Raw genomic sequence first — 40,934 nt, 5'->3', positions numbered from 1 at the left:
GACTGAAAATCCTCGTGTCGCTGGTTCGATTCCGGCTCTGGGCATTTTCTTTACTATAATAATTGTATATGGGCGTGTAGCTCAGGTGGTAGAGCACTTGACTTTTAATCAAGTTGTCCGGGGTTCGAATCCCCGCACGCTCATGGGAATGAGAGAGAAGCAGTGTCTTTTAATGGATGCTGCTTTTTTTGTTCAGCAAATTCTGGCAGATCCTATAAAAGTATTTATAAAAGTGACGAAATTTTTAAAAAAAAATAATTTTGTTGTCCTTTAATAGTAATATAATGTCTTTGAGTTACTTTTGTTAATGTGAAATCATACAAAAAAATGAAAATAACTTGAATATGATAAAACTGAGGCGGTTGTATTTTGTAAATATGTATGATACGTTATGACTAGATTAAATAATTGTATAATAATACATATTGGGAGGAAATTTAGATGAGGATTCGAAAGAGTACAAAGAAGGTAGTTGCTTTATTAAGTATGATACTTATTTTAATTTTTAATGTCATACCAGTTTTTGCTACTGATGAACAAGACGATAAAGGTAGAGATACACGTGTAGCGGTAACATCGCCAAAAGTTTATATGGAAAAAATAGTGGTGTATCCAACATATGTTAGTAACGATGGGTCAATAAGTGTTTATGATAAAGGTTATACATACTATAGGAGTGGAAATAACATACAAGGAGTTTTCTGTACAGTTACTCCTGAACAAGTGGAAAGCATGAAAGAAGCTATCCGCAATAAAGGATATGTGCAGAGCGGATATGAAATAAATGTATTTTATAAAATGACAGGAGATTTTAGACAAGGAATGGTGATTACAAGACAGCCAGCAAACGTGCCAAGAACGCCTGTTGGCCCTAATACTACATACTACACTACATTTTATACGGATATAGACAATCCTGTTTTAATCTGGGATGCGTATTTTGATTACTTGTATAATAACAAATGGGGTACTCAATTAATGCAAGCGTCTGTTTATTTTTAATATAGATAGTTATGTAAGAGATGGTATCAAAAACAGTAAAAACTAGATATAGGAGGAAGAAACTAATATGAGGACGATTCCATTGAGCTATTATCATTCATCGCAAAAAGTTAATAATAAGGGAACTGTTTATTAAAAACTGGATTTGATTCGAATGACTTAAAAACAGTAATGGAAGAGAGGCTGTCAGAAATTGAGAATCAGCCTTTAAAGATAACAGACGAACAGAAAAATTATCTAAAGGAGAAATATGATTTGGAGGAGATGACTTTTCCAATCAATTATACTTTATCATCAGTGACCCACAGTTTTATGACCGACTTGTTCGAGATGGGAATTATTACAGAGAGAGAGTTAAGAGATTATTCAGAGCCTGTACGCCCTATGAAAAAGCCGGCTAACTATAATTCACTTCCAGATGATATAAGGAAGAATTTAAAGTTTGTGGAAGATCCGCTTATTCCAGAAGATCAGATAGCGCAACCTGCTTCCTATATTTTAGGGAGCGATATTGCAGGTGAGAATATAAAAGATGCCTTTGAGATTTTGGCAGTCCAGCAAAAAAGGTATTCGGAGATTGCGTTGGGGGAGAACAGCAGGAATATGTACTTGAAAAATGCAAACATGTATAATAAATTGTTGGATATTTTGGATGAGATATATGGATAGAATTGTGTTCCTATGCATACCCCTGATATTAGAGAAGGAAATACCCCTGTAGAATTCATGCTTTTTCTAAGACTTGAACCACTACAGGGGTGTCTCTTTTGTTCGGACTTATTTATTTTAGGGCCCAAGGCCCCTTGTTCTGATTTTGTCAAGCGCTTTCTTTTCTAAGCTGTTTTCTGCTCCTTTTCCCCTCATATTTCTCAATCTCTTGATGAAGGAACCGGTCATATTAATTCATATTCCGTCCTATCGCATACAACATGTACTCATTATATACTTATTATGGCCTATTATGTTATTTTTTGTAGTTTGCAATTTTTAGCGAAACTTAAGATTATCTTTCAGAAATGGATAGATACTATATATATTTACTAATGATTCAAGCAAAAGTAGTCAGTCATTTAGAAGGGGGTATTTTATGATTAATATACAGAAAACTGCCATAATAGGGTGCGGATTTGTCGGTTCTACAATCGCGTATACATTATTACAGAGAGGGACGTTTTCAGAAATGGTGCTGATTGATGCAGATAAGAGAAAGTCCGAAGGAGAAGCTATGGATATAAGCCACGGCCTTCCCTTTGCCCATGCAATGGATATCTATGCCGGGGACTATGGAGATATCAAAGATGCGGCGCTTATTATCATCACTGCGGGCGCCAATCAGAAACCAGGAGAGACAAGGCTGGATCTTGTACAGAAAAACACAAAGATTATGCGTTCAATAATCCATGATATCAAGGCTGTCAAATGCGAGGGCATCCTCTTAGTCGTATCTAATCCTGTGGATATACTCACGTGTGTAGCATTAAAAGAATCTGGCTTTCCAAAAGAAAGGGTAATAGGGTCCGGAACGGTTCTTGATACTGCAAGGCTCAAATATCTGCTTGGCGAGCATCTTAAAGTTGACAGCAGAAGCGTACACGCGTTTATCATCGGTGAACACGGCGATAGCGAGCTTGCGGTCTGGAGTACGGCCAATATATCTGGCATTGACATAGAACACTTTAGTGAGCTGCGCGGATGCATATCGGAGGAACACGTATGGGAAGCCATATATCAGGATGTACGTGACAGTGCCTATGAGATTATAGAGAGAAAAGGAGCTACGTACTATGGCATAGGGATTGCTGTTGCCAGAATTGCCGAGTGCATCATCCGCGACAGCCATGCGGTTCTTCCGATATCTGTATTCCTGTCCGGGCAGTACGGCCTTCAGGAGCTGTGCCTCAGTATTCCGACAGTCGTAGGACAGAATGGGGCAGAACAGGTACTGGAGATAGAATTGGATGAAAAGGAGCGGCAGAAGCTGATAGAATCAGCAGAAGAAATCAGTAAAACACTCAGCCAGATAATGTAAAATATACGCAGATCTGTCTAAAAAGCAATCTTTACCTAAACTTAAGATTTTCTTTCGGAAATTGATAGATACTATATATATAATTACTATTAACCCGAATAAAAGTAATCAGTCATTAAGAAGGAGGTTTTATGATGTACGAGGATAAAAAGCCTGCAGTCAGCGTGGTTGTCCCTTGTTATAATGAGCAGGAAGTACTGCCTCTTTACGTAAAGGCCATGCAGGAAGTTATAAAGAAGATGGAGCCTGCTGCCGTGGAAATCATATTCGTGGATGATGGTTCTTCAGATGAGACGCTGAAGCTTCTAAAGGCATATCATGAGCAAAATAAAGATTATCGTTATCTATCCTTTTCCAGAAACTTTGGAAAAGAGTCTGCTCTCTATGCAGGACTTAAAGCCGCAGAGGGTGAGTATGTCGTTGTAATGGACGCAGATCTGCAAGATCCACCTGACTATATACCGGAAATGTTCGGCATATTACAGGAAGGCGAGTATGATTGTGTGGCTACAAGAAGAGGAGACCGGCAGGGGGAGGCCAGAATACGTTCATTCCTGTCAGCGTCTTTTTATAAATTTATTAATAAGCTCTCCGAAGTACAGATTGTGGAGGGCGCCAGAGATTTTCGTATGATGAATCGGAAGATGGCCGATGCCATACTCTCGCTGAGCGAATGCAATCGATTTTCTAAAGGCCTGTTCGGATGGGTCGGGTTCCAGACAAAATGGCTTGAGTACCACAATGTCGAGCGTGCGGCGGGGGATACGAAGTGGTCACTGTGGAAACTGTTCAAATACTCCATCGATGGAATCCTCGGCTTTTCGACAGTGCCTCTGTCAATGGCATCTTACGGGGGAATATTGTTCTGTGGGGCGGCGTTCTGCATGATTGTATTTCTCGTCGTCAAGAACCTGTTCTGGCATGACCCTGTTGCAGGCTGGCCGGCCATGATGTGTGTCATCTTCCTGATCGGAGGCATACAGCTGCTCTGCATTGGAATTTCAGGACAGTATCTTGCAAGAGCTTACACGGAGATTAAAAACAGGCCAATCTATTTATTGAGGGAATCAAGTGATGAAGAGGATGCAAAAACGGACAGCAAAAGCTGCAAAAAACAGGGAAGATATTTTATATCTCTCGATTCTTATAATCATACCGCTCATCCTGTATATCCTGAAGACAAGAAACGGATATCTGGCAGGCTCTGAGATAGACTGGCTCGGGCAGCATATCGCATTCCCGGACTATTTCCGTAAGCTGTTTTATAATACGGGCACTTTGTTTCCGCAGTTTGCGGCAGAGCTTGGCGGAGGACAGAACATCTATAACTTTGCATACTACGGGCTCTTCAATCCGGTATATCTGTTGTCTTACGCGCTGCCATTCGTAAAGATGGCCACATATATCCAGGCCGTAGCATTTCTGGAACACATAGCGGACGGGATACTGTGTTACTATTGGCTCGGCAGAGGCCATTTTAGAAGACGGGAAAGCTTTTATGCATCCGTTGTGCTCGTGCTGGCGGCCTCCATCACTTATCACTCAACGATGCAGCTTATGTTTATAAATTATATGCCGTTTCTCCTGCTGGCACTAATTGGCTATGACCGATATAGTGAGACCGGAAAATATGGCCTGTTAACGGTATCAGTATTATTTATGATACTGACAAGCTTTTATTTTGCAGTGGGAGGCCTGGCAGCCCTGTTTCTCTATGGAGTGTGTGAATACAGGCATGAAAAGGGCACATCCTTGTGGAGCATAATCAAGTGGTTATGGCAACGATATTATCCTGCGCTTCTTGGCTGCCTTCTCTCTTTGTTTTATCTCGTACCCGTATATTTTGCGATGTCGGCGGGGCGCAGCGGGCATAAAGGACAGTCCCTGAAAGAGCTGCTGCTCCCTGACATACGGCTTCATAAGCTCTTATACAGCGGTTATGGGATGGGACTTTCTGTCGCTGCACTCATCATATTATGTACGAGTATTTTTTATAAGAAATGCAGAGAGAAGTTTATGGCTGCCACATTGTTAGTCCTGTTTCTGTTTCCGTTATTTGACTGGCTTCTGAACGGAACGCTCTATCTGAGAGACAAAGCCTTTATACCGTTTCTGCCGCTTATGTGCTGGCTCGCCGCTTCGTTCCTTTACAGGATTGGCAGCCGCCTGCTCAAGATACGTGAAGCTGTGGGTGGATGTGTACTGGCCGGTGTACTGCTTATAGCCTCTCTGCTGACAAACAGTTATGCACAGCAGGAGAAGTATTTTATATATATTGATTTCGCAGTCTGTGCGGCAACAATTGCCATCAGCATGTTTTACTGGAAGAAGGCCGTATGCACAGGTATGCTTGCGGTGATGGCGCTGCTGTGCATGGGCCAGGTGACGTTGCTGAAAGAGGAACTGGTCACCAAGGCTGAGATGGACAGAATTGACAGCCCGGATATCGAGAAGGCAGTCAGGTCCGTGCAGGACGACATATTTTACCGCACTGAGACACGGGGCGGATACAGTGTGAACAAGGCGAACCAAAATAAGGTGTGGGTGTGTGGACAGAACCTGACCACCGTATATTCCTCTGTCAGCAATCCTTACTACAGCAATTTCCGAAGTGAAGTTCTGCATCTGAGCAAACCGAGCAGGAACAGCCTCATGGCAGATACAGTGGATAACCCGATTTTTCTGAAGATTATGGGAGTCCGGTATATTGTGGGCAGCCAGGCACCGGATGGTTACGAGAAGATAAAGCGGTTCGGGGATGCCAATATATATGAAGATACGGAAGTGGCACCTGCAGCATATGTGACGGATCAGACGATTTCGGAAGAGGATTTCTTGAACTTATCCTGGCCGGAAAGACAGCTTGCTCTGCTCAGTACGGCTGTAGCAGATACGAAAGAGAAACCGGAAAGTAAAAAAGAATGTGTTAAAAAGGCGGATGTACATATGAGTGCATCCAGAATCAAGGGGGATGCCTCATCCGGTATATTATCTGTCGATAATAATCTGGAAGAAGATGGCTATCTGTTTCTGGAATTTGAAGTGAAGAACAATAAGGTTTCCAAGGATGTGACGGTAACTGTAAACGGGGAGCAGAACAAGCTCAGTGCGAAAAACGCCTCGTATTATAATGCCAATACGACGTTCCACTATACCTCCCTTCTTTCTGCCGGGGAGAAAAAGATTCCTGTTGAGTTTGGCGAAGGCGATTATGAGATTGATAACATCCGTGCCTGGATAGGAACAGCGGACAGGGAGGGAACACGAAACCTTTACAGCAATCCGGCCGGACTGGCCGTTACAGGAAAAGGAAATGTGCTGGAAGGAACAGTGGATTCTGAAACAGGGGGATGGCTCATTACATCCATTCCCTATGACGAGAATTTCAGGCTGTATATCGATGGAAGGCGGGAGAAGATACAAAGAGTCAACAGTGCGTTTATCGGCGTGCCTCTCAAGGAAGGAAAACATGAGGTCCGGCTTATCTATCACTCCAAGGGCAGAGCGGCAGGAATAGCGGGAACGCTGGCGGCCCTTGGCATACTTGGAGCAGACCTGATAAGAAGGAAGAGGAGATTGCATGGTAAAATATAAAAGAATTACAGCTTATATGATATTTGGCATTCTAACTACATTTGTCAACGTGGCGGCGTATTATGTCTGTTATCAGATACTGAAAGTTCCGAATGTGTACAGTACGATAGCTGCGTGGTGTATAGCCGTCGTATTTGCATTTCTCACCAACAAGCCTTTTGTATTCGGAAGCAGGGACTGGAAAGGCATGACAGTTGCGGCGGAGGCAGCCAGGTTCTTTGGGTGCAGAGCGCTCACCGGCATACTGGAGGTTGCACTCATGTATCTGCTCGTGGATATTATGTCGCTACAGGGAACGGTCATGAAGATACTGACCAATATTATCGTCATCGCATTGAATTATATTGCGGGAAGATATTTTGTATTTGACAACTGACAATATACTACAAAAAATCCCTTCACCGGATGTTATATTATATCCGGTGAAGGGATTTTGGATTAACAGGAATAGCAGCAGTATTAGATTTTGGGGACTGGAGACTTATATTTTGAAGGCGTTGGAAGACGAAAGCTTTACACTTTTTTTGCAGCCGAAGGTCGATCTTCACACGGGTAGATTCTGCAAGAGCGGCAATGGAGACATTCCGTAAGAATGGATATAAGCCGGACCTGTTTGAACAGCTATATGAGCAGAATAACGGCAGGTTTGCTCTGCCCTGGCTAAAGGACGGCAGGACTTCGAGCGCCGAAGCCAGGAAGGAGAAAGACGGGGGACAGTGGCATGTACGAGGGGAAGAAACATGGAAAAAATCAATACAGAATCGGGAAGAATAGATAATAATGGCGATTCTTATTGACTTTTCCTCTTTTATTCTGTATATTATGAAATAATAAAAGGGAGTAACTTGCGCCGGCAGAAGCCCGCGTTTACGATGTCGTCAGTACGATGAGCAATCATCCGTATCGTAATGAAATGGTGAGACTTTTATTGCATATTTAATTATGCAATAGAGGTCTCTTTTTTATTTAGGTGGAAATACTAAAATAGAGAGTCTCATTGCAGGAAAGAGAGGAAAACATATGCTGACAAGTAAACAGGCAAAAATAAACCAGGAGAAATACGGCTATAATGAGCTGGCTGAGGGTAAGAAGAAGAGCACGGCAAGGATATTTCTGGAGCAGTTTGAAGATTTTCTCGTTATTATCCTCATAATAGCTGCTATAGTTTCTGGATTTTTAGGCGATGCGGAAAGTTCCGTTGTCATCTTCGTTGTCATAACAATCAATGCCATACTCGGCACAGTGCAGACGGTAAAGGCAGAACAGTCCCTGAAGAGCCTGAAACAGCTGTCTGCGCCGGAGGCGAAGGTTATAAGGGATGGGGTGATGATACAGATTCCGTCCAGAGAGGTCACAGTAGGAGACGAAGTAGTACTGGAAGCCGGGGACTGTGTTCCGGCGGACGGACGGCTTCTGGATGTAGCGAGCCTGAAGGCGGACGAAAGCGCCCTGACCGGAGAGAGCCTGTCTGTGGAAAAATCACTGGAAGAAGCACCTGCCGGGGCCGCGCTCGGCGACCAGACGAACCGGGTCTTTTCCGGTAGTTTTGTAACTTATGGGAGGGGTACCTTTGAAGTTACCGCAATCGGGATGGATACGGAAGTTGGCAAGATCGCAAGGCTTTTAAAGACAACTTCAGAAAAAAAGACGCCGCTCCAGATGAATCTGGATGATTTTGGAAAGAAGCTGTCAATCATCATCCTCGTTTTCTGCGGTATATTATTTGCAGTAAATGTGCTGCGGGGCGGGTCTGTGGCGGATGCGTTCCTGTTCGCGGTGGCACTTGCGGTGGCGGCAATCCCGGAGGCGCTTAGTTCCATCGTTACGATCGTGCTTTCATTCGGTACCCAGAAGATGGCAAAGGAGCATGCCATTATCCGCAAGCTCCAGGCAGTGGAAGGGCTTGGAAGCGTGTCTATCATATGCTCCGACAAGACAGGAACGCTGACACAAAATAAGATGACGGTGGAAGATTATTATGTGGACGGCAGACGGATACCGGCGGGGGATATCGACCTGTCTGTCTGTAACGAGGAGAAGCTGCTTATATTCAGCATGCTCTGCAATGATTCCGTGAACGCGGACGGACAGGAAATCGGCGACCCGACGGAGACCGCACTCATCAATGTCGGCAGCAGGCTCGGGGCTGACGCAGGTGAGATAAGGAAGAGGTTCCCACGTCAGTCGGAGATACCGTTCGACAGCGACCGGAAGCTGATGTCTACGCAGCACCGGATAGACGGTACAGAGCTCATCATCGTCAAAGGAGCAGTCGATGTACTGCTCGGACGTATGAGCGGCATAAGGACGGGGGAGACGGTAAGGGAGATTACGGAAGACGACAGGCTGGAGATCGAGAGGCAGAACATGGAGTTTTCGAGGGATGGTCTGCGGGTGCTGGCATTTGCATATAAGGAGATTGAAAGGGCACGTGACCTTACGCTGGAAGAGGAAGACGGCCTTGTCTTCCTCGGCCTCATATCGATGATGGATCCGCCGAGGGAGGAATCGAAGTCAGCCGTGTCGGAATGCAAAGCAGCAGGCATCAAGCCGATTATGATTACCGGAGACCACAAAGTTACGGCTGCCGCGATTGCGAGGAAGATTGGTATACTGAGGGACGATTCCGAGGCATGCGAAGGTGCAGTGATTGAAGACATGTCCGATAAAGAGCTCCAAGAGTTCGTGGAAAAAATCTCCGTGTATGCAAGGGTCTCCCCGGAACATAAGATAAGGATTGTCCGGGCGTGGCAGGAGAAGGGCAACATAGTCGCTATGACAGGAGACGGCGTGAATGACGCTCCTGCGCTCAAACAGGCGGATATCGGTGTAGCCATGGGTATTACCGGCTCGGAGGTGTCCAAGGACGCGGCGTCTATGGTGCTCACGGACGACAACTTTGCCACGATTATCAAGGCAGTGGAAAATGGAAGAAACATCTACCAGAATATCAAGAACTCGATACAGTTCCTCCTGTCAGGAAACTTCGGCGCCATACTGGCCGTGCTGTATGCTTCCGTGGCAGGATTACCGGTGCCCTTTGCCCCTGTACACCTATTGTTCATCAACCTGCTGACGGACAGTCTTCCGGCTATCGCGCTCGGCCTTGAGCCGCATACGAAGAACGTGATGCAGGAGAAGCCCCGCCCTATGGATGAGTCTATACTTACAAGGAAATATCTGCTCAGCATCGGAACAGAAGGCTTCTGTATCGGAATCATGACGATGGCTGCATTTTATATCGGTTATGCAAGCGGCGGGAGTGCACTGGCCAGTACGATGGCATTCGGAACCCTCTGCACGAGCAGGCTTGTACACGGTTTTAACTGCAAGTCCGCAAGGCCCGTATTGTTCACGGACAGGTTCTTCAATAATATATATCTCATAGGAGCGTTTGTCATCGGACTGCTGCTTATCACTGGTGTGCTCATGGTACCGGGACTGCACGGAATCTTTAAGGTTGTCACGCTGGATCTGGGACAGCTGCTGACCGTATATGGGCTGGCACTGCTGAACCTTCCTGTGATACAATGGATGAAAAAGATAAGGAGTTAAAATGGATTTTAGCAGAGAGAGTGTAAAAAAGATAAGAGGACTCATTATATTTACGGCTATCGTCGTGTTATGTCTCTGGGAATACAACAAAGTGTTCGATATTCTCGGATTCGTGTTCCACATCATGTTTCCGTTCATCCTCGGCGGAGCGATAGCATTTGTGCTGAATGTGCCGATGAACTTTGTGGAACGCCATCTGTTTGGAAGTGAAAAGGCACAGAAGAGCAAAGTGTGCGCCAAAGCCGCGCGGCCGGTCAGCATGCTCATAGTGCTCCTGCTTGTATTCAGCGTTATTGCCGTAGTAATGTTCATACTGATACCACAGCTTGGAAGGACCTTTGCGAATCTGGGCGACAGCATACAGGCATTTATCCCAAGGGTACAGACGTGGGCAAACGACCTGTTCCACAACAACAAGGAAGTGATGTCCTGGGTTAATAATCTGGAGTTCGACTGGAACAAGATTATGGATGCAGGCATCGACTTCTTCCGGAATGGCGCTGGGAGCGTCCTTGACTCGACCATAACGGCCGCCAAAAGTATCGTGAGCGGAATCACGACATTTTTCATCGCGTTTGTATTTGCCTGCTATGTGCTGCTGCAGAAGGAAAAGCTGAATATCCAGGCAAGGAAGGTACTGTTCGCGTTTGTGAGAAGAGGAAGGGCGGAGGCTGCGCTGGAAGTATTTTCGCTGACCTACAGCACCTTCTCCAGCTTCCTCACCGGCCAGTGCGTGGAAGCCATCATACTCGGAAGCATGTTCGTCGTATCTATGGGGCTGTTCCGGCTTCCATATGCGCTGCTGGTCGGCATCGTGATAGCCTTTACGGCGCTGATCCCTATCTTCGGCGCTTTCATCGGATGTGCGGTAGGCGCGTTCCTAATATTTATGGTGGATCCGGTCAAAGCCCTTATGTTCGTAGCTCTGTTTCTTGTGCTGCAGCAGATTGAAGGGAACCTCATCTATCCGCATGTGGTTGGAAATTCCGTCGGCCTGCCGTCCATATGGGTGCTGGCCGCGGTCAGCATAGGAGGAAGCCTGATGGGAATCGTAGGCATGCTCATATTCATTCCTATCGTGTCCGTCGTATATGCGCTTTTCCGTGAGATCGTGTATCTGAAGCTGAAGCAGAAGAAAGTGGACCCGGATTCCATAAAGTAGATAAAAAGGCACAGCCGATGCGGCTGTGCCTTTCGTAATACTATCTGTTATTTGATGACCTCTCGAATAATACGATGCCAGTTCTTGTAGGAAATCTTTTCGATCTCCTCGCTATGGAATCCGGCACGTTTCATTTCCTCAATGACGTTTGGAACTTTGGAGGCGTCCTCCAGACCGATTGTATAAGGGTTCTCCTGGCTGCTGAATGAGCTCAGCGTGTCTCCGCACAGAAATTCGGAGAAATCAAAACCGAAGCCGACGTGGTCTATTCCCATCAGTTCCACCATACGGACGAGATGTTTGACAAGATTCTCTACCGTCTGTTCTGATTCCACATCATGTACGAACTCGTTGAAGGAATTCAGGCCGACGATACCTCCTGTCTTTGCCAGTTCCTTTAACTGCTCATCGGTGAGATTCCGGCGCTGGTTACAAAGAGCCCGGCAGTTGGAATGTGTGGCTACGACAGGTCCTCCCGCCGCGTCAAGCAGATCCCAGAAGGAGGCATCGTTCAGATGCGATACATCCAGTATCATTCCAAGATCCTGGATCTTCTTTACTGCTCTCCGGCCTGTATCCGTCAGTCCTCGTTCAGGATTCCCCAGCGCTCCTGTTGCCAGCGGATTCTCTTCGTTCCATGTTAGGCCGGCGTGTCTGGCTCCGAACTGATAGAAATCATCAATCAGATCCAGGTCTTCACCGATACTTTTTAGTCCTTCCAGCCCGATGAAGGCATACATCCTGCCTTCATCCCGGGCTTTTATCATATCATCGTAAGAACGTGCCACTTTTAATATATCGGCACAGTCAGACTCCTCATGGGCAATTGCCTCCATCATCTGGCGTGTGCGTTTCAGTGGCTCCTTATCGAAAGGTGGATCATTCCAGATTACAAATATTCCGCCCTCAATCTGTCCTTCTTTAAGACGCTCATAGTGGTATTTGCGGAAAATATCAGATTCTCCGTCAAGATAATGGTGTGTCACGTCGGTCCAGATATCAGAATGTGCATCAAAATTCATATCTCTTAATCCCCTTTCCTTTCAGATGTGTGAGGCTTTATAAGCCGAGTATGCTGCCGACTACAAGGCCGAAGTATGTACCAAGGACATATCCCAATGTACCGATAAGTACAATCGGTCCAACGAGCTTCGTCCAGCCTTTGGACACGGCCATAGCGACGGCAGTCGTAGGTCCGCCGATGTTGGCGTTTGAAGCAAGTATGATATCCTCCAGGTTGAACTTCAGCAGCTTTCCTGCAACAAGGCTGAATATCATGTTAACTGCTACGACGATTGCAGCGAATACGAGCAGCAGCGGAGAGTTCCGGATGATAAGAGGTACAGATGCCGGAACACCGATTACGAAGAAGAACAGGTAGATCAGGAAGGTTCCAAGCTCCTGCGTACCTTTGATATTGCCGAAGAATCCCGGCGCGAACGTAGCGCAGAGCATGGCAATCGTCGTAATCCACAGATACATGTTGCCGAACAGCGTGTTCAGAATCTTCAGGAATGCGTTGGATGTTGGGATGACGCTTCCTAGTCCGGTTGCAATAATATTTGACAAGGCAACAATCACAAACGCGGTTGCGGCTGCGAGGGCGATATCTCTTAAGGAGATTTCTTTTCTTCCCCAGAATGCTGATGCGTTTGTCTCGTTTTCTTTCAAGTTGCTTCCTGCAGCTTCTACTTCATCCACATATGGATGTTTGAAGTTCTTGCGGAAGAAACCGATAGACGGCATGGCAATCAGCAGGAAGAAATATAATACCATCAGCAGATTGTCCGCTACCGTGGCGGCGGAAATCATCTCTCCTGATACGTCAAACGCCGCACCCAGTGCAGCGAAGTTCACCGTGCCGCCGATGTACGTTCCGGTAAAGACTCCGGCAAGCCCTGCCAGCTCCGGAATAAACTTGTTGAGTGCCGTATAGGCAAGCAGTGAACCGCATGCCGTACCTACGGAGCCAATCAGAAAGATAATCAGGATACGCCCGGAATCTTTACCTATCTTCCTCATATCGCACTGCAGCAGCAGCAGAGGGATGGAAAGCGGCACCACATACCCCCACACGATGTCCCATACAGGAGCGTTCATAGGAATGATACCAAAGTTAGATAAAACGATTGCAAAGATAAGAGCGATGATAGCTCCCGTCATTTTTGCCGCCCATTTATACCTCTGTTCCAGATAAATGGCAGCAGCGGCGCCTGTGGCACAGATAGCCCAGAGCACCCATGTGTTTTCCTCTCCTATAAGAGGATTGCTCAGATCGAAAATATGTCCCCACATACTCTCTTCCTCCTTTCATTTTTGCGCGTTTTCTGAAGAATTTCCGTCAATTGTTGTCAATTGAACTAAACTAAGTATATAGAATCTGTCTAAAAAAGTCAATAATTGTACAAAAAAGCAGAAAAAAATAAAAGACAAAACAGGAATTGTGAGAAACTTTTCACAAAAACAGGATGGTATGCGTCAGAAGAGCAATGAACTGTGCGTTCGTCGGCCTTACGTCGCAGTAACAGTTGGTCAGTTCCTGATATGTCCTCTTGGCATGTGAATGCCACAGTATGTCAATGGAATTACGGATTGCCCTTTCCACGGCGGAGGGGCTTGTGCTGTACGCGGCAGCGAGATAAGGGTACAGATTTTTGGTTATTCCTGACAGATAACTTGTATCATTGATGCAGAGTGACAAAGCGCTCCTCAGATATAGATATCCTTTCAGCTTGGGCGAAATCTCAAGCCGGTTCAGCAGAAGAGTCAGCCTGCGGTTAAGCTGGATATCTACCGGTGTAGAAGTATAAATATTGTTAGTCATGGCGTTTACCTCTCTTTTTTTGAACATTATGCTTAAAAAAATAATAACAATAAGTCTGATTATAGGAAATATGCTATAATAAATCAATATTGGCATGGGGGAGAAAGTTTCCAAAAATGGAAAGGTGGAGAAAATTGAAGAACGAAAGAATAAAATATATCATGCAACAAAGAGGGCTTACATTTGAAGACCTGGCATGGCTGAGCGGGGTACCTTATAGTACACTGACAAAGATTGGAAGCGGTGCGACGGAGAATCCCGGCTTTTCGGCCATGGAGAAGATAGCAAGGGTGCTGGACTGTTCCCTGGACGAGTTCACGGACAGGGAGCCTGATGTGCCGTATGACTTCTCCGATTATGTATATCGGTTTAAAAAGCTGCCGGATCCTATGAAGGAATATATAAAATATACGATAGACACGGAATATGACCAGATGATTCACAGCACTTCCCACGATAAAATTAAGATGAAATGCTTTGAGTTTACGAATATAGTTCAAGGGCTGGCGCAGTACGACAGCAGGATAGAGAGGGACATACTGGTAAGCGATAACGAGATAAGCCAGTATTGCACCTTCTGCGTATATCTGAGCACGCCGGTGCTCTCCCCGAAGTTTCCGGAAGGCAGCCTGCTCGGGTTCCGCTATGATGACGACTATGATCCGAAAAATGGAGAGATATGGATTATCATGCGGGGAGGCTATCTTTATATGGGGAGAGTATATAAGAGGCACGTTGATATCTATATCAAGGCGCTGAACGGCACGATCGATGACTGGCATATCAATTCCCACACGCAGTATAAGAGGATGGGCAGGCTGGTCGGCGTCCTGAGAGAAGGCAACGTGCATGTGGGTGCAGACGCCCGGTAAGGCAGAGCATGAAGAAGAGCCAGACTACGGCAGGCGGTCTGGCTCTTCTTCGTGTGCCTATCTTCAAGATGCAGATGTACCCCGTCCAGAACATATAATATCCCGGCCCCGCATAGGATGTAGAGATATTACATAAATGGAATGATTACATGCTGAATTATCTGTGGGCAGGAATGATACTTGTAGGCATCATATTTGCCGCCTGTACGGGAAGGATGCCGGACGTGACGAATGCAGCCATAGATTCGTCCAAGGAGGCGATTACGCTCTGCATCACAATGATGGGGGTCATGTCCTTCTGGGTAGGGCTTATGGAAATCGCGACTAAGGCAGGAATTATCAAAAGCGTATCGAAAAAGATGCGTCCCGTCATCCGATTTCTCTTTCCGAGGCTTCCGACTGACCATCCGGCCGCGGAGCACATTACGACCAATATGATAGCAAACATCCTGGGGCTTGGATGGGCGGCCACCCCTGCGGGATTGAAGGCTATGGATGGCCTGGCGGAGCTGGAACGCGAGCGGGGCAACCCGGAATACCAGGATAAGAAGAGGCTGCTTGGAGGCGTGCCGAAAGGCCGTACCGCAAGCAATGAGATGTGTACTTTCCTGATTATCAATATCTCGTCCTTACAGCTTATACCGGTCAATATCATCGCATACCGGAGCCAGTATGGAAGCGTGAACCCGGCTGCTATCGTAGGGGCTGCCATCGTGGCGACAAGCATAAGCACGCTGGCAGGAATCATCTATGCAAAGCTGATGGACAGAAAGTGAGTAGTCTATGACGATGACGGAATATATCAAACAGGTCAACGATGTTCTTCGTGACTTTATCTGGGGCCGGGGCATGCTCATTATCTTTCTTGCGGTCGGCCTTCTTTTTACGGTGCGCACCGGCTTTTTCCAATTCAGAAAGTGGCGCGTCTGGCTCGGCATGACACTCGGCCAGCTCTTTCGCAACAGGAAGGTAAGGCGTACGGATGACGAACAGTCCATGTCCCAGTTCCAGGCATTCTGTACGGCTCTGGCAGCCACGCTCGGAACAGGCAACATAACCGGGGTCGCCACAGCGCTCATCGCGGGCGGCCCCGGTGCTATATTCTGGATGTGGATATCTGCGGTAGTAGGAATGATGACCATGTATGCGGAAAATGTCCTTGGCATCCTCTACCGCTATAAGAACAGAAGCGGCAGATGGGTGGGCGGCGCTATGGTCTATATGGAGCGGGGACTCGGCTGCAAGTGGCTGGCCGTCCTGTTCGCCGTGTTCTGCATCCTTGCCTCGCTTGGCATGGGCAATATGACTCAGGCCAATGCGATGGCCGGAGGGCTGAAGGAAGCCTTCTATGTGCCCACCTTTGTTACCGGGCTGGCCGCCATGGTACTGGTAGGCATGGTATTATTCGGAGGCGTCCGCCGTATAGCGACAGTGACAGAGCGGCTCATACCGCTCATTTCTCTCTTCTATATCGCAGGGGGAATAATCGTGCTGGCGGCAAATGCTGCAGAGATACCAAAGGCGTTCCAGCTTATTTTTACAGAGGCTTTTAAAGTGCAGAGTGTCGGCGGAGGGGTACTCGGCTACGGGATGCGGCAGGCGATGAAGACGGGAATCTCCAGAGGGGTGTTTTCCAATGAAGCGGGGCTTGGCTCTTCTGTCATGGCCCATGCAGCTTCGGATATAGATTCTGCTCCGGTACAGGGAATGTGGGCAATCGTGGAGGTGTTCATCGATACGATCGTATTCTGTACGGTCACGGCGCTAGTCATCCTTACATCGGGAGTGTACGACCAGCAGGGCTTCCTTGCCAATATCGCGAGAGGGGCGGAGAATGTAGACGGCACGACGCTGTGCGGCAGAGCGTTTGCCACGGTCATACCGGGAGGCGACAAGTTTCTGGCGCTGTCCATGATATTCTTTGCCTTCGCTACGATTATAGGGTGGGCTTATTTTGGAGAACGGACATTTGCCTATCTGTTCGGGGAAAGATCTGCGATTGTGTATAAGCTCATATACATTGTAGTGCTGCTACCGGGATGCGTGATTGCCCCGGGACTTGTGTGGGAGATTGCGGATACGTTCAACGGATTCATGGCAGTGCCGAACCTGACCGCCCTTATACTGCTGAGCGGCCAGGTCGTCAGAGTGACGAAGGAATATATGAGGAATTAAGTCCTGGCGGCGATGTTCCCGATGATACGCCGCTGCCGGGATGTCCTTTCTTTTGTAAAGATATAGCCGATAAGTCCGCATATGGCAGCGGGAAGCACCCACTGGAAACCATATTCATATAGCGGAAGATTGGCGATATGGACGGGTACCGGAAGATATTCCGATATAGCTGACAAGGTGCTTATGACAATGGTTCCTGACGCGGCAGACCGGTAGACGGCCGTGTTTGGGAGCCATTTTTCCATCCATCCCATGAAGACCAGAAGAACCAGCACTGGATATAGAATATTCAGTATCGGGGAAGCCAGTGCCAGTATCCTGGTTATACCAAAATTAGAGATTACATAGCTGATACCTGCAAATCCTAAGACAAATGCACGGTAGCTCACTTTTCCTTTTGCCTGCCTTTCAAAGAAAGAAGCCGAGGAGGATAAGAGCCCGATAGCAGGTGTCAGGCAGGCGGCGCATACGAGTACGCCAAGCAGTACCATTCCGTTCTCGCCGAGCAGCGCCTTGACGATGGCGATAAGCAGAGCTACCCGGTCGATATCCGCAGGGAACTGCGCGCTTACCGTTGCTCCGAGATAGGCGAGGCCGCCGTACACTACAAAAAGGATAATCGTAGCGAGAAGGCCGGAAGCGGAGATGATCTTAAACTGCATTTTCGTATCTCTGTAGCCTTTCTGCTTTATGGTCAATAGTATAGAGGCAGAGAATATCATGGCCGCCATAACGTCCATCGTCTGGTAGCCTGCGTTGATTCCGTCGCGGACGGCCGAAGACGCTGCAGTCTGAAGCTCTACGGCCCCAAGCGGCGATACGATGCCTTTTACGATGAGAAATAAAAGGGCAGCGAGGATCAAAGGCGCGAAAACGGTTCCGATGATATCGATGACCTTGGACTGCTTCAGACAGAACAGTACCACAGCGAGGAAAAAGAGGAGGGAAAATACCTTTGTGTCTAACTCCGGAAAGAACGGAGCAATGGAAAATTCATACGCGGTAGCGGCAGTTCTCGGTATGGCAATCAAAGGCCCGAGGCATACCGCATTCAGTGATAATATTAATATAGAAGGGAGCGTTCCGAGCTTGTCTGTAATGCCCTCCGTCCCTTTGCCCGTTTTCGTCACGACAAGCAGTGCCAGCAGACTGAGCCCGATGTCCATGATGATGAAGCAGAGAAAGCTTAAGAACCAGCTTTTTCCGTTCAGCAGGCCAAGGTAAGGCGGAAATATCAGGTTCCCTGCCCCGAAGAACATGGCAAATATTGCAAATCCTATGATAAATATATTCTTTGTGTCTGTTTTATTCATTCTGCGCACCTTCTGGTTTTCCATTCTGTATTGACCTTATTCTATCGTTAAATAATAAACGAGACAAATCGGACAAAGTATCTTGACAGGAAACTTTTAATGTGTTTATCTATTTATGGTAAACTTAAATCATAAATCGCCCGGATATACATACTTGAATAATCTTTACGGGTATTTTTCATGAAAAAGGTGATTTATAGGAAACGGAGGCTTTATGGCTATTGATGAGAACGTGGGGAAAAACATCAAGAAGTACCGGCTTGCTTATAAACTGACGCTCCAAGAGCTGGCAAAGAAGATACATAAAAGTAAGTCAACCATGTCAAAGTATGAGAAGGGCCTTATATCTCTCGATGTAGCTACGCTGGAGGAGATTGCGGACGTATTCCAGATATCGCCGGCGTATCTGCTGGCGGTGCAGGATGAGGAGCTGCACAGCAGGCTGGAGCCAGGGGAATTTCTGGACAGGCAGTACATGTATTCGTATGACGGAAGAAGCAGGCGCATACTGAAAAGTGTTATGGAGAGATATCAGATTCCCGGCTCGGAACAGATAGGGATCCAGCTTTTCTATGATGTCCAGGATGAGGAAAGCTGCGGAAACTGCAAGACATTTTACACCGGCTACAGCCGAAGGTATGAATTTGTGGAAAATTATAACCTGCAGAACCAGAACAATCCTACGGAGCAGGCGTGGATATGCTGCATCAACAGCCTGAACCGTACAAGCAGGAGGACAGGCATGCTGACAGGCCTGTCATACAAAACGATGATGCCTGTAGCGATTAAGGTAATGCTGTCTTCGGCAATACTAAAGGAAGACGATGAACTGGTATCTTCCCTTCTGCTTACGAAGGAGGATATCAAGATATCCAGGAAATATAATTTATTTACGATTGACCAGTTTATGGAATGAGGAGGAACAGATTTGGATACGAAAAAGGAAAAGAAAAAGGTCTCGCTGACTGTCTGGATTCTTGCCGCACTTGTACTTGGAGTCATTGCAGGCCTGCTGCTGCAAAAGAACAGTGACATTGCGGAGACATATATAAAACCGCTGGGAACGATATTCTTAAATCTTGTGAAGATGGTGGTGGTGCCGGTCGTACTGTTTTCGATCATGCAGGGGGTGATATCGCTCCAGGACATCAGGAAAGTAGGCTCTATCGGGGGCAAGACGGTCCTGTTCTATATGTGCACGACAGCGTTTGCGGTGACGCTGGGACTTGTGATAGCCAATGTGCTCAGCGTCGGCAGTGGGTATAAGCTGTCGTCAGAATCGCTGGAAGCGTTCGAGGGTGTGACGGAGACGCCATCTTTCATAGACACGATTGTGAACATATTTCCATCCAACGCGATTCAGCCATTAGCGGAAGCTACCATGCTTCAGATTATCGTGATCGCCCTGTTCTTTGGATTTGGCATCATACTCGCGGGAGAGAAGGGCAGGATGGCAGGCGCAGTGGTGGAAAGCTTTTCTGAAGTCTGCATCAAAGTGATGGGTGTCATCATCAAATTGTCTCCTATCGGAGTGTTCGGCCTGATTACACCGGTCATAGCGACAAACGGCATGTCTATCCTTCTGCCGCTGATGAAACTGATAGGGGTCGTGTATCTCGTCTGTCTCGTGCATATGGTATGTGTCTATTCCAGCCTCGTCAGGGCGATGGCAAAGATGAACCCGCTTACTTTCTTCAAGGGCATGAGCGAGGCTATGATATTTGCATTTTCCAGTGCGAGCAGTGTGGGGACGCTGCCTTTTAATATGGAATGTACGCAGAAGCTCGGCGCCAGAAAAGAAGTCTCAAGCTTTGTGCTGCCGCTCGGTGCAACGATTAATATGGATGGAACTGCAATCTATCAGGGAGTAAGCGTTATTTTTATCGCACAGATATTTGGCATGAACCTTACCATCTCACAGCAGATTACGATTATACTGACCGCCACGCTGGCCTCTATCGGCACCGCGGGTGTCCCTGGTTCCGGCGTCATCATGCTTGCCATGGTTCTGCAGAGCGTGGGGCTTCCGCTGGAAGGGATTGCGCTTGTTGCCGGCGTGGACCGGATCCTTGATATGGCAAGAACGACGGTCAATATTACGGGGGATGCTGCGTGTACAATCTGTGTGGATGCCTCTGAGAAAAAGAGGGAGTTGAAAAAGGCCCGGAGCCTGGAGGCGGACGGATAGCAGATGGTAATGTGTGAGCATTGCATTTTCACCATGTTTCCATTATACTTTAAATGACATATGTAAAATACGAGGCAGCCTTACTTAGAGACTGTTGATTAGATAGTAGTGATAACCAGGAGGATATGATGGCAAACTGGGATTGGGAAAGATTTGGGGAAGATATCCGCAGGACGGTGCAGGACGCAGTGGATACGAGGAATTTTGACAAATTGAACCAGACAATCAATGATACGATATACCATGCGGTGGACGGCATTAATAAAGGGGTGCGCAGTGCGGGTGACGCGGTGGATAAAAGTATGCAGGACATGGCCCGTCAAAGCAGGCAGGCCCGGGACAGAAGGGCATACCGGAGCCGCCCTTACCCCGGGCAGTATCAGGGACGGAACGGGTATGGCTTCGACGCCGGCGGGAGGCAGATGCCTGTGCTGTACGCCAGGACAGGAAGCGCGAAAGCCGGCGGTGTTATCCTGGCTGCGGCGGGATATATGCTCGGCGGTATCCTTTTGATAGGTCTGCCTGTCTATATGATAAGAGAACTTGCAATCGGCAGCTTTGATGTTCTTTTCCAGATTTTGTTCGGGTCTGGTGTCATACTGCTCGGGGCCGGAGCGGTGCTGGCCGGAGCGGGCCATCACATCCTCGGTAAAGTAAAGCGCTTCAACGCCTACATAAAAGGGATGGAAGGCAGAGAATACGGGGATATCAAGACGCTGGCAGAACGTGTGAAGAAACCGCCCAAGTTCGTAGTGAAGGACCTGGAAAAGATGATTGAGAAAGGGTGGTTCAGACAAGGGCACCTCGACCGGCAGCGGACGTGCCTTATGGTGACGCACCATGCATATCAGCAATACGAAGAGCTCATGGAACATACGGAGGCGCAGAAACGGCAGGAGCAGGAGAGAAAAGCGCAGCAGGAAGAGACGGCGGAGAACATGGATCCGCAGATCAGGGAGATTATCCGTACGGGTGATGAATATATAGAGAAGATCCACGAATGCAATGACGCCATTCCGGGCGTAGAGATATCGGCAAAGATATCCCGCATGGAGACACTTGTCGACCGAATCTTTGACCGTGTGGAACAGAATCCCGGCTGTGTGCCGGAGATACGCAGGCTTATGGAATACTATCTGCCGACTACGGTAAAGCTTCTGGAGGCATATGAGGAGCTGGACGCGCAGCCGGTACAGGGCGAGAATATACTGTCTTCCAAACAGGAGATTGAAAAGACGCTTGACACGCTGAACGCTGCGTTTGAAAAACTGCTGGACAGCCTGTTCCAGGATACGGCGTGGGATGTGTCGTCTGACATATCTGTACTGAAGACGATGCTGGCCCAGGAGGGCCTTACCAAAGACGACTTTTAAGCGAGAGAATATATGGGACCGGCATGACCGGGCGGAGGATATCATTATGGAGAAAGAATTAGAACAGTTCCAGACGACACCAACTTTGACATTGGATCCATTCCAGGAAGAACGGCGGACAGCTCCCCCCGCCATGCAGGAGGAGACTCGGGTGTTTGATGAAAGCATCCTGACGGACGAAGAGAAGAAAGCAGTGGATGCATTTGCGGATCAGATTGATCTGACCAATTCTTCCGTGATTCTTCAATACGGCGTGGGTACGCAGAAAAAGATGGCAGATTTCTCGGAAAATGCACTGGAAAATGTGAAAACAAAGGACCTGGGTGAAGTAGGGGAGCTGCTCTCGGGTGTGGTGAAGGAACTGAAAAGCTTCGATGAGGAAGAGGATAAGGGATTCTTTGGCAATATATTCAAGAAGACTTCCAATAAGATAACGGCGATGAAGGCGAAGTATGCCAAGGCAGAGGACAATGTGAACCAGATATGCAAGGTGCTGGAAAATCATCAGGTGCAGCTCTTAAAGGATGTTGCCATCCTTGATAAGATGTATGATGTGAACCTTACGTACTTTAAAGAACTTTCCATGTATATTCTGGCAGGGAAGAAGAAGCTGCGGGAAATGCGGGAAAGCAGGCTTCCCGAACTGATGGAGAAGGCTCAAAGGAGCGGACTTCCGGAGGACGCCCAGGCAGCAAAGGATCTGGACTCTATGTGCAACCGGTTCGAGAAGAAGATTCATGATCTGGAGCTGACGAGGACGATTTCTATCCAGACGGCGCCGCAGATACGTCTCGTACAGAGTAATGACACGCTGATGGTGGAGAAGATTCAGTCCACTATCGTGAATACGGTTCCGCTCTGGAAGAGCCAGATGGTGCTCGCCCTCGGTGTGGAGCATTCTGCACAGGCGGCAGCGGCACAGCGGGAAGTGACGGATATGACGAACGAATTGTTAAGAAAGAATGCCCAGAAGCTTAAGATGGCTACGGTGGAGACGGCGAAGGAATCAGAACGCGGCATCGTGGATATGGAGACGCTTAAGCTGACGAACGAATCGCTTATCTCTACGCTCGATGAAGTGATGCACATTCAGCAGACCGGCAGGCAGAAGCGCCGGGAGGCGGAGCAGGAGATGATGCGTCTGGAGAGTGAGCTGAAGGCGAAGCTCCTGCAGATGGGGTAATTGAAGACGGCACAATAATGTTAAGAAGGCAGGCTCACGTGTGGAGCCTGCCTTCTGATGTACTCTGATAAATATGTCGGAATGTACCAAGTGCCGGGGCGTGTCCGGTGCTGCAAGGGAAGCCTGGCTGGTAACGGCATTCAGCTTATTCTGGACGCCTGCGAAGGGCAGGCCAGATGGTCAGCATCATGGTAGTAAAGCAGGCAGTCCCTCCGATGAAGTTGGACACCGGTTCAGCCAGAAATACGCCTTCTGTACCCAAGCCGCATATGGAAGGCAGCCATAATGTCAATGGAATGACGATGACGACTTTACGGAACAGGGAGAAGAATACCGCCTGTCTGGATTTGCCGAGGGCCACGAATACCGATTGCCCCGCAAACTGAAGCGCCATCATGAAAATGCCGAAGAAATAGATACGCATTGCGGGTACCCCTTTCTGAATCAATTCAGATTCGCTGCTGAACAGGTGGAGGAAGAAGTTCGGGAAAAAGAAAATCATGGCCCATGCAGCGGTGGAGAACAAGATAGCCCATATTGTGGAAAAACGGATAGCCGAACGGACACGGTCATATTTTTCCGCACCGTAATTAAAGCTCATAACCGGCTGGGCGCCGCTTGTCAGGCCATTGACCGGCATAGTGACGATTTCCCGTACAGAGTTAATCACCGTCATGATGCCGACATAGAGGTCGCCGCCATAGCGCTGTAAGGTTGCGTTGCACATAATCTGCACGGAGCCATTCGTGACAGCCATCACAAAGCCTGACAGCCCGAGTCCTGTGATTTCTTTTGCAAGTGCTTTTTCTGGCCGCATGTATTTTCCCGCTATACGGAGTAACGCTTTCTTTCCGGTGAGAAAACGAAAGACCCAGACGGCGGAGACGAATTGAGAGAGGACAGTAGCCGATGCCGCACCTTTGACTCCCATATGGAAGACGAAGATGAAAATTGGATCAAGGATCAGATTTAACACTGCCCCAATTGAAACAGTCAGCATACCGGTGACGCCGAACCCCTGTGCGTTGATAAAATTGTTCATCCCAAGGCTTGTCATCACGAACAGCGTGCCGCACAGGTAGAGTGTCAGGTAGGCGTCCGCGTAGGGGAAGGTGACATCGCTGGCTCCGAAAAGATAAAGGAGCGGCCGTTTGAATAAGTAGCAGAGGGCGGCGAGAAGTATACCGGAGATGATAAGCATGGAGAACGAGTTGGCCATAATCTTCCTGGCACGTTCGGTGTCTCCTCGTCCGCGCGCCATAGAGAACAGCGGAGCGCCTCCCATGCCGAACAGATTGGCGAATGCGGTAATAATCGTAATGACAGGGAGCGTAAGCCCGATACCGGTGAGCGCCTGTGTTGAGGTGTGCGGGATATGCCCGATATATATCCGGTCTACTACATTGTATAATACATTTATGAGCTGAGCCAGAGTCATGGGGACAGCGAGCCGCATAATATTCCCCGCCACGCTGCCCTGCCCGAAATCATTTCTGCTGTCCATATTACCACCGTCCTGTTGCAAATCTTTCTTTGCATATAAGTATATTCTTTTTTTATTTGCCTTTCAATGGAGTAAATTAACCATAAAGCCGCGCAGTATGGCATATATTGATAATAAGCATCTGTTGTAAGGAAATGGTTTATGCGGTTATTTATGTATCTATCAGACTTCATCGTGCCGCTCGTAATCTTTGGCATCGTGAGCTATGGGGTGCTGATGAAAGTAAATGTCTATGATACGTTTGTAAAGGGGGCGAAGAGCGGTTTCTTTACCGTCATCAAGATCATGCCGACGCTGATCGGCCTCATGGTGGCAGTGGGAATACTGCGGGCGTCGGGCTTTCTCGGATTCATGTCCGGGATTATAGGCAAGGCCACCGAATACATAGGATTTCCCGGAGAGCTTGTGCCGCTCACCGTAGTCAAGATGTTCTCATCCTCCGCGGCCACGGGGCTGCTGCTGGATGCATTCAAAGAATACGGGACAGATTCCTATATCGGCCTGATAGCTTCCATCAGCATGTCATGCACAGAGACGATATTCTACACGATGAGCGTCTACTTTATGACTGCCAAGGTGACAAAGACCAGATATACACTGTCAGGCGCCATGTTCGCCACCTTTGCCGGCCTCATAGCCAGCGTGGTACTGGCGGGGATGATGGGATAGGGAAAAACGAAATGGGGACGGAGGTTTTTTAAAAAACCTCCGTCCCCATTTCGTTTTTCCCTGTCCCCAATTTAATTTATGGTGTCCCCATGTAATAAAAAGCCGCCGCAGTTATTTTGCGGCGGCCTTACTCTGGCCCGGTACTTTTGCAGAATGATTTGGGGATATATTACTGGAAGATGTATGTACGGAGTATGTCGAAAGAGGCCGGGCCAGTGGTAAGCACTTTCTTGTGGAAATTTTCCTGGGTGAAGGCATCCCCCCATTTGTCGATGGCATCTTTTTTCAGTTCCATAAATTCCACATAACCGATGTAGTACTTCAGGTAGTTTGCGGGATCCGATATAATCAGGTCATATATGCTTTCTATCGTATTGGCATCTTCGATACCGTACTGCCGGAAGAAGGATACCGTATCCATCAGCTTCCAGCCATCGTAGTGGATGCCCATGTCGGCCAAAGCGTAAAGTCCTAATATTACGGAAGTATTACGTTGCAGCAGGGCGGCCTGCTCTTTGGGTATCGGTGCATAATAATAGCTTAGCATCTCGGTATAAGTGGCCCAGCCTTCCGTGTAGCCCCCGAAGTTCAGCAGATTGCGTATCGGATCTGGTTTCAGGCTCTGGAAGTATACGGTCTGGTAGAGGTGGCCCGGGTATCCTTCATGCGCGAGCGTGGTGAACAGCGACAGGTCATCCGGCATATGCCCCTGGTTGATGTAGATGACATTGTCCGTAGTGCTGTCAATGGCCGGAACCATGAAGAAAGCGGGGCTTAGATACTCTTCCATGGACTTCTGTACATATTTGATCTCAGTAGAGACGTCAGGCGGTTCAGGGAAACTCCCTTTCAGCTTGGATTTCAGGTTTGACAGGATGGAGACAGGATCTGTATCTGAAAGCGCCGGCGCCGCATTAGAAAATGTCTCTTTTGATGAAGATGTGAGTATCTGCTGCATAGCGGTGAGGTCTTCCAATATCTGTGCCTGAGTGAGTTCCTTCAGTTCGTTTACCGAACGGCTTGAACCGGTTTCCCGTTTTACGACCAGCTCATAGTAATCACGGCCGTCCGGAAGGTAGCACAGGCCGTTGTCGTTTTTGCCAGTTGTACGCAGTGCCTGCAAGGCTTCGGCCAGTTTTTTATAAGAAGGGAAAATGTAGTTTTTTACATTTTCGTTGTTTTGTTTTACATAATCGTCATATTCTGTCTTGTCGAGCTTCATGGCATCCAGCCGCTCGGTGAAGGAAGAGTAAAGATAGTTGTCGTTTCCCATACTGATAAATGCATTGCATTCATCTATGATGTCATCCGCGGAATAAGATGCCATGAACAGCCCCTTGTCAGATTTGGCCTGCTCAAAGGCTATGATAGATTCAAAATATTCTGGCAGCTTTGTCATAAGGGTCAGATATGTATCTATATCATCTGTATTTTTAAATTGATATTCGGAAAGAAGTACAGGGAGCTGTGCCTGCGTACCCGTCAGCGGGGCCAGAGGCTCATCGTACAATGCATACCCGGCCTCATCAAGGGAAATACTGAGATAATCATCCAGCACGTCGTAGGTCAGTTTGTTTTTATCTGAAAGCTGTGCACGGTTATGAGCGTGGAGCGATGCCAGGGCATTTTCCGCAGAGGCACTGATGGAAGCTACGTCAGTAGTGCAGCTTCCAAAGGAGACGGGGGCCTCTTTAATTCCGTAATCGACTGGATTTTCTAAGGTATAGTGGAGAGAAATCGTGTTGGAGGAAACTTCCTGGCAGAACAAGCTGTTCGTGTAAGCTTCAAATTTTGCGTCTGCACTGCCGCTGCCTCTGGAACAGGACGCCACGGCGACAAGCACGAAGAGGAGCGTGACGGTCAGGAAAAGCGATATTTTTTTACGCATGGGGGCTCCTTGGATGTTTTACCTATAAATATGCAGAAATGGACCATCGTATGAATGTTCTGCACCTTCCACGGCTTGACAATTGATTTTTCGTATGTTACGATTTTTACCATATTAATGAAGAGTTGAAATAAAATAAATGTTTATATGTTTAAACGCAATGACGAAGAGAGTACGTTTTTTGACATTATACAGAGAAGTCCTGAACCTTGACAGCATGTGGATGGAAATGCGCAGCTGCGGGAGATGCTGAGAGGGATGAATGAAGACTGACGGAAGATGGCTTCTGAGTGGTGTACCGAACAGGGAGCATATGGAGGCGGAAGGCGCCTGCAGGTGTTTCGTGCAAGGCTGCAATGGGTCCGCCCTTTACTGCGGGAGAGTGCCGTGAGGCACTTGCTGAGGTCTCTGCCGTGAGGCAGCGATAAATAGAAGTGGTAACACGGGTGAACTCGTCTTCTCTGATTTTAGAATTAGGGAAGACTTTTTTTATTTCAACGGCAGGAGGACAAGAGATGGAAAAACAAAAGTATTATATTACGACAGCCATTGCCTATACATCAGGAAAGCCCCATATAGGGAATACGTATGAAATCGTGCTGGCCGATGCGATAGCCAGATATAAGAGAAGCCAGGGATATGATGTGTTCTTCCAGACCGGTACGGATGAGCATGGCCAGAAGATAGAGCTTAAAGCAGAAGAAGCCGGCGTTACGCCGAAAGAGTTTGTGGACGGCGTTGCGGCAGAGATCAGGGGCATCTGGGATCTGATGAATACTTCATATGACAAATTCATCCGTACGACCGACGAGTATCATGAGAAGCAGGTACAGAAGATATTTAAAAAGCTGTACGACCAGGGAGACATATATAAGGGGCATTATGAGGGGATGTACTGCACGCCGTGCGAATCCTTTTTTACAGAATCACAGCTTGTGGACGGAAAATGCCCTGACTGCGGACGAGAGGTGCAGCCGGCAAAAGAAGAGGCTTATTTCTTCAAGATGAGCAAGTATGCAGACCGTCTGATCGAGCATATCAATACACATCCTGAGTTCATACAGCCGGTTTCCCGCAAAAATGAGATGATGAACAATTTCCTGCTGCCGGGGCTTCAGGACCTGTGTGTTTCAAGGACCTCATTCAAATGGGGAATTCCGGTGGATTTTGATTCGGACCATGTAGTGTACGTATGGCTGGACGCACTGACAAACTATATAACCGGAATCGGCTATGACTGCGAGGGCGGAAATACGGAACAGTTCAAAAGAGACTGGCCGGCGGACCTGCACCTCATAGGCAAGGACATTATCCGCTTCCATACCATATACTGGCCGATTTTCCTTATGGCGCTGGATCTGCCCCTGCCAAAACAGATATTCGGACACCCATGGCTGCTGCAGGGTGATGGCAAGATGAGCAAGTCAAAAGGGAATGTGCTGTATGCAGATGAACTGGTAGATTTCTTTGGCGTAGACGCGGTGCGCTATTTTGTTCTGCACGAGATGCCGTTTGAAAACGATGGGGTCATCTCATGGGAACTGATGGTAGAGCGCATGAATTCTGACCTTGCCAATACGCTGGGCAATCTGGTGAACCGTACCATATCTATGACAAACAAGTACTTCGGGGGCGCGGTAACGGACAAAGGTGCGGCAGAGGAAGTGGATTTGAACTTGAAGGCAGTCGCGGAAGCTACGCCGAAGGCGGTAGAGGCCAAGATGGAGGAACTGCGGGTTGCGGATGCAATCACTGAGATATTTAACCTGTTCAAACGTTGCAATAAGTATATAGATGAGACGATGCCGTGGGCACTTGCAAAGGATGAAGGGAAAAAGGACCGGCTTGAGACTGTACTCTACAATCTGCTGGAGAGCATCAAGGCCGGCGCGGTATTGCTGGAGCCTTTCATGCCCGAGACATCTGCGAAGATACTCAGCCAGCTCGGTGACGGTAAAGTGACAGAGAAGCCGGAGATACTCTTTGCAAGGCTGGATCTTGAAGAGGTGTTGAAACGGGTAGAGGAGCTGCACCCGCCGGTAAATGAAGTGCCGGAAGATGTCATAGACATGGAGGCTAAGCCAGAGATAACGTTTGAAGATTTCAGTAAGATGCAGTTCCAGGTAGGCGAGATACTCGAGTGCGAAGAAGTACCAAAATCCAAGAAGCTTCTCTGCTCCAAAGTGAGAGTGGGCAGGGAGATAAAACAAATCGTGTCAGGAATAAAGGCATACTATAAGCCGGAAGAGATGGTGGGAAAAAAAGTTATGGTGCTGGTGAACCTTAAGCCGGCCAAACTCGCCGGAGTCCTGTCAGAAGGAATGCTGCTGTGCGCAGAAGACGCAGATGGAAGCCTGGCACTCATGACACCAGAAAAAGAAATGCCGGCAGGTGCAGAAATCAGCTAAAGGGACACGTTAAATTCAATTGGGGACGGAGGAAAACGAGAAAAACCCCGTCCCCAATTCAAAAAGGGACGGAGGAAAATGAGAAAACCTCCGTCCCCAATTGAGAGGAGAATGACTATATGGATAAGATTAGAATTGGTATTGTTGGTTATGGTAACATTGGAAAGGGCGTTGAACTTGCGGTAGCCCGTAATGACGATATGGAACTTAAAGCTGTATTCACCCGGAGGAACCCGGCCGATATCAGCATTGCTACAGAGACTGCGGCTGTGAAGCACATTGATGACATGGTTTCTATGAAAGAGGACATCGACGTCATGGTACTTTGCGGGGGCTCCGCCACCGACCTGCCGGTCATGGGTCCTGATATAGTGAAGAATTTCAACACGATTGACAGTTTTGATACACATGCCAGAATTCCGGAATATTTTGAAAATGTGGATAAAGCGGCAAAAGACGGTGGAAAAGTGGGAATCATATCCGTAGGATGGGACCCGGGGATGTTTTCTCTCAACCGGTTATATGCGGAATCCATTCTTGTGCAGGGAAGTACATACACATTTTGGGGAAAAGGTGTCAGCCAGGGACATTCAGACGCTATCCGTCGTGTGGGAGGCGTTAAGAATGGAATTCAATACACAGTGCCTGTGGAAAAGGCTGTGGAAAGAGTTAGAAGCGGTGAAGAGCCACAGCTTACTACAAGAGAAAAGCATTTGCGTGAATGCTATGTTGTTCCGGAAGACGGTGCTGACCTGAAAGCAATCGAACAGGCAATCAAGACGATGCCAAATTATTTTGATGATTATGATACAACTGTTACCTTTATCACAGAGGAAGAGTTGAAAGAAAATCACGGTAAGATGCCCCACGGAGGTTTTGTAATCCGCAGCGGTGAGACCGGAACAGAAGGAAGCAAACATATTATTGAGTATTCATTAAAGCTCGATTCAAACCCAGAGTTTACGGCCAGCGTTCTCGTTTGCTATGCAAGAGCGGCATATCGTCTCTCTAAGAAAGGGGAGTCCGGTGCAAAAACAGTATTTGATATCCCACCGGTATTACTGTCTAAGAAGACACCGGAACAGTTAAGGGCAGAGCTCTTATAAGGGACAGGGCAAAAATAAAAAGGGACACGTTAAAATGAGTTTGGGACGGAGGAAATTTAAAAAACCTCCGTCCCCAACTACTTCTTTATGGAGGGTTTTATGATTTTTGATACGCATGCGCACTATGATGATGAGCAATTTGGCGAGGACCGGGAGGAGCTGCTGAATTCTATGCAGGAGGGCGGTGTCGGTACTATCGTGAATATCAGCGCCTCGCTTGACTCCTGCCGGACGGTTGTGGAGCTGGCAGGCAGGTATCCGTTCATGTATGCGGCCGTAGGGATTCATCCCGACCATGTGGGCAGTCTGAACGATAAGGCTTTTGACGAGATGGAAGGACTGCTCGACAACGAAAAAGTAGTGGCCGTGGGGGAAATCGGCCTTGACTACTATTGGGACAATGAGTCTCATGCGCTCCAGGAGCAGTGGTTTATCCGCCAGCTTGAGCTGGCTCGCCGGCATCATCTGCCGGTAGTGATTCACAGCAGAGATGCAGCGGCGGATACGCTGGAGATTATGAAAGAGCATGCACAGGGGCTCAAGGGCGTTATCCACTGCTTCTCGTATTCCAGAGAGCAGGCCCGGGAATACGTCAAGATGGGCTTCTACATCGGCGTCGGCGGCGTCGTTACATTTAAGAACGCAAAGAAGCTCAAAGAAGTGGTAGAAGAGACACCCCTGACATCAATAGTTCTGGAGACGGACTGCCCTTATCTTGCGCCGGAGCCATACAGAGGAAAAAGGAATAATTCTCTGTATATCCGCTACGTGGCCAAAGAAATCGCACGCATTAAGAATGTAGATTACGACATTGTCGTAAGGCAGACAGAAGCTAACGCAGCAGAATTGTATGGAATTTCAGACAATTTTGTTGTATAATAAAAATTAGCACATTATTCAGGAGTTAAGTAATATATGAATGGACCGAGGCTGGGAAACCCGCAAAATACCATAGAAATACTGCAGAAATATGATTTTTCATTCCAGAAGAAGTTCGGCCAGAACTTTTTGATTGATACACACGTCTTGGATAAGATTATCCTGGCAGCAGGCATCACAAAAGATGATATGGTATTGGAGATAGGCCCCGGAATCGGAACCATGACCCAGTATCTTGCAGAGGCGGCCAGAAAAGTTGTCGCTGTTGAGATTGACAAGAACCTCATTCCCATTCTTTCGGACACGCTGAAAGATTATGACAATGTAACGGTTATCAACGAGGATGTGCTGAAGCTGGATGTAAAGAAGCTGGCCAGTGGGGAAAATGCCGGCCGGCCGGTTAAAGTGGTGGCAAATCTGCCGTATTATATAACAACCCCCATCATAATGGGGCTATTTGAACATGATGTTCCGGTGGAGAGCATAACAGTCATGGTCCAGAGGGAAGTGGCAGACAGGATGCAGACAGGGCCTGGCAGCAAAGACTACGGAGCACTGTCGCTGGCTGTGCAGTATTACGCGGAGCCTTATATAGTTGCAAATGTACCTCCGAACTGCTTCATGCCTAGACCGAAGGTCGGCTCTGCCGTCATACGACTTACAAGACATGAAAAACCACCTGTCGAGGTAAAAGACGAGAGGCTGCTGTTTGATATCATAAGGGCATCTTTTAACCAGAGACGTAAGACGCTTGCAAACGGACTGAACAATTCCGGCAGGCTGGACATTCCGAAGGAAGAGATAACAAAAGCGGTAGAGAAGCTTGGGAAAGGGCCGGGCGTGCGTGGGGAGTCGCTCACGCTGGAGGAATTTGCGCGTCTGAGCAACTATCTGTACCCTCTGACGGCTGATGCTCTGGAAGATGTATTAATCAAATCTCCTGACAGGTAGAGCCGGATATGCACGCAAGGAGTTGAAAATGGGATATTTCGTCCGCCCACGGCGGATTGACAATATGAATAAGGACAGAAAGGATGATGACTATGACTAAAAATGTGGAACATGCATTATTCGAAATCACGCCGGAGATTCAACAGCTGGCACAATTATGTGAGGACAATAATGCGATTGAAAAGGAACTGTATACCAAATACGAAGTTAAACGGGGCCTCCGCGATGTAAATGGCAAAGGTGTACTTGCCGGTCTGACAAATATATCTGACGTGTGTGCCAAGAAAATCGTTGATGGCGAAGAAGTACCCTGTGCAGGCAACCTATATTACAGGGGCTACAATATCAAAGAATTAGTCAAAGGGTTCCTGGAAGCGAAGCATTATGGATTTGAAGAGATTTCCTATCTGTTGCTCTTTGGGGAGCTTCCGACAGACAAGCAGCTGGCAGCGTACCATGAGACCCTTGTCGAGAGGAGGACGCTTCCACCGAACTTCGTAAGAGATGTCATCATGAAGGCACCAAGCAGGGATATGATGAACAGTCTGTCCAGATCTATCCTGAGCTTGTACTCTTATGATGCAAAGGCAGATGACACATCTATACCAAACGTACTCCGCCAGTGCCTGAATCTGATCAGCCAGTTTCCTATGCTTATGGTATATGGATATCATGCGTATAACTACCGGCTCGGAGAAGACTTATTTATCTATGCCCCGTCACCTGAACTATCCACAGCGGAAAACATACTTATGATGCTGAGAGAAGACAGGAAATACACGAAGCTGGAGGCCAAGATACTGGATATGGCTCTTGTGCTTCATATGGACCACGGCGGTGGTAACAACTCGACCTTTACAACCCATGTCGTTACATCCTCCGGTACGGATACATATTCTACGATCGTGGCCGCCATGGCTTCACTGAAGGGGCCGAAACACGGCGGAGCCAACATAAAGGTAACCCAGATGTTTGAGGATATGAAACAGAAGCTCACAGACTGGAAAGATGAGGACGCGGTAAGACAGTACCTGTGCGATCTCCTGGATAAGAAAGCCTTTGACAAGAAGGGACTCATATATGGTATGGGGCATGCGATTTATTCTGTATCCGACCCAAGGGCTGATATCTTTAAGAAGTTTGTAAAGCAGCTGGCGAAGGAAAAGGGATTTGAAGAAGAATATGCCCTCTATGAGATGGTAGAACATATGGCTCCGGACGTTATCGGAGAAAAGCGCAAGATATACAAAGGCGTCAATGCCAACGTAGATTTCTACAGCGGTCTGGTGTACAGCATGCTGGATCTCCCGGCTTCGCTTTACACACCGATATTTGCCGCTGCCCGTATCGTGGGATGGAGCGCCCACAGACTGGAAGAGCTCAAGAATGTAGATAAGATTATCCGGCCGGCATACAAGCCTCTGGCGCCGCACCGGGATTATATTAAGATGGATGACCGCTGATACAGCGGTCTTTTCCATAACCAGATTCCATAATTAAAATGCTCCGGGAGGACGCTGACAGGAGAGGTACGAATGAAAAAAGATTTTTATTATCCGTCACGCGACGGCCTGACCCAGATCCATGCGGTGGAATGGATACCAGATCAGGAGATAAAAGCAGTCATCCAGATATGCCACGGGATGGTGGAATATATTGAAAGATACAGTGAATTTGCCGATTATCTGACAGAACAGGGGATATATGTGACAGGACATGATCATCTCGGTCACGGGCAGTCCGTCAATAAAGAGGAGGAACATGGTTTTTTTGATACGGCCCAGGGAAATAAATATATCATCGCAGATATCCACAAGCTGAGGGTGCTGACAGAGGAAAAACACCCGAATGTGCCATATATCATGCTCGGCCACAGTATGGGGTCCTTCCTGCTCCGCCAGTATCTGACAATATACAGCCAGGGGCTTGCCGGTGCTGTCATCATGGGGACCGGATGGAAGGGAAACGTCCTGCTCGCTCTGGGTCAGATACTGTGCAGAATTATCGCCGCATTCAGGGGATGGAGACACCGCAGCCCTCTGGTGGACAGTCTGAGCTTCGGAAGCTACAACAAGCGGTTTGAGCCCGGGGATACACCGAAGGACTGGATTACTTCCGATAAAAAGAAATGTGCAGAGTATGTCGCCGATCCGCTCTGCAGCTTTGTATTTACCGTAAGTGCATATTATCAGATGTTTGAAGGAATGAAAGTTCTGACAAAAAAGGAGAACACGGAAAAAATAAAGAAAGACCTTCCGGTTTTTATCATTTCAGGGGCGGAGGACCCGGTGGGGGACTTTGGCAAAGGAGTAGAAAAGGTATATGAACAGCTCCGGGGGGCAGGCATACAGGATGTGACAATGAAGCTATATGAGGGAGACAGGCATGAAATTCTGAACGAGACAGACCGTGAACTCGTATATGAAGATATTTATGAATGGATATCTGAAAAAATCCGGATTACTTAAGGACAGCATCAACAGAAGAAGTAGGAAAAGAAAGAAAAGCAGGATAATCCCTGCTTTCAGACGTCGTCCTCCTCTGCGGGCAGGGAGGAATGTATATTCTTGATCGTGCTGAGCACGTAGTGGGTTCTTGTCTGGCGGACACCTGTCTGGCTTTTGACCCATTTGTGTATCTCTTCCAGATGTTCAGACGACTTGCAGGTGACTTTCAGCAGAAAGTCAAATTCACCGGTAAGGTAATAGCATGCAATCACATATGGATTGCCCGTCACATTTTCAATAAATGTGTCATTGAACTGCGGGTGCTCCATGCTCACTTCTATAAGCACGGTCACATCATTCCCCACCTTGGCGTCATCCGTTATGATGGTATATGATTTGATGATGCCGGCCGCTTCCATCTTATGGATGCGGTCGATGACCGTGGAAACAGAAAGGTGGACTTCACGGCTGATTTCAGAGGCACGCTGCCTTGCATTGCTCTTAAGTTTTTCGAGAATCTGGTAATCAAGAGAATCCATGGAACAGCCTCCTTCAGATTAGTGCGGCAATCAAATATATTCTATCACAGGTTCTGGAAAAAAGAAAGAAGACAGTGCACTGCAAATTGTTCTGCTGAAAATCCCCCCAAAGTCTGATATAATACTCATTGAGACTTAAATCCCCTAGACAGAGCGGGATTACGGAGGTAGTATCAATGAACAGAGAAAAAGAAAAGACAGGCCTGAAAGAAGAGATAAAGGCTGCTGCATGGGAACTGTTTTATGAAAAGGGGTATGAAGAGACTACGATAAATGACATTATAAAAAAGGCAAATACGTCAAAGGGCGGCTTTTACTATTACTTTAAGGCCAAGGACGAGCTTCTGCATTCGTTGTATTCTTTTTTTGACCGGGAGTATGAAAAATTTTATGACAATATGGATAAGAGTCTGGACAGCCTCGTACAGCTGAAGCAGCTGAGCCAATATGTCTCATACTTTATAGAGGGGAATGTATCCGCAGAGCTTCTGGCAGCACTGTACCAGTCGCAGCTCGTCAAAAAGAAGCAGGATTGCTTTCTCAACCCGGACCGTTATTATAACCGGCTTGTACGTAAGATAATAGCAGAAGGCCAGGAGAAGGGGGAGATACGCAGAGACATGACGGTAGATGAGCTGGCGCACCATGTGCTGCTCCTTGAGCGGGGAATCATCATGGACTGGTGCGTCCAAAACGGCGGCTTTTCGCTTGGGTATTATGGAACGAGGAATTTTGATCTGTATATAGAATTTATGAGACCGGATAGATAAAGAGGTGCCTTGGAAGGCACTTTTTTTGTCATAATACAAACTAAGGTCTGTAATAATAAGGTCCCATGGTATAAAATAAAACGCGAATAAAAACTGTTAATAATGCATAATATAAAATTATAATCAGATAAATAAAACTATAATAAACAAAAATAAAGATAATTATATTGACAATTATAATAATATATTGTTATTATTATAACTATAACAAACCGCGGTTTCTAAAAGTGTTCTTTAGAGAGATTGGAGGAAGGAATATGCTTTACACAGAAATCTGTAATGCAGTCTGGATGTTTTTATGGGTAGGCGTCCTGCTGCTGGCTGTCATACTTCAGTGCCTTATCTTTATGAAAAGGGCGTGGAAGCATGCACTTGAACTGGGACTTCAGCCTGCTCAGATAAAAAAGGGGCTGACGACAGGGATATCCATCAGTATCATGCCTACGCTGCCGGTGCTGCTCGTGCTGCTGTCATTGATGCCGCTGCTTGGTACGCCGCTCCCGTGGCTTCGGCTGTCTATCATCGGTTCTGCTTATTATGAGACTTATGCCGCTTCCACGGCACTTGAATGTGTGGGAGAGACGCTCCAGCTAAACGGGTACAGCGTAGACGGATGGGTTGCAGCCGCCTGGGTCATGACAATCGGAGGAAGTGCCTGCGTGCTCTGGTCATCACTTGCGATAAAGCCGATTTCAATGATTTATGAAAAAGCCGAAAAGGTTGATATGAAGCTCGTTCTGTCCATAGGAAGCGGATGCCTTGCCGGGGTCATGGCTTATGTGTCCGTATCATATGGATTCAGCGCGATGTCAACGAAAGGGGTCGTATTCTGTATCAGCTTTGCAGTCGGTGCATTGCTCGTATATATACATAACAAGAGGCCGAAGTCTAAGTGGCTGTCAGATTACCTGATGACAATAAGCATGCTCGTCGCCATGGCGGCAGCCTGTTTTATATTTTAGAAAGGAAGTGTTTGTCCATGAAGCAGAAATGTGGTTACCACAGCTGGGTACATAGGTTCGGAATCGCGTCAAGCCTGTTTTTATTTGTGGCGATGACGGCATTTCCTATTGCAGTCAGCGCGGTGTATGGCCTATGGCCTGATTTTAAGCTGCTTTGGCCGGGATTCATAGCAGTTATACTTTTTATGGCGCCATACTGGCCCGCGGAGACGATAGGCTATATGTCTGTCATGGGGCCTGGAGCGCTTTATATGTCATACATTACGGGAAACGTAACGAACCTGAGAATGCCGGCCACAATCGGTACGATCAATTCACTGGGCATTAAGCCTAATACAGATGAATGCCACACGATGGCGGTTATTGCCTGCGGAGCCTCTATTATCACTACTGTAGTGATAGTGGCTCTCGGGGTAGTGATAGCGGCTCCGCTCGCGCCGGTTCTCAGTTCACCGGTAATCCAGCCGGCATTTGACTATGTTGTCCCGGCATTGTTCGGCGGACTTGTAGCACAGACGATACTGAAAGGGAAGAAACAGTTCCTTTACTTTCTCGCCCCGCTTGCCGTCTGCCTGTTCTTCTGCTATTTTACAGCGGTAAACAGTGCATATTACATGCTGATTGCCATTGCCATATCAGTGGTAATCTACGTGCTGGACTACAAAAGCGGGAAGAATAAGGAAAAGAAAGAGGCTTAGAAGCCATTTGTAAGAAAGGAGAAGAGAATGGATAGACTTACATACATTATTTGTGGAAAGCTGTACGACGGACTGGAAGATGAGTTCAAAGAAGGATATAAGATTCTTGTAAAGAAGGATAAGATCGAAGCGGTAGGCCGGGACATCGTATGTCCCGAATCGGCGGAGGTTGTGGATTTGTCCGATGCGACGGTCACCCCCGGCATGATAGATGCCCATATGCACATGGATTATATCGACTGGCATACGATTCGGGAGGAGGTATATACTACATCCGAAGAAGCCAAGACGCTTGCAATCGTCCGTACTGCCCAGAAGACATTGTCCCGCGGATTCACGACAATCCGCCATACCGGCGGCATCACGTCCAACGGCTTCGGGGTATTGGATGTCAAAAGGGCAATCGAAAAAGGCTACATAACCGGTTCACGTATCGTGGCTGCACCCAGGTTCCTGTGTGGTGCAGGAAGCCATGGAGACCTGTCCCAGGGCTTTGCCAGGAATCCTGAGCTGTCCATGATTCTGCAGAACCTGCGTCCTACGCTGGGCGCCGGGAAGGACTTCTTTGTCAATGCCGTGCGGGAAGAAATCAAGTACGGGGCGGACTTTATTAAGATTATGGCGACAGGCGGGTTCTTTACACCTTATGATAATCCGTCACAGCTGCAGATGAATGACGAGGAGCTGCAGGCGGTCATAAATACGGCCCATGAATGGGGGAAGACGGTTACAGCCCATGTGTACAGCGTAGACCATATGAAGAAGCTGATCGGCTTTGGCATAGACGGCATGGAGCATTGTTCTTTGATGGATGAGGAGACTGCACAGCTCATCATTGATAATGACGTCTATGTCGTGCCGACGTTCTGCCCGTATGAAGAGGCAGTCCACTATGATCCGGTGCTCATACAGACGAAGCAGGAAGAATACAGAATAAAGCTGGAGTATTATAAAGACGCGCTTCAGGCCGGGCGTGAGGTAATAAGGAACTGTAAATGCAAGCTCGGGTATGGAACAGATATGGTGGCGACCCACCAGAACTATGACAGCGGATATGAATTCAAGGCATGGATGGAAAGTGGAATGGGCACCTTCCGAACGCTGCACGCAGCTACGAAGGTCAACGCGGAAATCCTGCAGCTTGAGGATAAGATTGGAACGCTGCAGCCGGACAAGTATGCAGACATTGCCGCCTGGAAGAGGGATTTGATGACAGACCCGTACGCCTTGCTCGACTGTGCTTTTGTCATGAAAGAAGGAGTAACCTATCCGACGGAGCGGTGTGAGGAACTATAACGGATACAAAGCGAAGCCCGTTAACCGGAAGGTTAACGGGCTTCGTTGTCGTTATAGTTATTTAAAGGAATGAGAGTAAAGTACGACACCGGGGAAGATTATATTCCCCGGTGCGTTTACTTTATGAGGGGGGAGATAGTTGTGTGTTGTTCAACTATCTGACTCTTAGTATAAAGTAAAATTGTGTCCAAAATATGTTTAAAATATAAAAGAAAGCGAAATATTCTTAAGCAAAAATTAATTTAGTACGTGGAGACGGGCGCGTTACAGCGTAAAATCAATCTTTCCAATTATCAGATTAGGGATAAACATTATATAATAGCCGTCTGCAATTGTCCCGGTGCCATATTTGCCGCAGTAGTAATCAAGCGCCTCCTGCAGGAATTCCTCAGTAACCTCCAGATACCGTGCGGTCTCATGCCGGTTGCTGCATCTATGCTCATAGGCACGGATCAGGCCCTTCAGGCCTATCTGCCTATTGTATGCCCATACCCGCGCCTGCCGCTCCTGCTTCCGGTTGCCGGACGTGGTAAGGTCCACGATGTTACCCACTGACGTGTGATGATGCCCAAGCTCCTCAGCGAGGACGCAGGTCTTTTCTTCTGTCGTATTCAGGCTTGACGAGAGTGCAATATTATTATCTACATACAGGCCGGAAGTCTTTCCGCTGAAAGGGTAGTTCTCATCTATGGATATCCCCTCGGCGGCAGCTTCGCCTAACAATTCTTCGTATCGGTTCATTTGATCAACTCCTGTTACCAGTATAAGGGGCCTGTTGTGTCATAAACAGGACTTTTCTCACTTGCGGTTTCTTTTGGCTCTGATAAATTCGATATAATTTTCTACGTCTTTTTTTTCATCATCTGTCAGATCATCTGTGTCAAAATGCGCGGCAACCGTATCCGGGTATGCGGAACGGGCCGTATCGGTCCTGCCGAGCAGATAATCGATATCTACATGAAAAAAGTCAGCAATTAATTCTAAAGTTTCAAAGTTAGGCTGGCGCTCTCCCCGTTCGTACATATTTACGGCGCTTTTAGATATACCGAGCAAACGGGCAAGTTCCTGCTGTGATATCCCTCTTCCATTTCTTAACAGACGTAATACATTCGCAAATTCAGCCATCGGTCCACTTCCTTTCTTGATATAACTGTATTATACACGGACTGTGCTTAAAAGTAAATAAAAAGTTCACATAATGTGCTTGACAAGTGAGCACAAAACGTGTACTTTATAAGTGAGCACAAAACGTGCACAGAAAAAACAGAATCAAAAAGCCAGAGCATTCAGCTCTGGCAGAAGGAAAAGTTATGAAAAAGAAAATCTATATAAAAAGCGCTGCCGCTTGTTTGCTTATTAATATAAGGCTGAATTGTGACAGAATTGTGATGCCAAGATGAAGTATATATAAATATTTTAAAAATAAAAAATGAACCCGGAATGAAAGAAGAGCCTGCTAGGCAGGCCCTCCTTCCCGTGTTAAATAGTTGTAGAGGATGTCGATGAATTCCCCGTTTGTCGGTTTTTGCTTAAGCTCGTATCCAGTG

Annotated in this window: 37 protein-coding genes and 2 tRNA genes (2 of these 39 only partly in view); 29 read left to right on the top strand and 10 right to left on the bottom strand. The window is 47.5% G+C overall.

Annotated features, from left to right (window positions below; translation table 11 throughout):
- From HMPREF0980_RS18270 to HMPREF0980_RS18225, 11 genes are all read left to right on the top strand, one after another.
- Positions 1-44, top strand: a tRNA-Phe gene (locus tag HMPREF0980_RS18270) (it extends 29 nt beyond the left edge of the window).
- A gap of 26 nt (positions 45-70) precedes the next feature.
- Positions 71-143, top strand: a tRNA-Lys gene (locus tag HMPREF0980_RS18265).
- A 298-nt stretch (positions 144-441) separates the two neighbouring features.
- Positions 442-1,002 carry a hypothetical protein gene (locus HMPREF0980_RS18260; protein ID WP_049730509.1) on the top strand — a complete coding sequence of 187 codons (561 nt, stop codon included), beginning with the start codon at positions 442-444 and terminating at the stop codon, positions 1,000-1,002.
- Between the two features lie 171 nt (positions 1,003-1,173).
- Complete coding sequence (locus HMPREF0980_RS18255; protein ID WP_049730508.1) at positions 1,174-1,671, top strand: hypothetical protein; 498 nt, start codon at positions 1,174-1,176, stop codon at positions 1,669-1,671.
- Between the two features lie 418 nt (positions 1,672-2,089).
- Positions 2,090-3,031 (top strand): L-lactate dehydrogenase, encoded by a 942-nt coding sequence (locus HMPREF0980_RS18250; protein WP_049730507.1) that lies wholly within the window; start codon positions 2,090-2,092, stop codon positions 3,029-3,031.
- A gap of 134 nt (positions 3,032-3,165) precedes the next feature.
- The gene (locus HMPREF0980_RS18245) at positions 3,166-4,239 is read left to right on the top strand and encodes a glycosyltransferase family 2 protein (RefSeq protein ID WP_330375951.1); all 1,074 of its coding nucleotides are present in this window, start codon (positions 3,166-3,168) and stop codon (positions 4,237-4,239) included.
- Positions 4,157-6,625 (top strand): YfhO family protein, encoded by a 2,469-nt coding sequence (locus tag HMPREF0980_RS19555; protein ID WP_242847445.1) that lies wholly within the window; start codon positions 4,157-4,159, stop codon positions 6,623-6,625. Before HMPREF0980_RS18245 ends, HMPREF0980_RS19555 begins: the two co-directional genes overlap by 83 nt.
- Positions 6,612-7,001: a GtrA family protein gene (locus tag HMPREF0980_RS18240; RefSeq protein WP_049730505.1), complete on the top strand. Its 390-nt coding sequence runs from the start codon at positions 6,612-6,614 to the stop codon at positions 6,999-7,001. Before HMPREF0980_RS19555 ends, HMPREF0980_RS18240 begins: the two co-directional genes overlap by 14 nt.
- Positions 7,002-7,198: 197 nt before the next feature.
- The gene (locus HMPREF0980_RS18235) at positions 7,199-7,399 is read left to right on the top strand and encodes a hypothetical protein (RefSeq protein WP_049730504.1); all 201 of its coding nucleotides are present in this window, start codon (positions 7,199-7,201) and stop codon (positions 7,397-7,399) included.
- A 246-nt stretch (positions 7,400-7,645) separates the two neighbouring features.
- A complete protein-coding gene (locus tag HMPREF0980_RS18230; RefSeq protein ID WP_049730503.1) occupies positions 7,646-10,180 on the top strand; it encodes a cation-translocating P-type ATPase in 2,535 nt (844 codons plus the stop codon).
- A 1-nt stretch (position 10,181) separates the two neighbouring features.
- A complete protein-coding gene (locus HMPREF0980_RS18225; RefSeq protein WP_049730502.1) occupies positions 10,182-11,342 on the top strand; it encodes an AI-2E family transporter in 1,161 nt (386 codons plus the stop codon).
- Positions 11,343-11,389: 47 nt separating this feature from the next.
- Here the strand turns inward: HMPREF0980_RS18225 and HMPREF0980_RS18220 are convergent, their stop codons facing one another.
- The 3 genes from HMPREF0980_RS18220 to HMPREF0980_RS18210 all read right to left on the bottom strand — a co-directional run bounded on the left by HMPREF0980_RS18220 (position 11,390) and on the right by HMPREF0980_RS18210 (position 14,166).
- The gene (locus HMPREF0980_RS18220; RefSeq protein WP_049730501.1) at positions 11,390-12,364 is read right to left on the bottom strand and encodes a dipeptidase; all 975 of its coding nucleotides are present in this window, start codon (positions 12,362-12,364) and stop codon (positions 11,390-11,392) included.
- A 37-nt stretch (positions 12,365-12,401) separates the two neighbouring features.
- Positions 12,402-13,637, bottom strand: a complete 1,236-nt coding sequence (locus HMPREF0980_RS18215; protein ID WP_049730500.1) for a DUF819 family protein — start codon at positions 13,635-13,637, stop codon at positions 12,402-12,404.
- A 160-nt stretch (positions 13,638-13,797) separates the two neighbouring features.
- Positions 13,798-14,166, bottom strand: a complete 369-nt coding sequence (locus HMPREF0980_RS18210; RefSeq protein ID WP_198146332.1) for a sporulation initiation factor Spo0A C-terminal domain-containing protein — start codon at positions 14,164-14,166, stop codon at positions 13,798-13,800.
- A 134-nt stretch (positions 14,167-14,300) separates the two neighbouring features.
- Here HMPREF0980_RS18210 and HMPREF0980_RS18205 point away from each other — a divergent pair, with 134 nt between their 5' ends.
- The 3 genes from HMPREF0980_RS18205 to HMPREF0980_RS18195 all read left to right on the top strand — a co-directional run bounded on the left by HMPREF0980_RS18205 (position 14,301) and on the right by HMPREF0980_RS18195 (position 17,213).
- A complete protein-coding gene (locus HMPREF0980_RS18205) occupies positions 14,301-15,038 on the top strand; it encodes a helix-turn-helix domain-containing protein (RefSeq protein ID WP_198146331.1) in 738 nt (245 codons plus the stop codon).
- Between the two features lie 149 nt (positions 15,039-15,187).
- Positions 15,188-15,814, top strand: coding sequence for a nucleoside recognition domain-containing protein (locus HMPREF0980_RS18200; protein WP_049730497.1), 627 nt, complete (start codon positions 15,188-15,190; stop codon positions 15,812-15,814).
- Between the two features lie 13 nt (positions 15,815-15,827).
- Positions 15,828-17,213, top strand: coding sequence for an alanine/glycine:cation symporter family protein (locus tag HMPREF0980_RS18195; RefSeq protein WP_049730516.1), 1,386 nt, complete (start codon positions 15,828-15,830; stop codon positions 17,211-17,213).
- On the opposite strand, the gene brnQ is transcribed toward HMPREF0980_RS18195, so the two are convergent.
- Positions 17,210-18,526 carry a branched-chain amino acid transport system II carrier protein gene (brnQ, locus tag HMPREF0980_RS18190; protein WP_049730496.1) on the bottom strand — a complete coding sequence of 439 codons (1,317 nt, stop codon included), beginning with the start codon at positions 18,524-18,526 and terminating at the stop codon, positions 17,210-17,212. The genes HMPREF0980_RS18195 and brnQ overlap by 4 nt on opposite strands.
- 214 nt (positions 18,527-18,740) lie before the next feature.
- Between brnQ and HMPREF0980_RS18185 the strand changes: the two genes are divergently transcribed.
- From HMPREF0980_RS18185 to HMPREF0980_RS18170, 4 genes are all read left to right on the top strand, one after another.
- Positions 18,741-19,442, top strand: coding sequence for a helix-turn-helix domain-containing protein (locus tag HMPREF0980_RS18185; RefSeq protein WP_049730495.1), 702 nt, complete (start codon positions 18,741-18,743; stop codon positions 19,440-19,442).
- A gap of 12 nt (positions 19,443-19,454) precedes the next feature.
- Positions 19,455-20,714 (top strand): dicarboxylate/amino acid:cation symporter, encoded by a 1,260-nt coding sequence (locus HMPREF0980_RS18180; RefSeq protein ID WP_049730494.1) that lies wholly within the window; start codon positions 19,455-19,457, stop codon positions 20,712-20,714.
- Between the two features lie 128 nt (positions 20,715-20,842).
- A complete protein-coding gene (locus tag HMPREF0980_RS18175; RefSeq protein ID WP_198146334.1) occupies positions 20,843-22,087 on the top strand; it encodes a 5-bromo-4-chloroindolyl phosphate hydrolysis family protein in 1,245 nt (414 codons plus the stop codon).
- A gap of 46 nt (positions 22,088-22,133) precedes the next feature.
- Positions 22,134-23,270: a toxic anion resistance protein gene (locus HMPREF0980_RS18170; protein WP_049730492.1), complete on the top strand. Its 1,137-nt coding sequence runs from the start codon at positions 22,134-22,136 to the stop codon at positions 23,268-23,270.
- Between the two features lie 145 nt (positions 23,271-23,415).
- Here HMPREF0980_RS18170 and HMPREF0980_RS18165 read toward each other — a convergent pair whose 3' ends face one another.
- The gene (locus HMPREF0980_RS18165; protein WP_049730491.1) at positions 23,416-24,774 is read right to left on the bottom strand and encodes an MATE family efflux transporter; all 1,359 of its coding nucleotides are present in this window, start codon (positions 24,772-24,774) and stop codon (positions 23,416-23,418) included.
- Between the two features lie 141 nt (positions 24,775-24,915).
- Between HMPREF0980_RS18165 and HMPREF0980_RS18160 the strand changes: the two genes are divergently transcribed.
- Entirely contained in the window at positions 24,916-25,443 is a 528-nt protein-coding gene (locus HMPREF0980_RS18160) for a spore maturation protein (protein WP_049730490.1), read from the top strand.
- 169 nt (positions 25,444-25,612) lie between these two features.
- Here the strand turns inward: HMPREF0980_RS18160 and HMPREF0980_RS18155 are convergent, their stop codons facing one another.
- Positions 25,613-27,331: a DUF885 domain-containing protein gene (locus HMPREF0980_RS18155; protein ID WP_049730489.1), complete on the bottom strand. Its 1,719-nt coding sequence runs from the start codon at positions 27,329-27,331 to the stop codon at positions 25,613-25,615.
- A 515-nt stretch (positions 27,332-27,846) separates the two neighbouring features.
- Here HMPREF0980_RS18155 and metG point away from each other — a divergent pair.
- The 6 genes from metG (at position 27,847) to HMPREF0980_RS18125 (ending at position 35,143) form a co-directional block, all read left to right on the top strand.
- A complete protein-coding gene (gene metG / locus HMPREF0980_RS18150) occupies positions 27,847-29,739 on the top strand; it encodes a methionine--tRNA ligase (RefSeq protein ID WP_049730488.1) in 1,893 nt (630 codons plus the stop codon).
- Between the two features lie 119 nt (positions 29,740-29,858).
- The gene (locus HMPREF0980_RS18145; RefSeq protein WP_049730487.1) at positions 29,859-30,845 is read left to right on the top strand and encodes a diaminopimelate dehydrogenase; all 987 of its coding nucleotides are present in this window, start codon (positions 29,859-29,861) and stop codon (positions 30,843-30,845) included.
- A 99-nt stretch (positions 30,846-30,944) separates the two neighbouring features.
- Positions 30,945-31,724 carry a TatD family hydrolase gene (locus HMPREF0980_RS18140; protein WP_049730486.1) on the top strand — a complete coding sequence of 260 codons (780 nt, stop codon included), beginning with the start codon at positions 30,945-30,947 and terminating at the stop codon, positions 31,722-31,724.
- A gap of 36 nt (positions 31,725-31,760) precedes the next feature.
- Positions 31,761-32,675 carry a 16S rRNA (adenine(1518)-N(6)/adenine(1519)-N(6))-dimethyltransferase RsmA gene (gene rsmA, locus HMPREF0980_RS18135; RefSeq protein WP_049730485.1) on the top strand — a complete coding sequence of 305 codons (915 nt, stop codon included), beginning with the start codon at positions 31,761-31,763 and terminating at the stop codon, positions 32,673-32,675.
- A 92-nt stretch (positions 32,676-32,767) separates the two neighbouring features.
- Complete coding sequence (locus tag HMPREF0980_RS18130; RefSeq protein WP_049730484.1) at positions 32,768-34,138, top strand: citrate/2-methylcitrate synthase; 1,371 nt, start codon at positions 32,768-32,770, stop codon at positions 34,136-34,138.
- Between the two features lie 72 nt (positions 34,139-34,210).
- Positions 34,211-35,143, top strand: a complete 933-nt coding sequence (locus HMPREF0980_RS18125) for an alpha/beta fold hydrolase (protein ID WP_049730483.1) — start codon at positions 34,211-34,213, stop codon at positions 35,141-35,143.
- A 56-nt stretch (positions 35,144-35,199) separates the two neighbouring features.
- On the opposite strand, the gene HMPREF0980_RS18120 is transcribed toward HMPREF0980_RS18125, so the two are convergent.
- Entirely contained in the window at positions 35,200-35,661 is a 462-nt protein-coding gene (locus tag HMPREF0980_RS18120) for an Lrp/AsnC family transcriptional regulator (protein WP_049730482.1), read from the bottom strand.
- A gap of 176 nt (positions 35,662-35,837) precedes the next feature.
- Here HMPREF0980_RS18120 and HMPREF0980_RS18115 point away from each other — a divergent pair, with 176 nt between their 5' ends.
- From HMPREF0980_RS18115 to HMPREF0980_RS18100, 4 genes are all read left to right on the top strand, one after another.
- Positions 35,838-36,431 (top strand): TetR/AcrR family transcriptional regulator, encoded by a 594-nt coding sequence (locus tag HMPREF0980_RS18115; RefSeq protein ID WP_049730481.1) that lies wholly within the window; start codon positions 35,838-35,840, stop codon positions 36,429-36,431.
- A 257-nt stretch (positions 36,432-36,688) separates the two neighbouring features.
- A complete protein-coding gene (locus HMPREF0980_RS18110; protein ID WP_049730480.1) occupies positions 36,689-37,393 on the top strand; it encodes a DUF5058 family protein in 705 nt (234 codons plus the stop codon).
- Between the two features lie 17 nt (positions 37,394-37,410).
- A complete protein-coding gene (locus tag HMPREF0980_RS18105) occupies positions 37,411-38,091 on the top strand; it encodes a hypothetical protein (RefSeq protein ID WP_049730479.1) in 681 nt (226 codons plus the stop codon).
- A 27-nt stretch (positions 38,092-38,118) separates the two neighbouring features.
- Entirely contained in the window at positions 38,119-39,387 is a 1,269-nt protein-coding gene (locus HMPREF0980_RS18100) for an amidohydrolase family protein (protein ID WP_049730478.1), read from the top strand.
- A 264-nt stretch (positions 39,388-39,651) separates the two neighbouring features.
- Here HMPREF0980_RS18100 and HMPREF0980_RS18095 read toward each other — a convergent pair whose 3' ends face one another.
- The 3 genes from HMPREF0980_RS18095 to HMPREF0980_RS18085 all read right to left on the bottom strand — a co-directional run.
- A complete protein-coding gene (locus HMPREF0980_RS18095; protein ID WP_049730477.1) occupies positions 39,652-40,128 on the bottom strand; it encodes an ImmA/IrrE family metallo-endopeptidase in 477 nt (158 codons plus the stop codon).
- 57 nt (positions 40,129-40,185) lie between these two features.
- Positions 40,186-40,512: a helix-turn-helix domain-containing protein gene (locus tag HMPREF0980_RS18090; protein WP_049730476.1), complete on the bottom strand. Its 327-nt coding sequence runs from the start codon at positions 40,510-40,512 to the stop codon at positions 40,186-40,188.
- A 331-nt stretch (positions 40,513-40,843) separates the two neighbouring features.
- Positions 40,844-40,934, bottom strand: the 3' portion of a protein-coding gene (locus tag HMPREF0980_RS18085; protein WP_049730475.1) for a sporulation initiation factor Spo0A C-terminal domain-containing protein. Its footprint extends 245 nt past the window's final position; 91 of the gene's 336 nt are visible here — the last part of the coding sequence; its start codon lies off the right edge, out of view — the gene reads right to left on this strand; it ends in the stop codon at positions 40,844-40,846.

Origin of the sequence: Dorea sp. D27 (genome assembly GCF_001185345.1) — a bacterium.
Classification (GTDB): Bacteria; Bacillota; Clostridia; order Lachnospirales; family Lachnospiraceae; genus Extibacter.
The sequence above is the reverse complement of the archived record's forward strand: the minus strand, read 5'-3'. Positions and strand labels throughout refer to the sequence as shown.

Bases quoted from the DNA above. Each gene is read 5' to 3' on its own strand.
- HMPREF0980_RS18155 (WP_049730489.1), bottom strand. From the start codon at position 27,331: ATGCGTAAAAAAATATCGCTTTTCCTGACCGTCACGCTCCTCTTCGTG.
- HMPREF0980_RS18245 (WP_330375951.1), top strand. From the start codon at position 3,166: ATGTACGAGGATAAAAAGCCTGCAGTCAGCGTGGTTGTCCCTTGTTAT.
- HMPREF0980_RS18250 (WP_049730507.1), top strand. From the start codon at position 2,090: ATGATTAATATACAGAAAACTGCCATAATAGGGTGCGGATTTGTCGGT.
- rsmA (WP_049730485.1), top strand. From the start codon at position 31,761: ATGAATGGACCGAGGCTGGGAAACCCGCAAAATACCATAGAAATACTG.
- HMPREF0980_RS18220 (WP_049730501.1), bottom strand. From the start codon at position 12,364: ATGAATTTTGATGCACATTCTGATATCTGGACCGACGTGACACACCAT.
- HMPREF0980_RS18225 (WP_049730502.1), top strand. From the start codon at position 10,182: ATGGATTTTAGCAGAGAGAGTGTAAAAAAGATAAGAGGACTCATTATA.
- HMPREF0980_RS18115 (WP_049730481.1), top strand. From the start codon at position 35,838: ATGAACAGAGAAAAAGAAAAGACAGGCCTGAAAGAAGAGATAAAGGCT.
- HMPREF0980_RS18100 (WP_049730478.1), top strand. From the start codon at position 38,119: ATGGATAGACTTACATACATTATTTGTGGAAAGCTGTACGACGGACTG.
- HMPREF0980_RS18105 (WP_049730479.1), top strand. From the start codon at position 37,411: ATGAAGCAGAAATGTGGTTACCACAGCTGGGTACATAGGTTCGGAATC.
- HMPREF0980_RS18165 (WP_049730491.1), bottom strand. From the start codon at position 24,774: ATGGACAGCAGAAATGATTTCGGGCAGGGCAGCGTGGCGGGGAATATT.
- HMPREF0980_RS18185 (WP_049730495.1), top strand. From the start codon at position 18,741: ATGGCTATTGATGAGAACGTGGGGAAAAACATCAAGAAGTACCGGCTT.
- brnQ (WP_049730496.1), bottom strand. From the start codon at position 18,526: ATGAATAAAACAGACACAAAGAATATATTTATCATAGGATTTGCAATA.
- HMPREF0980_RS18200 (WP_049730497.1), top strand. From the start codon at position 15,188: ATGCTGAATTATCTGTGGGCAGGAATGATACTTGTAGGCATCATATTT.
- HMPREF0980_RS18095 (WP_049730477.1), bottom strand. From the start codon at position 40,128: ATGAACCGATACGAAGAATTGTTAGGCGAAGCTGCCGCCGAGGGGATA.
- HMPREF0980_RS18255 (WP_049730508.1), top strand. From the start codon at position 1,174: ATGGAAGAGAGGCTGTCAGAAATTGAGAATCAGCCTTTAAAGATAACA.
- HMPREF0980_RS18260 (WP_049730509.1), top strand. From the start codon at position 442: ATGAGGATTCGAAAGAGTACAAAGAAGGTAGTTGCTTTATTAAGTATG.
- HMPREF0980_RS18175 (WP_198146334.1), top strand. From the start codon at position 20,843: ATGGCAAACTGGGATTGGGAAAGATTTGGGGAAGATATCCGCAGGACG.
- HMPREF0980_RS18110 (WP_049730480.1), top strand. From the start codon at position 36,689: ATGCTTTACACAGAAATCTGTAATGCAGTCTGGATGTTTTTATGGGTA.
- HMPREF0980_RS18230 (WP_049730503.1), top strand. From the start codon at position 7,646: ATGCTGACAAGTAAACAGGCAAAAATAAACCAGGAGAAATACGGCTAT.
- metG (WP_049730488.1), top strand. From the start codon at position 27,847: ATGGAAAAACAAAAGTATTATATTACGACAGCCATTGCCTATACATCA.
- HMPREF0980_RS18140 (WP_049730486.1), top strand. From the start codon at position 30,945: ATGATTTTTGATACGCATGCGCACTATGATGATGAGCAATTTGGCGAG.
- HMPREF0980_RS18215 (WP_049730500.1), bottom strand. From the start codon at position 13,637: ATGTGGGGACATATTTTCGATCTGAGCAATCCTCTTATAGGAGAGGAA.
- HMPREF0980_RS18125 (WP_049730483.1), top strand. From the start codon at position 34,211: ATGAAAAAAGATTTTTATTATCCGTCACGCGACGGCCTGACCCAGATC.
- HMPREF0980_RS18210 (WP_198146332.1), bottom strand. From the start codon at position 14,166: ATGACTAACAATATTTATACTTCTACACCGGTAGATATCCAGCTTAAC.
- HMPREF0980_RS18145 (WP_049730487.1), top strand. From the start codon at position 29,859: ATGGATAAGATTAGAATTGGTATTGTTGGTTATGGTAACATTGGAAAG.
- HMPREF0980_RS18240 (WP_049730505.1), top strand. From the start codon at position 6,612: ATGGTAAAATATAAAAGAATTACAGCTTATATGATATTTGGCATTCTA.
- HMPREF0980_RS18160 (WP_049730490.1), top strand. From the start codon at position 24,916: ATGCGGTTATTTATGTATCTATCAGACTTCATCGTGCCGCTCGTAATC.
- HMPREF0980_RS18090 (WP_049730476.1), bottom strand. From the start codon at position 40,512: ATGGCTGAATTTGCGAATGTATTACGTCTGTTAAGAAATGGAAGAGGG.
- HMPREF0980_RS18235 (WP_049730504.1), top strand. From the start codon at position 7,199: ATGGAGACATTCCGTAAGAATGGATATAAGCCGGACCTGTTTGAACAG.
- HMPREF0980_RS18195 (WP_049730516.1), top strand. From the start codon at position 15,828: ATGACGGAATATATCAAACAGGTCAACGATGTTCTTCGTGACTTTATC.
- HMPREF0980_RS18170 (WP_049730492.1), top strand. From the start codon at position 22,134: ATGGAGAAAGAATTAGAACAGTTCCAGACGACACCAACTTTGACATTG.
- HMPREF0980_RS18120 (WP_049730482.1), bottom strand. From the start codon at position 35,661: ATGGATTCTCTTGATTACCAGATTCTCGAAAAACTTAAGAGCAATGCA.
- HMPREF0980_RS18130 (WP_049730484.1), top strand. From the start codon at position 32,768: ATGACTAAAAATGTGGAACATGCATTATTCGAAATCACGCCGGAGATT.